Source organism: Marinitoga sp. 1154, from assembly GCF_013363285.1.
GTDB lineage: Bacteria > Thermotogota > Thermotogae > Petrotogales > Petrotogaceae > Marinitoga.
In genome coordinates, this window is record NZ_LBFB01000004.1 from 57672 (window position 1) to 115342 (window position 57671).

At 28.4% G+C, this 57671-nt stretch carries 57 protein-coding genes and 1 tRNA gene (2 of these 58 cut by a window edge); 24 read left to right on the plus strand and 34 right to left on the minus strand.

The features are described 5' to 3' along the window. The 9 genes from fusA to XO12_RS03035 all read right to left on the minus strand — a co-directional run. Window positions 1-1177, minus strand: the 5' portion of a protein-coding gene (gene fusA, locus XO12_RS02995; protein WP_047265719.1) for an elongation factor G. The gene continues 908 nt to the left of window position 1, outside the view; the window shows 1177 of its 2085 coding nt (coding positions 1-1177); its start codon is at window positions 1175-1177; its stop codon lies beyond the left edge, outside the window. A 26-nt stretch (window positions 1178-1203) separates the two neighbouring features. Further along, window positions 1204-3027, minus strand: coding sequence for a phosphodiester glycosidase family protein (locus XO12_RS03000; protein ID WP_047265720.1), 1824 nt, complete (start codon window positions 3025-3027; stop codon window positions 1204-1206). After that, entirely contained in the window at window positions 3027-4346 is a 1320-nt protein-coding gene (locus XO12_RS03005; RefSeq protein WP_047265721.1) for a pyrimidine-nucleoside phosphorylase, read from the minus strand. Before XO12_RS03005 ends, XO12_RS03000 begins: the two co-directional genes overlap by 1 nt. Then, the gene (locus XO12_RS03010) at window positions 4321-5613 is read right to left on the minus strand and encodes an ATP-binding protein (protein ID WP_047265722.1); all 1293 of its coding nucleotides are present in this window, start codon (window positions 5611-5613) and stop codon (window positions 4321-4323) included. The genes XO12_RS03005 and XO12_RS03010 overlap by 26 nt, the downstream gene beginning before the upstream one ends. Window positions 5614-5661: 48 nt before the next feature. Next, on the minus strand, window positions 5662-6393 hold the full coding sequence (locus XO12_RS03015; protein ID WP_047265723.1) for a response regulator transcription factor: 732 nt from the start codon (window positions 6391-6393) through the stop codon (window positions 5662-5664). Window positions 6394-6419: 26 nt separating this feature from the next. Further along, window positions 6420-6842 (minus strand): thioesterase family protein, encoded by a 423-nt coding sequence (locus XO12_RS03020; protein ID WP_156166140.1) that lies wholly within the window; start codon window positions 6840-6842, stop codon window positions 6420-6422. Beyond that, complete coding sequence (ftsH, locus tag XO12_RS03025) at window positions 6817-8703, minus strand: ATP-dependent zinc metalloprotease FtsH (RefSeq protein ID WP_047265725.1); 1887 nt, start codon at window positions 8701-8703, stop codon at window positions 6817-6819. Before ftsH ends, XO12_RS03020 begins: the two co-directional genes overlap by 26 nt. Continuing rightward, the gene (gene tilS / locus XO12_RS03030; RefSeq protein ID WP_047265726.1) at window positions 8690-9655 is read right to left on the minus strand and encodes a tRNA lysidine(34) synthetase TilS; all 966 of its coding nucleotides are present in this window, start codon (window positions 9653-9655) and stop codon (window positions 8690-8692) included. Before tilS ends, ftsH begins: the two co-directional genes overlap by 14 nt. Before the next feature lie 192 nt (window positions 9656-9847). Next, window positions 9848-9922, minus strand: a tRNA-Thr gene (locus tag XO12_RS03035). Window positions 9923-10091: 169 nt separating this feature from the next. Between XO12_RS03035 and XO12_RS03040 the strand changes: the two genes are divergently transcribed. Beyond that, a complete protein-coding gene (locus XO12_RS03040; RefSeq protein ID WP_052913180.1) occupies window positions 10092-10982 on the plus strand; it encodes an HD-GYP domain-containing protein in 891 nt (296 codons plus the stop codon). Window positions 10983-11022: 40 nt separating this feature from the next. Here the strand turns inward: XO12_RS03040 and miaB are convergent, their stop codons facing one another. The 15 genes from miaB to XO12_RS03115 form a co-directional block, all read right to left on the minus strand. Then, window positions 11023-12372, minus strand: coding sequence for a tRNA (N6-isopentenyl adenosine(37)-C2)-methylthiotransferase MiaB (gene miaB / locus XO12_RS03045; protein WP_047265727.1), 1350 nt, complete (start codon window positions 12370-12372; stop codon window positions 11023-11025). Between the two features lie 86 nt (window positions 12373-12458). After that, window positions 12459-13265, minus strand: a complete 807-nt coding sequence (rpsB, locus tag XO12_RS03050; RefSeq protein ID WP_047265728.1) for a 30S ribosomal protein S2 — start codon at window positions 13263-13265, stop codon at window positions 12459-12461. A 91-nt stretch (window positions 13266-13356) separates the two neighbouring features. Next, window positions 13357-13716, minus strand: coding sequence for a ribosome silencing factor (rsfS, locus tag XO12_RS03055; RefSeq protein WP_084822639.1), 360 nt, complete (start codon window positions 13714-13716; stop codon window positions 13357-13359). Between the two features lie 15 nt (window positions 13717-13731). Then, on the minus strand, window positions 13732-15558 hold the full coding sequence (glmS, locus tag XO12_RS03060) for a glutamine--fructose-6-phosphate transaminase (isomerizing) (protein WP_047265729.1): 1827 nt from the start codon (window positions 15556-15558) through the stop codon (window positions 13732-13734). A gap of 12 nt (window positions 15559-15570) precedes the next feature. Then, on the minus strand, window positions 15571-16560 hold the full coding sequence (gene plsX / locus XO12_RS03065) for a phosphate acyltransferase PlsX (protein ID WP_047265730.1): 990 nt from the start codon (window positions 16558-16560) through the stop codon (window positions 15571-15573). 2 nt (window positions 16561-16562) lie between these two features. After that, window positions 16563-16748: a 50S ribosomal protein L32 gene (rpmF, locus tag XO12_RS03070; RefSeq protein ID WP_047265731.1), complete on the minus strand. Its 186-nt coding sequence runs from the start codon at window positions 16746-16748 to the stop codon at window positions 16563-16565. 22 nt (window positions 16749-16770) lie between these two features. Further along, on the minus strand, window positions 16771-17325 hold the full coding sequence (locus XO12_RS03075; RefSeq protein ID WP_047265732.1) for a DUF177 domain-containing protein: 555 nt from the start codon (window positions 17323-17325) through the stop codon (window positions 16771-16773). An 89-nt stretch (window positions 17326-17414) separates the two neighbouring features. After that, entirely contained in the window at window positions 17415-18329 is a 915-nt protein-coding gene (locus tag XO12_RS03080; RefSeq protein WP_047265733.1) for an RluA family pseudouridine synthase, read from the minus strand. Then, the gene (lspA, locus tag XO12_RS03085; protein ID WP_047265734.1) at window positions 18311-18763 is read right to left on the minus strand and encodes a signal peptidase II; all 453 of its coding nucleotides are present in this window, start codon (window positions 18761-18763) and stop codon (window positions 18311-18313) included. Before lspA ends, XO12_RS03080 begins: the two co-directional genes overlap by 19 nt. A 1-nt stretch (window position 18764) precedes the next feature. Next, window positions 18765-19583: a protein-glutamate O-methyltransferase CheR gene (locus XO12_RS03090; RefSeq protein ID WP_047265735.1), complete on the minus strand. Its 819-nt coding sequence runs from the start codon at window positions 19581-19583 to the stop codon at window positions 18765-18767. Window positions 19584-19594: 11 nt separating this feature from the next. Next, window positions 19595-20368: a hypothetical protein gene (locus XO12_RS03095; protein WP_156166141.1), complete on the minus strand. Its 774-nt coding sequence runs from the start codon at window positions 20366-20368 to the stop codon at window positions 19595-19597. Window positions 20369-20411: 43 nt separating this feature from the next. After that, window positions 20412-21164: a YebC/PmpR family DNA-binding transcriptional regulator gene (locus XO12_RS03100; protein ID WP_047265737.1), complete on the minus strand. Its 753-nt coding sequence runs from the start codon at window positions 21162-21164 to the stop codon at window positions 20412-20414. Window positions 21165-21199: 35 nt separating this feature from the next. Continuing rightward, window positions 21200-22600 (minus strand): PP2C family protein-serine/threonine phosphatase, encoded by a 1401-nt coding sequence (locus XO12_RS03105; protein WP_047265738.1) that lies wholly within the window; start codon window positions 22598-22600, stop codon window positions 21200-21202. Further along, complete coding sequence (locus XO12_RS03110) at window positions 22593-22961, minus strand: response regulator transcription factor (RefSeq protein ID WP_047265739.1); 369 nt, start codon at window positions 22959-22961, stop codon at window positions 22593-22595. Before XO12_RS03110 ends, XO12_RS03105 begins: the two co-directional genes overlap by 8 nt. A gap of 1 nt (window position 22962) precedes the next feature. Continuing rightward, a complete protein-coding gene (locus XO12_RS03115; RefSeq protein WP_052913181.1) occupies window positions 22963-23517 on the minus strand; it encodes a TIGR03936 family radical SAM-associated protein in 555 nt (184 codons plus the stop codon). Between the two features lie 105 nt (window positions 23518-23622). On the opposite strand from XO12_RS03115, the gene XO12_RS03120 reads away from it, so the two are divergent. The 5 genes from XO12_RS03120 (at window position 23623) to XO12_RS03140 (ending at window position 29374) form a co-directional block, all read left to right on the plus strand. Further along, a complete protein-coding gene (locus XO12_RS03120) occupies window positions 23623-25641 on the plus strand; it encodes a transglycosylase domain-containing protein (RefSeq protein ID WP_047265740.1) in 2019 nt (672 codons plus the stop codon). A gap of 12 nt (window positions 25642-25653) precedes the next feature. Beyond that, complete coding sequence (locus XO12_RS03125) at window positions 25654-26502, plus strand: cyclic nucleotide-binding domain-containing protein (protein ID WP_047265741.1); 849 nt, start codon at window positions 25654-25656, stop codon at window positions 26500-26502. Continuing rightward, window positions 26492-26986 (plus strand): hypothetical protein, encoded by a 495-nt coding sequence (locus XO12_RS03130; protein ID WP_156166142.1) that lies wholly within the window; start codon window positions 26492-26494, stop codon window positions 26984-26986. The genes XO12_RS03125 and XO12_RS03130 overlap by 11 nt, the downstream gene beginning before the upstream one ends. A gap of 154 nt (window positions 26987-27140) precedes the next feature. Then, entirely contained in the window at window positions 27141-28178 is a 1038-nt protein-coding gene (gene tdh / locus XO12_RS03135) for an L-threonine 3-dehydrogenase (protein WP_047265800.1), read from the plus strand. Window positions 28179-28189: 11 nt separating this feature from the next. Beyond that, window positions 28190-29374, plus strand: a complete 1185-nt coding sequence (locus tag XO12_RS03140; protein WP_047265743.1) for a glycine C-acetyltransferase — start codon at window positions 28190-28192, stop codon at window positions 29372-29374. Window positions 29375-29413: 39 nt separating this feature from the next. Here XO12_RS03140 and XO12_RS03145 read toward each other — a convergent pair whose 3' ends face one another. Further along, window positions 29414-30589 (minus strand): ABC transporter permease, encoded by a 1176-nt coding sequence (locus tag XO12_RS03145; protein WP_047265744.1) that lies wholly within the window; start codon window positions 30587-30589, stop codon window positions 29414-29416. A 111-nt stretch (window positions 30590-30700) separates the two neighbouring features. Between XO12_RS03145 and upp the strand changes: the two genes are divergently transcribed. Then, on the plus strand, window positions 30701-31336 hold the full coding sequence (gene upp / locus XO12_RS03150) for a uracil phosphoribosyltransferase (RefSeq protein WP_047265745.1): 636 nt from the start codon (window positions 30701-30703) through the stop codon (window positions 31334-31336). A 22-nt stretch (window positions 31337-31358) separates the two neighbouring features. Here the strand turns inward: upp and ftsY are convergent, their stop codons facing one another. After that, window positions 31359-32264 (minus strand): signal recognition particle-docking protein FtsY, encoded by a 906-nt coding sequence (ftsY, locus tag XO12_RS03155; protein WP_047265746.1) that lies wholly within the window; start codon window positions 32262-32264, stop codon window positions 31359-31361. A 417-nt stretch (window positions 32265-32681) separates the two neighbouring features. Between ftsY and XO12_RS03160 the strand changes: the two genes are divergently transcribed. The 8 genes from XO12_RS03160 to eno all read left to right on the plus strand — a co-directional run bounded on the left by XO12_RS03160 (window position 32682) and on the right by eno (window position 40277). Further along, on the plus strand, window positions 32682-33338 hold the full coding sequence (locus tag XO12_RS03160) for a DUF2225 domain-containing protein (RefSeq protein ID WP_047265747.1): 657 nt from the start codon (window positions 32682-32684) through the stop codon (window positions 33336-33338). Then, on the plus strand, window positions 33338-35524 hold the full coding sequence (locus XO12_RS03165) for a peptidoglycan DD-metalloendopeptidase family protein (protein ID WP_047265748.1): 2187 nt from the start codon (window positions 33338-33340) through the stop codon (window positions 35522-35524). The genes XO12_RS03160 and XO12_RS03165 overlap by 1 nt, the downstream gene beginning before the upstream one ends. A gap of 5 nt (window positions 35525-35529) precedes the next feature. Further along, window positions 35530-36009 (plus strand): Rrf2 family transcriptional regulator, encoded by a 480-nt coding sequence (locus tag XO12_RS03170; RefSeq protein ID WP_047265749.1) that lies wholly within the window; start codon window positions 35530-35532, stop codon window positions 36007-36009. Next, on the plus strand, window positions 35969-37054 hold the full coding sequence (gene mnmA, locus XO12_RS03175) for a tRNA 2-thiouridine(34) synthase MnmA (RefSeq protein ID WP_175419662.1): 1086 nt from the start codon (window positions 35969-35971) through the stop codon (window positions 37052-37054). Before XO12_RS03170 ends, mnmA begins: the two co-directional genes overlap by 41 nt. Window positions 37055-37072: 18 nt before the next feature. Continuing rightward, entirely contained in the window at window positions 37073-37561 is a 489-nt protein-coding gene (gene coaD / locus XO12_RS03180; protein ID WP_047265750.1) for a pantetheine-phosphate adenylyltransferase, read from the plus strand. A 64-nt stretch (window positions 37562-37625) separates the two neighbouring features. Then, window positions 37626-38225, plus strand: a complete 600-nt coding sequence (tsf, locus tag XO12_RS03185; protein WP_175419663.1) for a translation elongation factor Ts — start codon at window positions 37626-37628, stop codon at window positions 38223-38225. A gap of 46 nt (window positions 38226-38271) precedes the next feature. Continuing rightward, window positions 38272-38970, plus strand: coding sequence for a UMP kinase (gene pyrH, locus XO12_RS03190; RefSeq protein ID WP_175419664.1), 699 nt, complete (start codon window positions 38272-38274; stop codon window positions 38968-38970). Window positions 38971-38984: 14 nt separating this feature from the next. Next, a complete protein-coding gene (eno, locus tag XO12_RS03195; protein ID WP_175419665.1) occupies window positions 38985-40277 on the plus strand; it encodes a phosphopyruvate hydratase in 1293 nt (430 codons plus the stop codon). A gap of 35 nt (window positions 40278-40312) precedes the next feature. Here eno and XO12_RS03200 read toward each other — a convergent pair whose 3' ends face one another. Genes XO12_RS03200 through XO12_RS03220 form a run of 5 tightly spaced genes read right to left on the minus strand, consistent with a single transcriptional unit; the run spans window position 40313 to window position 45706 of the window. Beyond that, window positions 40313-42007: a hypothetical protein gene (locus XO12_RS03200; RefSeq protein ID WP_047265754.1), complete on the minus strand. Its 1695-nt coding sequence runs from the start codon at window positions 42005-42007 to the stop codon at window positions 40313-40315. Window positions 42008-42018: 11 nt separating this feature from the next. Then, window positions 42019-43017, minus strand: coding sequence for a M42 family metallopeptidase (locus tag XO12_RS03205; protein ID WP_175419666.1), 999 nt, complete (start codon window positions 43015-43017; stop codon window positions 42019-42021). Beyond that, window positions 43017-44054 (minus strand): M42 family metallopeptidase, encoded by a 1038-nt coding sequence (locus tag XO12_RS03210; RefSeq protein WP_175419667.1) that lies wholly within the window; start codon window positions 44052-44054, stop codon window positions 43017-43019. The genes XO12_RS03205 and XO12_RS03210 overlap by 1 nt, the downstream gene beginning before the upstream one ends. Next, window positions 44047-45081, minus strand: coding sequence for a M20/M25/M40 family metallo-hydrolase (locus tag XO12_RS03215; protein ID WP_047265757.1), 1035 nt, complete (start codon window positions 45079-45081; stop codon window positions 44047-44049). Before XO12_RS03215 ends, XO12_RS03210 begins: the two co-directional genes overlap by 8 nt. Before the next feature lie 13 nt (window positions 45082-45094). Beyond that, complete coding sequence (locus XO12_RS03220; RefSeq protein ID WP_047265758.1) at window positions 45095-45706, minus strand: septum site-determining protein MinC; 612 nt, start codon at window positions 45704-45706, stop codon at window positions 45095-45097. A gap of 232 nt (window positions 45707-45938) precedes the next feature. On the opposite strand from XO12_RS03220, the gene XO12_RS03225 reads away from it, so the two are divergent. Genes XO12_RS03225 through XO12_RS03255 form a run of 7 tightly spaced genes read left to right on the plus strand, consistent with a single transcriptional unit; the run spans window position 45939 to window position 51712 of the window. Further along, window positions 45939-47618 (plus strand): methylmalonyl-CoA mutase, encoded by a 1680-nt coding sequence (locus XO12_RS03225; protein ID WP_047265759.1) that lies wholly within the window; start codon window positions 45939-45941, stop codon window positions 47616-47618. 13 nt (window positions 47619-47631) lie between these two features. Then, on the plus strand, window positions 47632-48033 hold the full coding sequence (locus XO12_RS03230; RefSeq protein WP_156166143.1) for a cobalamin B12-binding domain-containing protein: 402 nt from the start codon (window positions 47632-47634) through the stop codon (window positions 48031-48033). Beyond that, window positions 48011-48943, plus strand: coding sequence for a methylmalonyl Co-A mutase-associated GTPase MeaB (gene meaB, locus XO12_RS03235; RefSeq protein WP_052913182.1), 933 nt, complete (start codon window positions 48011-48013; stop codon window positions 48941-48943). Before XO12_RS03230 ends, meaB begins: the two co-directional genes overlap by 23 nt. After that, complete coding sequence (gene mce, locus XO12_RS03240) at window positions 48930-49328, plus strand: methylmalonyl-CoA epimerase (RefSeq protein ID WP_047265761.1); 399 nt, start codon at window positions 48930-48932, stop codon at window positions 49326-49328. Before meaB ends, mce begins: the two co-directional genes overlap by 14 nt. A 37-nt stretch (window positions 49329-49365) precedes the next feature. Continuing rightward, on the plus strand, window positions 49366-50919 hold the full coding sequence (locus XO12_RS03245) for an acyl-CoA carboxylase subunit beta (RefSeq protein ID WP_047265762.1): 1554 nt from the start codon (window positions 49366-49368) through the stop codon (window positions 50917-50919). Between the two features lie 14 nt (window positions 50920-50933). After that, the gene (locus XO12_RS03250; RefSeq protein ID WP_047265763.1) at window positions 50934-51302 is read left to right on the plus strand and encodes an OadG family protein; all 369 of its coding nucleotides are present in this window, start codon (window positions 50934-50936) and stop codon (window positions 51300-51302) included. Then, complete coding sequence (locus XO12_RS03255; RefSeq protein WP_047265764.1) at window positions 51299-51712, plus strand: biotin/lipoyl-containing protein; 414 nt, start codon at window positions 51299-51301, stop codon at window positions 51710-51712. Before XO12_RS03250 ends, XO12_RS03255 begins: the two co-directional genes overlap by 4 nt. A 50-nt stretch (window positions 51713-51762) precedes the next feature. Here the strand turns inward: XO12_RS03255 and XO12_RS03260 are convergent, their stop codons facing one another. The 3 genes from XO12_RS03260 to XO12_RS03270 are packed head-to-tail and all read right to left on the minus strand — an operon-like array spanning window position 51763 to window position 55422. Beyond that, entirely contained in the window at window positions 51763-52854 is a 1092-nt protein-coding gene (locus XO12_RS03260; RefSeq protein WP_047265765.1) for an extracellular solute-binding protein, read from the minus strand. Beyond that, window positions 52851-54353, minus strand: coding sequence for an HD-GYP domain-containing protein (locus XO12_RS03265; RefSeq protein WP_052913183.1), 1503 nt, complete (start codon window positions 54351-54353; stop codon window positions 52851-52853). The genes XO12_RS03260 and XO12_RS03265 overlap by 4 nt, the downstream gene beginning before the upstream one ends. Further along, window positions 54313-55422 (minus strand): class I SAM-dependent RNA methyltransferase, encoded by a 1110-nt coding sequence (locus XO12_RS03270; RefSeq protein WP_156166144.1) that lies wholly within the window; start codon window positions 55420-55422, stop codon window positions 54313-54315. Before XO12_RS03270 ends, XO12_RS03265 begins: the two co-directional genes overlap by 41 nt. A gap of 172 nt (window positions 55423-55594) precedes the next feature. On the opposite strand from XO12_RS03270, the gene XO12_RS03275 reads away from it, so the two are divergent. Together XO12_RS03275 and XO12_RS03280 are read left to right on the plus strand one after the other, a co-directional pair. Beyond that, window positions 55595-57376: an ABC transporter permease subunit gene (locus XO12_RS03275; protein ID WP_047265767.1), complete on the plus strand. Its 1782-nt coding sequence runs from the start codon at window positions 55595-55597 to the stop codon at window positions 57374-57376. Continuing rightward, a protein-coding gene (locus tag XO12_RS03280) for a sugar ABC transporter permease (protein ID WP_047265768.1) crosses the window boundary here: on the plus strand, window positions 57376-57671 show its 5' portion. Its footprint extends 2311 nt past the window's final position; 296 of the gene's 2607 nt are visible here — the first part of the coding sequence; it begins with the start codon at window positions 57376-57378; the stop codon falls past the right edge of the window. The genes XO12_RS03275 and XO12_RS03280 overlap by 1 nt, the downstream gene beginning before the upstream one ends.

Sequence of the window (57671 nt, forward strand, 5' to 3'; positions counted from 1 at the left end):
TTTTAATAAGTCTTGATGAATGTGCAACTGTATCGTTTATTCTACTCTTTTTTAATTTTGGTACAACGATTATGTCTCCCACAGAAGCTTCTGGTATTTCTTCATTTTTATCAAATCTTGGTATATATATATGTGAAACTTTTTCATTTGATTCTTCCTGTACTTCTACAAATGAATCACCGGATTTTACTTTACCTGATAATACCCTTATATAAGTTAGTTTCCCAACAAATGGATCAACTGCATTTTTTATTACCAATCCAACAAATGGTTCTTCTTCTTTACCTTCTATTTCAAATTCTTTATCTTCAATTTTTCCTTTAAAAATTCTTTCTGATGGATACATTCCAACTAATCTAATCATTTCCATAAATCTATCCAATCCTATATTTTTTTCTGCAGAGCCAATTACTATAGGTACTATCTCATCATCTTCAAATGCTTGATGAAGGGCTTTAAACACATTTTCAGGATTTAGAACTTCTTCTCCTTCTTCTAAATATTTTTCCATCATTTCTTCATTTGTTTCTACAACATCTTCGATTAACTCCTGATGATAATCTTCATAATACTTTTTCGCAATTTCTGGTATTTCATTTAATTTTTTATCTTTTCCGCTTTGATCCAATTCATATTCAAATGCTTCATGTGTAATTAAATTTACCAATCCTTTAAACTCTGAACCTTCTCCAATTGGAACCTGTAAAGGCACTATTTTCACTCCATCTTCAAATGCTTCTTTTAGAGAAGATACGAGATTACCAAAATTTATTCCTTCTTTATCCATTTGATTTATAAATATGAATACAGGTTTTTTGTTAGCTCTTGCTATCTTCCAGATTCTTTCAGTAGTTACTTCAACACCAGAATTTGCATTTACCACAAGAACAACATTATCAACAGCATTTATAGCAACATCTATATCTCCTAAAAAATCTGCCATACCAGGAGTATCAACAAAATAAAATCTTGAATCGTTATAATCCACGGAAACTACATGGTTTGAAAATGTTGCTCCCTTTTCTTTTTCTATTTCTTCATCATCCAGATATCTTTGACCAATTCTATCTGCACCACTATAATTTTTTAATACGGCATCCATTAATGTGGTTTTTCCACAACCATGATGCCCAAAAAGTCCCACTATCCTTTTTTTATCTGGTTTAATAATAGCCATATACTACACCCCCACTGTTAGAATATCTATTTTTTCTTAAATACCCCCAAAAAGGCAGGAATTTTATTTCTCCAATTTTCTGATCTGTAATTTAAAATTTTTCCATTATAATAAAATATCGAAGAACTTCCTCCATCTAACATCATTGCCTGTTTAATATTCCCTATTTTTTCCAGTAACAACTGCGCTTCATCATAATTAATTCCAGGATTTGATTCCATATATCCATCTACTACTATAAATAATACCATATTATTATTATCAATTGCAACTATTGTTCTGGGTGTTTTTCGGTTAATAATACTTGATGAGTAGGCCAGTTTCTCTTCTTTTAACGCTTCTTGCATTAAATCATCTGTTACTATTAAAGGGCCTCCTTCTACCATTTCTTTTATAGATATTTTCTGATTAATGTCAATATTGAAAACAACTTCATCACCTTCAGATAAATCTGGTATATATTTGGAATATTTCCTATCAATTAGTAATAATCGTTGATCATTTATAGGTTTTTCTTTTCCAACCTTAACTATATAACTATTTTCTATTAATAAGAATATGTAATCATCTTCACTTTCTTTAATTCTTCCTTTATATTCACTTGTGTATAGCTTCACATCACCTTTCCATGCTGTATTTATTGCTTTTATCCAGAAAGGTACGTCCTTTACATATATTTTATATTCCATAACTACATCTTTTATATAAGGATTGTTATATCTATCAATTATAAAACACGGTCTTAAATAAGAAGAAATATGCTGAATCTTTCCATCTGTAATTATTTTTCCTATTGGTTCCAATGTTGAAACATCAAAATAACCACCATTTATTGCTAATAGTGGGTTTACATTATTTAGAAATGTTTCTGCATCTTCAGGTGATCCCAAATTATTGAATAAAACCTTTATTTCAAGTTCCTTTGGATTAATTCTTGCAATATGAACTGGTATAATTCTTCCATTTATATCTATCATTTTATTTTCAACTTTTAATAATTCTGTATCAAGTTTTATTTTTTCATTTTCAACATTATCATTTTTTATATTTTTATTCTGTTTCTTTATTTCATTCAACTTTTTTTCCAGATTCGACTCCAGAGACGTTGATGGATTACTGATTTCGTTTTTTATTTCTTTTCCAGAATCTGTAGTTGTAGTTTCAGAATTATTGTTTTTTTCAGATTTCTTCTGTATTTTTGTTTTATCCAGATTGAGGATAATGTTTCTTTTTGAAATTAAAATATTATAACTTTCAAAATCTTTGATTATATATTTTACAATACTATCTGAAATAATTTTAAAGTCTATATCATTAGGAACAGGATATTCATTCACCGCTGGAAAAACGATGAACCCATCTTTTTCACTTTTTATCATTTTTTCATTGATTAAATGACTTAACGTAAATATTATTTTATCAAATGAATATTCTATTTTTATTACTCTTGGGAGGCTTTTATACAGAAAAATATTATTTTCCCATCCAAATGATTTTAAATTTAAAAAATCTTTAACGGCATCTATCCAGACGTATAACTTTTCATCTTTCAAAATTACTGAAGATGAATATGACCTATTAATATTAAAATTAATCCTCGCACTTCCTTTTATTAAATCCAATTCTAATATATCGTTATTCTTAGGATTTGATAAATATATAATATTTTTAGACGGAAATTGCTGCAATTTAAAAAAATCAACAATTGCTTTTGTATTTATAAATATTTTATCTGATAATATTATATTTTCAAATTCTGTCGAATCTCTGGTAATGTCAATATAATATATATTAGAAAATATAGTAATAGAAAATACTATAATTAATATAAGAAAAATTTTCTTATACATTATTTACCTCCTATTATTTTTTCATAAATGAGTTTCATTTTTACTTCATCTGGAGGATTTTTTGATATTTCATATGATTCTTTTAATAATTGCATTGCTTCTTCAACATTACTTTTATCAGAAACATATAATTTAGCAATAATATCGCCTTTTTTCACTTTAGAACCTAATTTTTTTAATATTTTTATACCAACAGAAAAATCTATTTCATCTTCTTTTTTCTTTCTTCCTGCACCCAATACCATGGACGCAATTCCAACTTTTTCTGTATCTATATGTGAAATAAACCCGTCTTTTTCTGCTTTAAATTCTATTACTTTATCTGATATTGGCAGTATATTCTCTGGTTCATCAACAACCCTATCATCTCCACCTTGAGCTTTTATCCATTTTTTCATAATCTCTAATGCTTTACCATTATCTATATTTTCCTTTAATATCTTTCTGGCTTCTTCATATGAATATAATCCTGATAAATCTAGCATATTTGCACCTAATTCAATACATAATTCTGTAAAATCTTCAGGACCTTTTCCTTTTAATGTTTCAATAGCTTCGAGCACTTCCAAAGAATTACCAATATTATCCCCTAATGGTTGATCCATATTGGTTACCAATGCTACTATTTTTCTATTATTTAGTTCTGCTATTTCAACCATAGATTTTGCCAATTCTATGGCATCTTCTACATTTTTCATAAAAGCACCGCTTCCAGTTTTTACATCCAATACTATTCCATCTGAACCAACAGCTAATTTTTTACTCATAATGCTTGCTGAAATCAAAGATATTTCATCTACTGTTGCTGTTACATCTCTTAATGCATATATTTTTTTATCAGCCGGAGCAATATTACCAGTTTGACCTGCTACAACCATTCCAACTTCATTTGCAATTTTGAAAAATTCGTCTTTTGAGATTGCTGTTTTAAATCCTGGAATTGATTCTAATTTATCAATTGTTCCACCAGTATGCCCCAAACCTCTTCCAGATAATTTTGATACCTTTAATCCTGCAGATGCAACCAACGGACCTACTGAAAGTGTCGTTTTATCTCCAACTCCTCCTGTAGAATGTTTATCTATTTTTATTCCTTTTATTCCAGATAAATCTATTACATCTCCACTATCCCTCATAACCATTGTAAGATAATATCTCTCTTCTTTTGTCATTCCTTTAAAATATATTGCCATTAACCATGCTGAAATCTGATAATCTGGTATTTGACCATTCACATATCCATTTATCATAAATTCTATTTCTTCTTTTGTATTAACTTCACCATTTCTTTTTTTATGAATTATATCTACTGGCCTCATTTTCATTTCCTCCTTTAAAAATTATTTTTACAAGTGTTCCTTGGTTTTCTTCACTATCAACTTCTATATAAGCTCTATGTTTTTCCAAAATTTGTTTCACAATATACAAACCCAATCCCGTTCCTGGAACCTGTCTTGTTCGTGATTTATCAACCCTATAAAATAAATTAAATATTTTATTTCTCTCTCTTTCTGGGATACCGATACCTGTATCTTCTATTTCCAATATCACTTCATCATTTTCACGATATAACCTTATATATACTTCTTTTTTTTCTGAATCTTTTATATGTGTGAATTTTATTGCATTATCTAAAACATTATATATTGCCTGCATCAATCTATCTTCATCACCTATGATTGTTAAATCGTCTTCTACTTCCAATAATATATTAATATCCATTTCTTTCGTTAGAGAGTTGAAAATCATATTCATCTTTTTTAATAAATTTGAGAGATTTACTTCTTTAAACTGATATTCATAATCTTTTCTTTCCAGTCGGCTAATATCCAGCAAATCATTTATAAGTCTTGTCAACCTTGAAGACTCATCTTCTATTATATTTAAAAATCTTAATGCTTGAGAAGACAATTTTTCATCGCTCATTAATAATGTTTCAGAATACCCATGAATTACTGTTAAAGGTGTCTTTAATTCATGTGACATTATGGTTAAAAATTCCCTTCTCATTAACTCTATTTCTTTTTCTTTTGTTATGTCTCTTAAAACAACAATTCTGTAATTCTGATTGTTTTCAGATTCTAAAAAAATCTTCTTTATTTCACAATGAAAAAAAGATTTTTTAGGGCTATAAACTATAATCTCATCACTTATATTTTTATCCTGCCTATAACTTTTTAATATTATATCAATTAAATTATGATCTTCCAAAATTTCAGATAATGTTTTTCCTAAAAAATCTTCTGTAACAAACAAATTTTGAGCACTTTTATTGGCATAATCCAGTATAAGGGTATCTGATATCTCCGAATAAAACACAAGCATAATTGCTTCTGAAATATTGTTTAAAACAGAATAAATATTTTTTCTTTTCATTTTTTCAAACATCACTTTTTTATTTAAACTATTTATTTTTTCTTCTAATGAATGTATTAAATATTCTATTGCAGGATCATTAGCACTTATTGACAGAACTTTAGATACAGAAGATTTAAGTTTTTCATTTTCTTTTTTTATCACAATATAATTTGAGAAAAAAATATATATAATTATACTAAATAACAATAAAATTAATATATAAAACATTCTATCACCTATTTCAAAAAAGCGACAGATTATCTGTCGCTTTTATTTTTAGTAATCTAGTTTTTCTTTTCCAGGATCTCTAAATTTATAACCTTTTCCTCTAACTGTTATAATGTACTTTGGATTTGATGGATCCTCTTCGATTTTGGTTCTTAATCTTCTAATATGTACATCTACTGTTCTTGTATCTCCAAAGTAATCATATCCCCATAATTTATCGAGTAATACATCTCTGCTAAATACTTTACCTTCATTTTTTGCAAGGAAAGTTAATAATTCAAATTCCAAAGGAGTTAATTCTACTGGATTACCTCTGATTAAAACTTCATATCTCTCAGTATCTATCTCCAGATCCTTTGCTATAATCTTTTTTGGTCCTTCTTCTTTAATTTGCATTGCCTGCTGCTGTCTTCTAAATATGGACTTTATTCTGGCAATTAATTCTCTTACATTAAACGGTTTAGTTACATAATCATCACTTCCTAATTCTAAACCTGCAACTTTATCAGCTGGATCATCTTTAGCACTTAAAATTAATACTGGAGCACTTTTGAATTTTTCATTGCTCTTAACAGTTCTAATGAAATCAAATCCATCCATAGAACCTGGTAACATAATATCAACAATAAAGAAATCCACCTCTTTTTCTTCAATCATTTTAACCGCCTCATCTGCATCAGAAGCCAATACTACATCATAACCTTCTTTTGTTAGGTTAAAATTAAGCATTTCGGAAATAGCTGGATCATCTTCAATGATCATAATAACTTTTTTACCCATTTTTGTTCCTCCTTTCAAAATATACATTAAATTATTTTTGATGATTTCTCATTTGTTCTTCTCTTTAGAGCTATTCTATTTACTATAACCTTTTTAAATTCTGCTTCGGCAATCTTTTCCATTTCATCGTATACCTCGGCGAAAAATTTGATCTTATTTTCTTTTACATAAATTACTTTTATTTTCATAAAAACTTTAAATCCATACGGAGTTGGTGCTATATGATTTATCCTTGCCGAAGATACTACAGCCACATGATTTGGTATGTATGGTTCTAATAATTCAGTTGATGCTCTAAACAATTCCTCAAGTAACGCTGTAGTAGATAATAAATTAAAATTTTTATAATCTTCTTTTTCCGACCATAAAAAGCCTTCATCATTAACATTAAAAGAATAGTTGAATTCTTTTCCTTCAAGTTCTTTAACTTTCCCCCAGCTCACCTCCATCATTATCCGCCTCCTTAATTGAGGTATCTTCATTTTTTCCTAATAATTCATTTAGTTCGTCACCACTTAAAGTTTCTTTTTCAAGTAGTACTTTTGCTATTGAATGTAATTTATCAATATTTTCTTCTAATATTCCTTTGGCTTTTTCATATGATTCAATTATAATTCTCTTTATTTCATTATCAATTTCATTTGCGGTTTCTTCACTATAATTTTTCATTTTAGCTAATTCTTTACCAAGAAATACTTCTTCCTCTTCTGCACCCCATGCAACTGGTCCTAATCTTTCACTCATACCAAATTTTAGTATCATAATTTTTGCATATTCTGTAGCTTTTTGTAAATCATTTGCCGCTCCACTTGTTATTTGATTAAATACCAACTCTTCAGCTGCTCTTCCGCCTAAAATTCCAGTTATTCTATCAAGAATTTCATCTTTTGTCATAAGATATTTATCTTCCAGTGGCAATTGAAGTGTAAATCCCAAAGCTTGATGTCCTCTTGGAACTATTGTAACTTTATGTACTGGGTCTGCATTTGGTAATAAAGCTCCTACAATAGCATGTCCCAATTCATGATAAGCAATAATTTTTCTTGTTTTATCAGAAATAACCCTGCTTTTTCTTGCTGGTCCAGCAATTACTCTGTCTATAGCTTCTTCTAACTCATTCATATCTATAATAGTTTTTCCTTTTCTTGCAGTGAGCAAAGCTGCTTCATTTATTAAATTTTCAAGGTCTGCCCCTGAAAAACCTGGAGTCCTTCTTGCTAATACTTCAATATCAATATTTGGAGATATAGGTTTCCCACGCATATGTATTTTTAAGATTTGTTCTCGACCTTTCACATCAGGCATATCCAGAATAACTTTCTTGTCAAATCTACCAGGCCTGAGCAATGCTTTATCTAAAATATCCGGTCTATTTGTTGCTGCCATTATAATTATTCCAACACGAGGATCAAAACCATCCATTTCAACAAGCAGCTGGTTTAAGGTTTGTTCTCTTTCGTCATGTCCTCCACCTAAACCTGCACCTCTTTGCCTTCCAACTGCATCAATTTCATCTATAAATATGATGGCAGGTGCATTTGCTTTAGCCTGTGCAAATAAATCCCTTACCCTTGCAGCACCAACACCTACAAATAATTCTACAAAATCAGAACCACTAATATAGAAAAACGGAACCTTTGCTTCACCAGCAACTGCTCTTGCAATTAAGGTTTTACCTGTTCCCGGAGGACCAACCAATAATATTCCTTTTGGCATTCTTGCACCCATTTTATTAAAAACCTGTGGATTTTTTAAAAACTTTACTATATCCTGTAATTCATCTTTTACTTCATCTACACCTGCTACATCACTAAATGTAATTCTTTCTTTTTCTGGATCATATTTTCTTGCGGGACTTTTTGTGAAATTCATTCCTTGCGGTCCTCGACCGGTTAACGGCCTCAACATTATCATCCATAAAAAAATCAATATAATAAATGGAATCACATAACTTAAAATTCCATATAGCCATCCAGACGTAACATCCTGTTTGAAATCTACTTCTATATTTTTTTCTATTAACTTATTAACAAGGTCTGAATCCCTTAATACAACAGGTGCAAACAATTCATATGTTTGTCCATCAATAGTTTTTATGTTTATATTACCTGTATCTTTTACTAAAACTTTTGATACTCTACCTCTTTCTATTAAATCGATAAACTGCGTATAACTAATAGTCAAACTTGTTGTATCTACTGTCATTCCTCTAATTATAAAAAATATAATAGAGCCTATCACAAAATATACGGCAATAATTCCTATTAGTCTCTTTTTGTTATTAGAATCATTATTTTTATTTTCCGCCAAGAGCGACTACCTCCTTTGATATATAAAGCATATTTCTTATTTTTTCTATAGTTAAATTGTTAATTTTCCTTTTGCCTCTAGATTTCATAGATAAAATTTTATTTACTTCTTCTTTTGATGGTGGAAAAACTCCTAATTCTAAAAATACCATTCTTAAAATTTCTTTGTCAAAAAAATCTTTTTTTAAACTCATTTTATAAATATTCTTATTATCAATGTTCTTTTCAACAGCAACCCGCTCTGTATAAACCTTATCTAGATAATCTCGGTACTCCCAGGTTATTTCAGCAAATCTGAAAATTGCATCTTCATATTTTTCATTTATTTTTTGAAATTCCGGTAGTATGTTATGTCGAATCTTATTTCTTGAATATTTTGTATCAAAATTCGATTCATCTATAATATATTTAACATTGTTAATTGTAACATATTTTTCCAGATTTTCAAAATTTAAACTTAATATCGGTCTTGTAACATTTTTGTATACTGGCAATACACCTCCTATACCAAAAATACCTGTACCTTTAATCAATCTATACACTATAGTTTCTGACAAATCCTTTGAATAATGAGCAATAGCTATTTTGTTATACATTTTTGACTCTAATATTTCATTGAAAAATTCATATCTCAATTTCCTTGCTGCCTCTTCAATTCCAATTTTATTATCTTTCGCATAGTTTCCTACATCCATTTTTTTAGAATAAAATGGCAGACTTCTTTTTCTACATTCTCTTTTTACAAATAATTCTTCGTCATCAGCATTTTTTCTCAAAGAATGATTAAAGTGGGCAACTCCGAGAGAAATATTTAAATTATCCTTTAATTTAAATAATATGTCCATCATCACCATTGAATCCCTACCGCCAGATACACCGAGTAAAACTCTATCTCCACTTTCATACATATTATATTTCTTTATAAACTTTAACACTTCATATTCTATTTTCATTTTTTACATCTCCTATTCTCTTCTAAGTAATTATAACATATTTTTTTTAATTTATAATACGATGTCCAAAAAGTAAAGTCGCTCAAACCTTGATTGTTAATCCTCAAAAATACTCTTATATAATAATATAAAAAAACAGAGCTCTAAAGAGCTCAAATGTGCACTAATATTTTTCATTTTTTCTAATATTTCTGGAGCCGGTGAAGGGACTCGAACCCCCAACCTACTCATTACGAATGAGCCGCTCTACCGTTGAGCTACACCGGCAATTAATACCAGAGAATATTATATATTTTAATTTTAAAATTGTCAAGGGGTTTTTTTTAAAATATTATGATATAATTTAATATACTATACTCAAAATAAAGAAATATATATTATGAATTTTAAAGCAAAATAGCAAATCAAAAAGATTTTTATAGAGGAGGAATTTTTTATGCCATTTGAAAAATATAAGATTTTTGATTCTACAAATTTATCAAAAGGTTTATTAAACATTTTTTCTTTTGATTATATGGAAAATAAAGACAATGCAGAAATTATAATATCAAATAAAAAAGAAAAAATTGAAAAACCTTATATTTTATTGGATAATGAACAATTAAGTTTAATTGAAAATGGTAAAATCATTTCAATATTCGATTTTTCAATTGAAAATTTTCAAATTTTATTATTAAAATTACTATCAAAGATTTTTAAAGAAGAACCGTTTAATCTTTTGTATCTATTAGAAGAAAAAAGGAGAGAAATCGGTGAATTTATTAAAAATTTAATAGTTCTATTTGAAGTTGAAGATAAGAAAAGTAGTATGAGTCATACTCAAAGAGTTGCATTTTATTCTAAAAAATTTGCTGAATATTTGGGTAAAACAAAAGAAGATATCAATCTTATTTATGATTTAGCCATGCTTCATGATGTTGGAAGAATAGGAATAGAACAATTAATGCTTTTTTCAAAAACACGTGTGTTTGATCTTGAAGAATGGGATCTCGAGCATACTGTTGCTGGTTCTGTATTTCTGGCAAATAGAAGAGAATTATGGTATGCCATGGATGTTGTTAGATCACATCACGAACACTGGGATGGAACAGGTTATCCTGATCATTTAAAAGGAGAAGAAATTCCATATTTTGCAAGATTTATAGGCGTTATTGACTGGTTTGATTGGGCTACACATACCGCTACTTCCGAACATTTTGGTATATTATCACCAGATGAAGCTATTGATTATATAATTTTTAATTTAGGAAAAAAATTTGATCCCATTCTTGGAAAGGATTTTGCTAACTTCTTAAAGGACTTTTTATCAAAAGAAAAATTTATATAATCGACTATATATAAAAGACCGCATAGCGGTCTTTTATATATTATATGTAGTATTTTATAGTGTTAAAATCACTGTCTTTTTCAGTTGCTATAATTTCTCCATATAATGGGCCTGCTGATATTTTATTAATTTTTATTTTAACAAATTTTCCAATCATATTTTCATCACTTTTAAATATCACCACTTTATTATTTATTGTCCTTCCCAGGTATGCTCCTGATTTTATTTTATTTTCCTGAATCACCATTACTGTTTTATTTAAATATTTCTCATTTTCTTCATGATTTATTTGTTTCTGTATATTCATAAGGTATTGAAATCTCTTATTTTTAATTCTTTTAGGTATATCATCTTTGTAATATTTTGCTGATATTGTACCTTCACGCGGTGAATATTCTGCAATATTCAATCTTTCATATCTAACTTTTTTTATCAAATCCACTGTTTCCATAAAATCGGATTCTGTTTCACCGGGAAATCCTACAATAATATCTCCTGATATTGTTACATTTGGAACTCTACTTTTTATATCTTTTATTAATTCCAGATAAAATTCTTTTGTATATCTTCTATTCATCTTTTTTAGAATATTATCACTACCAGCTTGAACGGGTAAATGAAAATTTTTAGCTGCTTTTTCATTATTTGCTACCTCATTTATTAATCTATCTGTTATATCTGTAGGGTATGACGTTAGAAACCATATTCTTTTTATCGAATCAAATTTTGAAGCCTCTTTAATTAATATATCTAACTTCGGTTTTCCGTCTCCAAAATCTTTACCATAAGAATCAACATTTTGTCCTAAAAATGTAATTTCTCTATAATTTTTATCATTATAATATTCTACTTCTTTTATAATATCTTCTATAGGTCTGCTCTTTTCAAGATGCCTTGTATATGGAACTATACAGTATGTACAGTATTTATTGCACCCATATATAATATTTATCCAACCATGATGCTTACTATATGGATGTTTTGGCAAATCTGCTGTTATCTCTTCAAATTTATCACTAAAATCTGCAAATCTTTTTCCATTTTTTGCATTTAAATATAATTCCTTTATTTCCATATAATTTCTTGTTCCAAAAACAAAATCCACACCATGGAATCTTTTTAAAATTTCTGACCTCTCTTTTTCTGCAACACATCCACCTACACCAATAATAATATTTTTATTTTTTCTCTTTAATTTTTCATAGTGACCAATAGCTCCATAAAGCTTATGTTCGGCCTTTTCTCTAACAGCACAACTATTTAATATTATAAAATCTGCTTCTTGTGGATTTTCTGTCCATTCGAAGCCTTCTTTTTCTAAAATACCTGTCATAATTTCTGATTCATTCACATTCATCTGACATCCGAATGTTTTTATGTAAAATTTCACTTTTACACCTCCAAATAAACTTATGTTTTATTTTTTAAACTATTAATAAATCCCGGATTACTCCGGGATTTATTAATAATGAATTATTATTCTTCTTCTTCAACTACTTCACCATATTTTTCTTCAGCTTCTACTTTAGCTTTTGTTACTTCTTCAACTGCATCTATTACTTCTTCCTCTTCTATTTCTGGTGTTTCGTCATTTCCCATTAGACCTTCTCTACCTTCTATATAAGCATCTGCGATTTTAGATGTTATTAATTTTATAGCTCTAATTGCATCATCGTTACCCGGTATTACAATATCGATTGGATCAGGATCACAGTTTGTATCCACCAAAGCTATAACGGGAAGCCCTAACATATTTGCTTCTGCAACAGCTATTTGTTCTTTTCTTGGATCAATTAAGAATAATAAATCAGGAATTTTTTTCATTCCTCTTAAACCACCAAGGTTTTTATCAAGTTTTTCATATACTTTCTTGATTTTACTCTGCTCTTTTTTAGGTAGATTTTCAAATTCTTCTGAGTTTACAAATTCATCTAATTCCTCTAACTTTTTAATTCTCTTTTTTATTGTTGGGAAATTTGTTAATAATCCACCCAACCATCTGTTATTTACATAATAAGCTCCAGCTCTTTTTGCTTCTTCAGCAATAATTTGTTGAGCCTGTTTTTTTGTTCCAACAAATAAAATTACTTTCCCTTCTGCTGATTGTTCTCTGACAAATTCATATGCTTCTTCTACAGCTTTTAATGATTTTTGTAAATCAATAATGTAAATACCCTTTCTTTCTGTAAAAATATACGGTTTCATCTTTGGATTCCATCTTCTTGTTCTGTGTCCAAAATGTACTCCTGCTTCTAACAATTGTTTCATACTAATAACCGACATGCCAACACCTCCATATTTTGGTTTTTACCTCCACCGCATTACGTTTCCGACCCTAACGGGCACCGAGGAAACTACATAACGGTGTGTGAGGTCAATTGATTTTTATTCTTTCTACTTCGCTCCATAAATTTTCTAAATCATAAAACTCTCTTGCGTTTTCCGTAAAAATATGAACAATTATGCTTCCACCATCAACTATAAGCCATTCATAACCTTTATCTTTATCATAATACAATAATTCATGTTTTCTCTCTTTAAATTTCTCTACTACAGCATCTCTTAACGCGTTTAAATGTGTTTCAGAATTTCCTGTCACTATAACAAAATAATCAACAAGCAAAGGAGAATTTTTCATATTTAAAACTTTTATATTTATTCCATCTTTTTCATCTAATATTTTAACTATTTCTTTAGTAATTTCAAATATTTCCTCCTCTGATTTTATATCCACTAATTTTCACCTCCATTACTCTACTGTAACACTTTTCGCCAAATTTCTGGGTTTATCAGGATCTAACTTTCTTAATACCGCAACATTATAAGCAAATAATTGGATAACAGGAGCCATAACCAGAGGATATAATGCTTCATGTGTTTTTGGGACCAATATATATTCATCTGTTAAATGCTTAATCTCATCGTTTCCTTCTGTACTAATAGCTATTATATTGGCATTCCTTGCTTTTGATTCCATTAAATTTGATTTCATCTTTTCATAAAGTGAATCCTTTGGAATTATTGCAAATACTGGGAACTGTTCATCTAACAATGCTATAGGACCATGCTTTAATTCTCCTGCCTGATAGCCAGCAGCATGTATATAGCTTATTTCTTTCAATTTCAAAGCTCCCTCTAAAGCTGTAGGATATCCAAATCCTCTACCAATATACATCATATGCTGATAATTCGAATATTCTCTGGCTAATTCCTTTATTTTCTCATTTAATTTTAATACCTTTTTATATATTTCTGGCATCTCTTCTATGCCTTTTAATATTGATTCTATTTCATTATTCAATCCCTCAGTTAATTCTATTATTTTAGCTCCCAAAGCGTACAATATAGCTATTTGTGCTGTGTATGTTTTAGTAGCTGCTACTCCAATTTCAGGACCTGTATTCATATATATAGCACCATGAGATTCTCTTGGTATTGTCGATCCAAAAACATTACTTATTGTTATTACTTTTGCTCCTTTTTCTTTAGCTATTCTTATACCTTCCAATGTATCTATTGTTTCACCTGACTGAGATATTGCCAATACCAACGTGTTTTGATCTACATGAGGATTCATATATCTGAATTCAGAAGCTACTTCTATATCTACACTTATTCTGGAATATTTATTCATAAAATATTTAAATGCCATCCCCGCATGATAACTTGTACCACATGCAACTATAAATATTTTCTGTAAATCTTTTTTTATAAATTCCTTAAGATTATTTATCTCTGAGATTATAGGTTTTCCATTCTTTATTCTTCCAGTTATCGCTGATTTTAATGCTTCTGGCTGCTCATTCATTTCTTTTAGCATAAAATGCTCGTATCCACTTTTTTCTGCTGCCTGCTCATCCCAATCTATATGTGTTGGACTCTTTTCTATTTTTTCGCCATCTATATTATAAAATTCAATTTTTCCAGCTTCCAATAAAGCTATTTCATTATCATTCATAAAATATACATCTTTAGTATATTTTATCAATGGAGTTATATCAGAGGCTAATAATGCATAATCTTCATTATATGCTACAACGAGAGGACTTCCCTTTCTTACAGATACAATTTTTTTCTCATCTGTATGAATTACTCCTATCGCATAAGCACCATCTAATCTTTTTATAGCTGATAATACCGATTTAAACAAGTCTCCATTATAATACTCCTCTATTAGATGAGCAATCACTTCTGTATCTGTTTCGGATTTAAACCTATGCCCTTTTTCTATTAATTCTTTTCTTAATTCCTGAAAATTTTCAATTATCCCGTTATGAACCAATGCTATTTTTCCAGTACAATCGGTATGAGGGTGTGCATTCAAATCTGTAACTCCACCATGTGTCGCCCAACGTGTATGAGCTATACCAATGTGAATATTCGCATTTATTCTATCATTGAGTTCATCCTTTAAATTCGAAATTTTTCCTGTTGCTTTTATTAATTCTATATGTTCATTTTTTGAGAAAGCAATCCCCGCTGAATCATACCCCCTATATTCTAATTTTTGCAATCCAGAAATAATATCCTTTACCTTAACATCCTTTTTCCCAACCAATCCCACAATTCCACACATTGTTTTTACCTCCTATAATATATCTTTAATCTTATCTATTATTTTATCTTTAACAGCTTTATTTGCTACAGAAAGCGCATTAGCAATAGCCTCAGAATCTGAAGAGCCATGAGCTTTAACTAAAATACCGTTTATTCCCAAAAAAAATGTTCCCCCATATTGTCTATAATCAAGGCTTTTTTTTAATCCTTTTAAAGAACTTTTCATTAACATTGCTCCTATTTTGGTGAATATTCCTCCATTTGAAACCTCTCTTTTCAATTCCGATAGGATATAATAAGCAGTTCCTTCAATTGTTTTTAATATATTATTGCCTGTAAACCCATCCGTTACTATAACATCCACATTTTCATCAAATATATTTCTTCCTTCAATAAATCCTACATAATTTATCTTATCATCTTTTTTCAAAAACTCTGCAGCATCTTTTACTATTTTTGTCCCCTTGGTTTCTTCAGTACCTATATTCAATATATGAACTTTAGGATTTTTCTTACCCAAAAATTTAGCAAAAGCTATTCCCTCTTTTGCAAGAGATATGTAATGTGCCGGTTTAAGCTCTGCATTAGCTCCGCCATCCACAAGAACTCTCGGACCATTTTTACCAGGCAATGGTATAACCAGAGCAGGTCTATCAATTCCTTCAATACGACCTGTGACAAACGTCCCCGCTGCAAGCAATGCACCGGTATTTCCTGCACTTACAAAAGCATCCAATTGCCCTTTTTTCATCATTTCATTTCCTATATAAATAGAACTGTTTTTTAATTTTAATACCTCTGTGGGTTTTGTATGATTATCGACTGAATTTTCAGCTTTTATAAATTTTATTTTATTATGCAAATTTTCTGGAATCTTATTTCTAAGATTTTCTTCTCCCCCAATTAAATGCACTTCATCTATTAAATTATTTTTTAAAGCAAAAATCGCGCCCTCTAAATTAGACATGGGCGCGTTATCTCCACCAAATAAATCTAAGCCTATCCTGGCCTTTTCTGGCATTCTTATTCTCCTATTTCCAATATCTGTTTTCCATTATAATATCCACAGTTTAAACATACTCTATGGGGGAGTTTTGGTTCACCACAATTTGGACATTTTGAAACATTTACTTTAATTGCTCTGTATAAGTTTGCTGCTCTTCTTCTATGTGTTCTTGCTCTTGAAGTTTTTTGCTTTGGTACAGCCATTTATAATCCCTCCTAAAAGTTATTATTTTTCTTCTTTAAATAAGTCCAATAATTTTTCAAATCTTGGATCTATATATTCTTCGTCATGTTTATGATCTGGATTTTCATTTAAGTCTACTCCACAAACAGAACATAATCCTTTACAATCAACCTTACATAATGGTTTTTCTGGAATCTCCATTAATATTGACTCGATAATTCTATCTGTTATATCTATTTTTTCTTCAGAGAAAAAAATGATATTATCCAGCGTTTCCAGCCTTTCACTTTTTATATATAAACTCTCCATAGATTTAGAAATATAAAAAGCTTCTATTTCACCTTTAATTTGTTGCTCAAATTCTTTTAAACATCTGGAACATTGTAATTTGACTTTTGTCATTGCGCTACCTTTTAATAAGAAACCTTCTGAATTCTTTTCAATATTAAAATTCACATTTATTGGTGAAGTTATATCAACTATTCCTTCGGGTGTATCAATTTTTTTCCAATTTAATTCAAAAATAAAATTTTCTTTTTCTTCTATTTTATCAAGATCATATATTAATTTTTGATCTCTTAAATTATCATTCAACATAAAAAACACCTCGCGCTTTATTTTACGACAATATCTTTTAATATATAACAAGAGTATGTTAATTTTCTGTTATTTTTTCAAAAAAGATTTCATTCATCCGATAACTTCTTTAATGCTTCTTTAAAATCATGTGGAATAGGCGCTATAAATTCCATCCATTTATCTGTTCTTGGATGAAATATTCCCAGTTTCAATGCATGAAGCATTTGTCTATTTATGCCATATTTTAAATCTACACTTCCATATACTTCATCACCAAGCAATGGATGTCCAATATGTTTAAAATGTACCCTAATTTGATGTGTCCTTCCGGTTTTCAAATTTATCCAGGCAAGCGATGCATCTTTGAATTCCTTTATTACCTTATATATTGTAATAGATTCTTTTCCTCCTGGAACAACAGCCATTTTTATACGAATTTGTGGATGTCTTGCAATTGGGGCATTTATTTCTCCATATTTTTGTTTTAGAATCCCTTTTACCAAAGCTATGTATGTTTTTTTGGTTTTTCTATCTTTAAATTGAGAACTTAAAGATTGCTGAGCCAGGTCATTCTTGGCTACAATTATTACTCCAGATGTATTTTTATCCAATCTATGTACGATTCCTGGGCGAACTTCTCCACCAATTCCCTTCAAATCTTTACAATGATATAGTAATGCATTTACCAATGTTCCGCTTACTTTATTAAAAACAGGATGAACTATCATATCTGGAGGTTTATTAATAACTATAATATCTTTATCTTCATATATTACATTTAGCGGTATTTTTTCTGGTATTACTTCTATTATAGGAGGTTTATCCGGCACTTCAATTGATACAATCTCTCCAGATTTTATTTTATAAGCAGGCTTTTTTAATTCACCATTTACTATTATTTGCCCTTGTTTTATCGCTTTTTGAACATAATTTCTCGATATCCAGTCTGGAACCTTTTCAACTACAAATTTATCCAATCTCCAGCCATTTTCTCTATTCGTTACTAAAAAGTTTTCTTCCACGAATTCTTACTCCTTCGCCAATAATATATAGCTAATAAAATTCCTCCGATTGTTACAAAAGAATCTGCAACATTAAAAACAGAAAAATATTTAACACTAAACATATCTACAACATATCCAATTCTAACTCTATCATAAATATTTCCCAATGCTCCTCCTATGATAAAAGTAATTGAAATATCAAATAGCATAGATTTATTTTTCTCCAGATGTTTTTTTCTATAAATATAAATGAAAGTCACGACAAAAGTTGCTAATATTCCATGTAAAAAAGCATAACCCCGAAATATTCCAAAAGCTATACCCGTATTGGTTACATAAGATAAAGTTAAAAAATCTCCTATAATATGAATTGTCTTTCCTTTTAAAAAATCCTGTGCTAATCTTTTAGAAATCTGGTCTATTATCAATATAATTGGAATTAACCAGTCCAAATCAATCACTCACTTTTTGATAGAAAAATGGCTCTATTACTTCCAAACCTAAGGATTTATAATTAAATATTCTTTCTGTGGAACCAACAAATAATACTCCACCTTTTCTTAAAGAATTAGCAAAATTTTTATATAATTTATTTTTTGCATCCATATCAAAATAAATAACCACATTCCTGCAGGAAATAATATCCATATCTTTCTCAAAATTATCCATTAAAAGATTATGCTGTTTAAATATTACTCTATTTTTTATTAAAGGTAAAACTTCGTATGTATTATTATCCAGTTTTTTAAAATACTTTTTTCTTATATCTTCAGGGATATTTACCATGGATCTATCTGAATATATACCTCTTTTTGCCTTTTGAATAACAAATTTATCAAGATCTGTAGCTAAAACTTTTATATTTTTAGGAGCTTTTAATTCTTCAAGTATTATTGCATGTGTATATGGTTCTTCACCCGTTGAACAACCTGCACTCCATATTTTAGTTTTTGTTCCTCTTTCTTTCAATATCTTTGGAAGAATATTTTTTTTCAGATAATTCCATTTTTCTGGATTTCTAAAAAATTCTGTAACGTTAATCGTTAATTTATCAAGAAATTCATCCCATAATTTTGGATTGTTTTTCAAATCTTCAAAATACTTTTTATAACTATTATATGTATATTTTCTCATTAACATATCTATTCTTCTTCTTACTCTATGTTGCTTATAACCTCTCAAATCAAGCTGAAAGTGACTTGCAATATTGTCCAATAACCACACATACTCCTTATCATCATATGGTGATGAGTACAAACTTTTCTCGTTCATTAAAATTCCTCCTAAAATTTTAGATTAAATTTTATCCCTATTGTTTTGTTCGAATTTATTATAACATATATATTATCCCTTATTATTGGTATATTAAATTCAAAATAATTTTCTCTTTTTCTAAAAATATTACTTCTAACTATATTTTTATTACTTTTAAATTCAAAATAAATATTTATATTTTTATCTAATATTACAAAATACACTTTTTTCTTTGATATTGTTATTATACTATTAAATATAGACAGGAATGTGCCATAATCATATTCTTTATTTAACGTATCAACAAAAAAACCTATTTTTATCTTATCCCCATAATAATAACCCATCGCTGTTTGGGAAAAATCATATATATTTATCCAGTAAAAATATTTATTCGATTCCTTTTTTAAAGTTATTCCAGCCATACCATTTGAAACTACATAAGATACAGGAAAATCAAAATATGCTTTTTCAAAAGATATTATAAACGAATCATTTGACCATGTGAAATAATATGGATCATAAAAAAAATTATTTTTATATTTATAATTTATACTAAATCCCGGTTGATAAAATCTTAAATAATTTAATATTTCTTCTAAACTAGAAACATTTATAGAATTAGTACTCAATGGAGTTAAATTTACAAAAAACGAAATATTTGCAACATATAAATTCGTTGCCTCAAAATCAAAATTATAATCTATTTTTATATCTCCATTATTCATATAAGATATATATATATTATTTGAAAAAATAATAGTACTTAAAAATATCCATAATATTAATAAGTTTTTTTTCATCAACTCACCTTTAAAAACAAGGGGCATATATAGCCCCTATTAATTAAATATTTTGTGCTAATCTTTCCATTTCTGCATCATCAATTTCAAAATTCGCAAATACTTCTTGAATATCATCACTGTCTTCCAATGCATCGAGTAATTTTAATAATTTTTCCGCATCTGATCCTGCAACTTTAACTGTTGTTTTTGGAATATATGTCAAATTCGATTTCACAGAATATCCCATATCTTTTAAAGCATCTCTAACCTGAACCATATCATCTGGAGAAGCTATAACCTGAATATTTTCATCTTCTATAACGTCTTCTGCACCAGCATCCAATGCTGCCATCATAAATTCATCCAGATCTGCCACTTCTTCTTTAGGAACTACAATCATAGCTTTTCTTTCAAAATTCCAGGCAACAGCACCACTTTCAGCTAAACTCCCACCATGTTTCGAAAGAATATGTCTTACCTCCTGAGCTGCTCTATTTTTATTATCTGTTAATGCTCTCATTATAATAGCAACACCTGCTGGTCCATAACCTTCATACATTATTTCAACATATGAATCAGCATCTGTACCTCCTGCACCTTTTTTTATAGCAGCTTCAATTTTATCTTTTGGCATATTAGCTTCCTTTGCCTTTTCTATAGCTGTTCTTAATCTTGGATTTGATTCTGGATCTGCACCACCTTCTTTAGCAGCAACCGTTAATTCTCTGATTAACTTTGTAAATATTTTTGACCTTTTGGCATCTTGAGCTGCTTTCCTATGTTTTATATTTGCCCACTTGTTATGACCTGACATAATAAAATACCTCCTTTAAAAATCATTTTTTAAAATCATTTTGATTTTATTATCATCAATGTTGTATCATCATGTTGAGACGCTTTTCCTACAAATTTATCTAATTCCTTTATTATTATATCAATAATTTCTTTTGAATTTTTATCTTTATTTTTTTCAAATATATCAATTAATCTTTCAAGTTCAAATTCTTCGCTTCTTTCATTTCTTGCCTCTGTTATTCCATCTGTATATAATGCTACATATACTTTTTTATTATATGTTAAATTTTGACTTTCAAAGACAAATCCTCCCATAATACCTATTGGCATATATTCTGCATCAAAAGTCAATAATTTTTCATCTTTCAGTATTAGTGTGGGGTTATGACCACAATTTATCATTTCTATCTTTTTATTTTTATAATCCAGCATCATAAAAACTGCTGTTACAAATCTATCTTGAGGAATCTCTCTGGATATATAATTATTTAAATTAGAGACTATAGTTGCTAAATCCTTTTCTTTTTCCAATTCATGCCTTAAAATAGACCTAAATGATGTCATAATCAACGCTGCAGGAACACTTTTTCCTGAAACATCTGCCAATACAATAAATACTTTTTCTCCTAAATCTACTACATCATAATAGTCTCCACCTATATCATAAGCAGGTCTATAAAACGCTTCAATATCAATTTCTTGAAATTCAGGGATTTTTTTTGGCAATAGCGACTTTTGTATCTCAGATGCTATTCTCAGTTGTTCTCCTAATTTTTCTTGTTCTATTTTTTTATTTAGAAAATCTAAAGTATCATAACTAAATGCTATTTGCTCTGCAATAGATTCCATAATTTTTCTATTTCCAGCGGTAAATATACCATTTTCAGAGCCATAAAAAAGAAAAAAACCCCATACTTTTATCCTCGATTCTATTGGTATAAACATTATCGGTATCTCTTTGTGGGTTATTGGATGTTTTTCGAATATCATAGGCTTAATTTTTTTCTCCGCATTCAGATAATCAATAAGCTCTACGGTTTTTTCAAAATCGAGCAAATTAAAGTCGGCATGCAAAATACTAAAATCTTTTCCTGGAGGATAATCAGAAAATTCTCCAACTATAATGTCGTCAAAAGAAATTATGTCTTTTATTCTATCCAATATTTTTTCCATTGATTTTTTAGGATCAAGCGTTTCATGAAGTATTTTTCCTATATCTAATACTGCTGTTAACTCTTCATATAATTTTGATAATTCTTCAACCTGAGCCTCTAATTGTAAAGAAAATTCCTCAAGCTGTATTCTATAATTTTCACTTTCTTCAAACAATTGCTCAATTAAAAACTTCACCCGCTTGCTAATCTCTTCCAGGGTTTTAGGTTCATCAGAATAATAATTTACTCTGTCATTTAACTCATGATAAATTTCCAATCCATACTGTGTGGCTTTATCCATTTCCAGCCACCACCTGTTTTATAATATCAACAATATTTTTAGGACTAAAAGGTTTCGTAGCCACTTTAAAAGCACCTAAAGTCAGCGCAAGTTTTTCATCTTCTTCTCCACCTTTAGCTGTTAAAACCAATATTGGTAATTTTATTCCTTCTTCCTTCAATTTTTTTAATACTGTAAACCCATCCATTTTTGGCATCATAATATCGAGACACACTGCATCAGGTATCAATTCTTTTATTTTTTGTAGCCCTTCTTCTCCATCTCTGGCTTCATGAACCTCAAATCCTTCTTTTTTAAAATTAAAAGATAATATTTTCCTCAATACATCAGAATCATCTACAATTAAGATTTTCTTTCCCAATTTAATCCCCCCAAACAGCATCATAAACTATTGGATAAAATATAAAACCTTCTTTAACTTCACTAAAAACTTTCCATATGTTGTATATCTTATTATACTTCTGTTTATATTTTAACACATAAATTCCTTTTTTATTTCTATCAATATCAAGGTTCATAAACTTATTTCTAATATTTTCATCATTCAGTAATACAAAATTGAATTTTTTAAATAAATTTTCGGAAATATATATTTTAAACAAATAATATTCTATTTTCAATTTATAATTATCCTTTACTTCTTTATACTCTATTAATTTAAACCCTTCGGATACATAATTGTTAAAGTTTAAAAAGTTATATGTTTTTTTTGTGTTTAATACAACAAATAATGTTTTATTAATATATCCCAATGGCACAGCTTGAGATATGCTTAATTTGGGCTTAGAATGGTATCCTTTTGTATATTCTAAATCCATTTTCGCACGTCTAAACATTCTTTCTATCTCTTCTAACGTATCGTTATGAGAAATATATGCTGATTTCCCGAATTTTTTAAACCTTAAAAGGTATTTCATATACTCACTCCAATTATATGATATAATATTTTTGAGTTAATATTATTAAGCAAAAATTATTATATACTATTTTTATTAAAATCATTTTAAATGGGGGAATTTGCATTGAAATATTTTTTATCCGGTATTTTTACTGTTTTAATCATAGCAATCGTACTATTTATCTATACTTTTAATATTTTTGCAAATAAATCTATTTTTTCTATTAATAATAATTATAATACATATGTATTTTCAAATGGAAATGAGATATTACCTCCAAAATTTATATATACAAAATTATCAGAAACCCCAATAAATCTACTTTTTATTTTGTTATGGTCAGAAGATAGGGATTTTTTTGGACATCCTGGATTCAACTTAAAGGGAACACTTAGATCTATAATAACAAATATAAAAAGTGGTACAACTTATGGTGGAAGCACAATTACACAGCAGGTTGTAAAAAATGTTTATTTATCTCAGAAAAAACGAATTTCAAGAAAAATCTTAGAAATTTTTTTATCATTCTGGGTTGAACATTATTATACAAAAAATGACATTTTAGAGGCATATATAAATATAGCTTATCTTGGTAATGATATAAATGGATTCGGAGCTGCTGCAAAAAGATATTTTGGAAAAGACTTAAAAGATTTAAATTTAGCTGAAATATCAATTTTAGTTGGTATTATAAATGCTCCAGAATATTATAATCCATATAAATATCCATCCAGAGCTAAAGAACAGGGATTAATCATATTAAACTCATTAAAAAATAACAAATTATTATCCGACGATGAATACAAAATTTATACACAACAATTAAGCAATATTATATTTAAAAAGGTGTTTTTTGACAAAAATAATCTTCAATTATTACTCGCAATAAAAAGTGAAGAATCAAAAATAAAATTGCATGGTGGTGGTTATATTGTAAAATCCACTATAAATAGAGATTTATTTGAAACAATTAAAAATTCATGGCAGTCTTCACAAAGCGCAATTATACTTGATAATAAAACAGGAAAAGTTTTAAGCTTTTTTGGTTCTCAATATGACACTTTTTATTCAAACAGGCAGATTGGTTCAACGATTAAACCATTCTATTATCTATTAGCTTTAAATAAAGGATATAATATCAATGACCCTTTAACTGACGAGCCATTGAAAATTGGAAACTGGAGTCCAAAAAATTTTGATAAAAAATTTAGAGGTGAAGTTACACTTGAAAAGGCTTTAATTGATTCAATAAATATACCTTCAATTAATCTTTTTCGAAATTTAGAAAATACTACTCAAAAATCAATATTTGTCGTAACAGATTTTCTAAAAAAGATAGGTATAAATGGTTTTTATCCTGATGATATAACCCTGTCCCTCGGAACATTGGAAAGTAATGTATATAATATCGCAAGGGCATTTTCCATTTTTCCAAATTATGGAATAATACCAGATTTTTACATAATTGAAGAAATATATGATAAAAACGGAAATTTAATATATAAAAAAATACCTAAAATTGATAGAAAAATACAAAATATTAACAACAATTCATACAATATAATGAATAAACTATTAAAAAAAGTGGTTTTAGAAGGAACTGCTAAAACTTTATTTTCAGTAAAAAAAGAGTTTTATGGGAAAACAGGAACTGCTGAATCATCCGTATGGTTTACAGGATATGATGGGAAAATTACTATTTCTGTAAGAAAAGATGGAAAATTTTTATTGTCAACCACGCATGCAATTCCTTTAGCCAGAAAAATACTCAGTAATTACTACTCGTATAACTCTTTAGAAAAAGTTCCAATATTCAATTATTTTTTAATATCCTCTTCTAAAAATATTATTGATAATTTTATATCAGAATTTACTACTAAAGACTATTTATCTATCAGCAAAAAAAATTATATTAAATTCATACAAAATATTGAATTGTTATTTCCAGATGAATTTATAAAGGAATATGAAAACTTATCAGAAAATTTAAAAAATCTTTTTGAACTTGATACTTTAACTATTAAAAAATACATAAATTTAATGGATTTACAGGAACCATCTATTTATAATTATTTTTTTAAAGAAAAACTATTTTTAGACTATTATTTCCCTGATCTTTATAATAAAATAAAACTCTATTAAGAAGGTGTTTTTATGAAAGAATTTTTTAATCCCGGCGAAGTATTATTAAAAGAAAACGAAATATACAATTTTTGCTATTATATAATATCTGGAAAAGTACATACTTCTCTTAGAAATCATGAATTAAGTTCTGGAGAATTTATAGGAACCATGAGTTTTATAACGGGCAAACCTTTATTGGAAAGTTATATTGCTAATACAAAGGTTGAAGTATTAAAACTTGATAAAAATTCTATACAAAAAATACTTGAAGAAAAAGAATTTTCTTTATTTTTAGAACACATATCAAAATTGTACATAAATTTATTTTTTAAAAGTTTATACAATATAACTCCAAATATATATGAATTATTAATTTCAAAAGCACGAATATCCAATAGAAAAGACTTAATTGAAGATATGGAACTTGATGAGACGGATATATTATTAGCAGAATTGGATCAAATTTTAAATGTTGGTGAAATTTTCGAATCTGAACTTCCAGAAGATCCAGAAACTGCCACAGAAAATTTTAAATCAATGTTTAATAAAGATAACTTAGATTTAGCTGGAATTATTGTTTTCACAACAAATTACATAAGAAAAAATAGCGATAACCCCCAACTCTGTGAAGATTTAATTTATGGTTTTGAAAAATCAATTGAAATCGAGGATAGAGCTTTAGTTAAATATTTCTTATATTTATCCTGTATTTATTGTAATGATAAAAATCAGGTAAAGGATATTCTTGAAGAGTATTTAGAAATATTAAGGTTCTGGGGAATTCCAGCATGGGGGGAAATGTTGATTAGAGTTGAAAATTATGAAATTTTTTCCAATATGTTTGATAAAAAAAATGTTGGTGATAAAAATGAAATGTGAATTAATACAGAATCTTTCTAAAGATATTCGAGAAATCGCATATATTCAAAATGGTATAGTTATTTCAATTTTAAAATATGAAGATAAAGAAAAACTTGGACAGGTATTCTGTGATGGAGACTATTTTGGACTTGATTCTTTAGTATTTGGAATAAATATTATAGATTATTATAAGGTAGGAAAAACGCGTTTCAAAAAAGAATCATATCAGTTATTTACTGAACTTTTAAAAGATAAAGATTATTACGATAAATTTTTCTTAAATCTAAAAATAACGTTTTTAGAAATTGCTTCATTTATGCAAAAAAAAGAAGAAGAAATTTTATTGTTAAATTTAAGAAAAATATATAATAGAAGCAGCAAAATTAAAGGACTCCCAAAAGATTTTATATTTAATTATATAGATAAAGACAGGATATACAAATTAGTTGAGAAAAAACTAATTAAAGAAGATGATGAATTTTTTTATTATAATCCTGAGTAAATTGAACATATTTTAATATTATTGCCCTATAATATCTATAATAGAGAATAACCTGAAAAAAATGACATTGAAATTTTTTTCATTTTTGAGTTAAACTATTACTGAATGCAAAATATTGAATACAAAATAAGGATGGTGAAAAATTTTGAATATTATGAAAGCCATTATAAAAAAGGAACCAGGAAAAGGCTTTGTATTAGATGAAGTTGAAATTCCAAAAATCAAAAATCCAGATGATGTAAAAATTAAAGTTTTAAATGCATCTATTTGTGGAACAGATTTACATATATGGAAATGGGATGAATGGTCTCAGGAAAGGATTAAAACTCCTCAAATTGACGGACATGAATTTGTTGGTGAAGTTGTTGAAGTTGGTTCGATGGTTAAAGGCGTAAAACCTGGAGATATTGTTGCGGCAGAAACTCATATTCCATGCGGTGTTTGTAAACAATGTAAAACCGGAAATATGCATGTATGTAAAAATATGAAAATATTAGGTGTAGATAGAGATGGAGTTTTTGCTGAATATGTTGTTGTTCCAGAAATAGTATTATGGAAATTGGATCCTTCCATTCCAAAAGAATTCGCATCTGTCATGGAACCTTTAGGAAATGCCATACATACTGTAACTTCCGTGGACTTAAGAGGAAAATCTGTTTTAATAACAGGCGCTGGTCCCATTGGTGCCATTGCAATTCAAATTGCAAAGATTTCTGGCGCTGCAACTGTAATAGTTAGTGAAATTTCCGAATATAGAATTAATATGGCAAAAGAAATGGGTGCTGATTATATAATAAACCCTCTGGAAAAAGATTTAGTTAAAGAAGTTATGAATTTAACAAACAATGATGGCGTTGATGTATTACTGGAAATGTCGGGAAATCCAGATGCTTTGAATAAAGGAATTGAGTCCTTAACAAACGCAGGAGAAGTCGCTATTTTAGGTGTTTTCCCTACAAATCCTGTTCCGTTTGTTATGAATACTGCTGTATTCAAAGGAATTAAAATACACTGTATTACAGGAAGAAAAATGTTCGAAACATGGCAAATCGCTTCAGAATGGTTGAGAACAAAAAGAGTAGATCTTTCAAAATTAATCACTCATATTTTGCCAATGGAAGATTTTGAAAAAGGTTTTGAACTTATGAATTCTAAAAAAAGTGGAAAAATTATATTAAAAATTTCAGAATAAGGGGGAATTTTATGAATTTTTACGATCAATTAAATAATGAAATGAAAGAATTAAAAGAAAACGGTCTTTTTGTAACTATTAGAACTCTAAATAGTGCTCAAGGGTCATGGTTTGAGGTTGATGGCAAAAAAGTTTTAAACCTTTGTTCAAATAATTACCTCGGATTTGCAAACAACGATAGACTAAAAAAAGCTGCAATTAATGCTGTTGAAAAGTATGGCGTTGGTCCTGGTGCAGTAAGAACTATCGCAGGAACAATGGATATACATCATCAATTAGAAAAAGAGTTAGCAGAATTCAAAAAAACCGAAGCAACATTAGTTGTACAATCTGGTTTTAATGCCAATCAAGCTGTTATTCCAGCGATAACTACAGCTGAAGATGCAATTTTATCAGATGAATTGAACCATGCAAGTATTATAGATGGTGTTAGACTTTCAAAAGCAAAAAAATACGTATGGAAACATAAGGATGTTAAAGATCTTGAAGCAAAATTAAAAGAAGCTAAAGAAAATGGTGCAAGAAGGCTTTTAATTATAACTGATGGGGTTTTCAGCATGGATGGAGATTTAGCTCCATTACCAGAAATAGTTGAAGTTGCAGAAAAATATGAAGCAATTGTTATGGTAGATGATGCTCATGGTGAAGGTGTTCTTGGTGAAAACGGTAGAGGAATTGTTGATCACTTCCATTTACACTCTCGAGTCGATATAGAAGTTGGAACATTATCAAAAGCATTTGGTGTTGTTGGTGGATTTATTGCAGGAAAAAAAGTTTTAATAGATTATCTAAAACAGAAAGCACGACCATTTTTATTCAGCAGTTCTCTTTCTCCAGCTGAAGCTGGTGCAGCTTTAGAAGCTGTAAGAATATTGGTTGAAAGTGGTGAAGTGGTTGAAAAATTATGGGATAATGCTAAATATTTTAAAGATAAATTAAATGCTCTTGGATTTGATACATGGCACAGTGAAACTCCAATAACCCCTGTAATGCTTTATGATGCAAAAATTGCAAAAGACTTTAGTTTAAGGTTATTTGAAGAAGGAATTTTCGCTCAATCAATTGGATATCCTACTGTCCCTAAAGGATTGGCAAGAATCAGGGTAATGATCAGCGCTGCGCACACAAAAGAAGATCTTGATTTTGCAGTTGAAAAATTTGAAAAAATAGGAAAAGAATTAAATATAATAAAATAAAATCGCAGTTTTTACTGCGATTTTATTTTGTGGAAAAACTTATTTTTTCTCAATATATGAGAGAAATATATGACTAATTATAAATGATAATACTGTAAATAAAATTATTACAAAAATATCTCCTGATACCATAGAAAGATTATAATTCAATAATGCAACTTTTCTAAAGGAATCTATAGAATATTTTATAGGAAGAATATAAGACCATTTATACCATATAGAATCCTTTGGTATTGATATTAAAACATCCCCAAATAATATCATTGTTCCTATAAAAACCGCTAATATAAATGTTGTTGTTTTTGTCGTTTTGGATATTGCCGAAATTAATAATCCCAATGTAGTAAACATTAAGACATTTAAGATTATCAAAATTATCATTGATATTTCTCCGCCAGCAAAATTGCTTCCAAAATATTTAAAAACATAATACGTTATAATACTCGAAATCAATCCAAGAATAATATATGTAAATAATTTATATAATGAAAATTCCCATATTTTTAACCCATTTGCTCTATATATATCAAGCAATCCATTTTCTCTTGTTTGAGATACAGAAATACCAATTCCTCCCATTGAAAAAATCAAAATTAGTACCAATATAGCAGACGGTGCTAACATATCCTGAAAATCAAGAGATGCATTTTTTATATTTGTTAAACTACCATCTTTTATATTCGGAATTTGTATTTCAATTTCTGGTGGTTTTCTATCTTTATCCACTGATATTCCACCTTTTAATAAAAATTGAGTTGTTGAGCCAACAGAAATCTCCGGAATACCAGATAATTCATTAAATAATGCCTTTACAACTGTATAAATTGCAACACTACTATCAAGGTCATTGGGATTAGGTACTAAAATAAGTTTTGTTTCTTTATAATTTTTCAAATCACTCATAAATCCTTTAGGTATTATCAATATGGAATCATATTCATTACTTTTTATAGCTTCAATTAATTCTGATTTTGTTGTTATTTGAACGGCATCTTTCCATTTGAAAAATTGGCTTAAAAAAAGAAATCCAAATTTTCCCAAAAAACTATTATCTTCATTATATACAGCTATTTTATAGTCTGACAACATATTTTCTGGAAATAGATTCGATCCTAAATAAGACAATAAAAATGGTACTAAAATCAATGTCACTAAAAAACCTTTATTTCTAAAAATTTTAATGAGTTCATATTTCATCAACGACAATATTTTCATTAAATCACCTCGTTTTTTCTAAATCTTTATATATTCTATCAAAAAATTTAAATTGTTCCAAGTATTTTTATGGTATAATTGTTAAAAGAAGATAAAAAAGGAGGTACAAAAATGAATTTTTCTAATCTCACAGTTGTAGAACACCCTTTAATTAAACATAAACTTACTATTATGAGAAACAAAGAAACCGGACCAAAAGAATTTAGAGAACTTTTAAAAGAAATTACACAATTACTAACTTATGAAGCTACAAGAAATCTACCTACAGTAAATATAAATATTGAAACTCCTATTCAACAAACAATCGGTGAGATGGTAGAAGACAAAAAGATAACTATAGTTCCTATTTTAAGAGCCGGTCTTGGTATGATGGATGGAATTTTAAGTCTTGTTCCAAATGCAAGTATAGGTTTTTTAGGAATTTATCGTGATCCCGAATCTTTAAAACCTATAGAATATTATTTAAAATTCCCACCATTTAGTGAAAATCACTATGTATTCATTGTTGATCCTATGTTAGCAACAGGCTTTTCAATTAGATACGCCATAAAAAAGGTTAAAGAATTTGGTGTTAAAAATATTATTGTTATGTCATTATTAGCGGCTCCAGAAGGCGTTAAAAATATTGAAAAAGATTATCCGGATGTTAAAATTTTTACTGCTGCTCTCGATGAAAAATTAAATGATCATGCTTATATTATTCCTGGTCTTGGTGATGCTGGAGATAGATTATTCAGAACAAAATAACCGATGCAATGCATCGGTTATTTTATTCTTCTATACCCAATAATGCGTTACAATAGCTTTCAGGATCAAAAAGCTGCAGATCATCTTCCTTCTCACCAACTCCAATCAGCTTAATTGGTATATTCAACTTTTTATTAATTGCAAAGGCTATTCCACCCTTTGCGGTACCATCTAACTTTGTGATTACTATTCCACTTAAATCAATTGCTTCTTTAAATACCTGTGCCTGTATTATACCATTTTGCCCTGTTGTTCCATCCAATACTAAAAGCGTTTCATGTGGTGCATCTGGAATCACTTTTTGAATTACTCTCTTTATTTTTTTCAATTCTTCCATTAAATTGCTTTTTGTATGCAACCTTCCTGCAGTATCAATTATAACTATATCTTTATTCTTTGATAACGCATGATTTAATGCATCATATGCAACTGCCGCAGCATCCGAACCATGAGAATGTGCAATTACATTTATATTCAGTCTTTTTCCCCATTCTTTTAATTGCTCAATTGCTGCTGCCCTGAATGTATCTCCTGCAGCAAATACTACATCATTACCATTTTCTTTAAAAATCTTCCCAAGTTTTGCTATGGTTGTTGTTTTACCAGTTCCATTTACTCCAACTACCAGAATAACATATGGTTTTTTTTCTGGAGATAAATTAATAGGCTCATTATCGAGATGTTCTACCATTATATTCCTTAATAAAATTAACGGATCTTCACTCTTTTCTTTTTTATACCTTTCCTTTAATTTCTCAACAATATCTTTTGTACTTTCAACACCAACATCTGATAAAATCATTATTTCTTCTAATTCTTCCAAAACTTCTTCATCTAATTTTCTACCGGAAAATAATGTTTTAATATTTCCAAAAAATTTTTCTCTTGTTTTTTTTAATCCCTGAGCTATCTTATTAAAAAATCCCATAATCAACCTCCTGATTATAATTTTATATCCAGAGTATATTTTATCATTAATTTTTCTCATTTCAAAACATATCATAAAAAATTAATACTTAATTATCGGGAACAATCTAATAAATAACTAAATTAGTGTGTCTAAAAAGTCAAATTCACTCAGGCAGCTCGATTGCTTATCCTTAAAATTATTCATTCTCAGCCGTCGCATCGATTTTTCATCCATGAAAAAGCTTCACTCAAAAAAAACATCCTGTTTTTTTGACGGCTTTCATTCATAATTTTAAGGGCAATCTTCGAGCCTTCGTTTCATTTGAGATTTTTTAGACATTCTAAATAACTAAATATTAATTTATTATATTTGGAATTTTTGCAATGAAATGGTAAAATATTTTTAGTATTATATGATAAGAATGAGGTGTATAAAATGGGAGATTTCTGGGAAGATTCTACTACCTGCCCTTTGTGTGGGAGAGCTTTTAATTTTACTAAAATTAAATATGATAGTATAAGAATTGAAAAATATGAAGATGATTTAAAACCTACATTTAAGGGGCCAAATCCTCTTAATTTTTCTATCTTAACCTGTCCAAAGTGCGGATTTACATATTTTTCTGAAGATTCTGATGTTTTAAGAAAAACTTCTAAAGAGACAAAAAAAGAACTAAAAAACTATTTAAAAAGAACTCGAGACAAACTTGGAAAAATCAACAATTCAAAAGATAAGTCGATTGATTTCTTGAAAAAACAATATGCTCTTGCAGGAATTGTTTATCGCATTTTAAATCGTCCAGGAAATGTTGCAAAAAGTCTTATCAGACTTGCATGGATTTTCAGGGATGAAAACAAAACCATGGAAGAATTAAAATTATTAATTTCTGCAGTAAATATTCTTGAAGAGAATTTTAAAGACCTAAATTCTGACGAAGAACTTATATTATATTATTTTTTTAAAGGTTATACAAATTTGCGTATAGGGAAAAAAAAGGAAGCCAAAGAATTTTTCAATAAACTTATTGGAAGATATAAAAAATCAAGAAATCCTTATGTAAAAAAAGCTGAATTTTTGAAAGGTGATATATGATGAAAAGATATATATTTATTTTGATAATTGTAATTTTGCTTTTTAATTCATGTTCCTTATTTCAACAGACAAAAAACAACACAGAAGATAGATTAAATAATATTGAAAATGAAATATCACTTTTAAAACTCTCTATAAATAACTATGAGAATTCTTTAAAACAAATAAACGAAAATATTATCGTTTTTAATGAAAAAGTAAATAGTCTCTCTGATACTATTATTGTATTGAAAAAAGATATAAATAGTATATATTCTACAATTGATGCTTCCAATACAAATATACAAAAAATTTTGAAAAAATATGATTCCGAATTAAATACCCTCCATAATTCACTGAAAAATTTAAAAACAGATGTTTCAAATTTAGCAAATAGAAAAGACGAAACATATTATAATGAAATTATAACGGCTTTAGATAATAGACTTCAAGAAATTTCGAATAAATTAAACGACTTAAATAAAAATACAATAAAAAAGGATGAATTCGATACTTTAACCAAAAAATATATAACTAAAGATTCAACTATATTTGAAAATAATAAAATATATGTGGATTCAAAATTCGATTTGTTGAATAAACAATTTAAAGATACAATAAAATCTTTAAACAAAGATATAACTACTCTAAATTCAAGCATAACAAATATTAATATTTCCATGTATAGCAAATATAGCGAACTATTAAACTATATAAATTATAATAAAAATAATTTTTCATCTATAGAAAAAAATATTAATAATTTAGATAAGCGTCTTACTTATTTAGAAAAAATTAGTAAACGTTTAGATAACAATTTGACCGATTTAGAGAAAAACATTTATAATATTACACTTAGTTCCACAGAAATAAAAAATTCTATTGATATTTCAGTAAAAGAACACATTGATAACCTATTAAAAACTGTAAATTCACTGGATAAAATATGGCAAATAAATTTTGAAACACTTGAAAAAGATTTAGATTCCCTAAAAAACGATTACTCAACATTTAAAAATAAAACCGTTAATTTAATAAATGAAGAAAACTTAAAAAAATATGTTTATTCTTCTGTTGAAGCCGAAACTCAAAGAGAAGTTGCCAAATTATTTTATAAAACTAAAAGTGAAGAATTACTTAAAATAAAAAATCTGGAAGAAAAATTTGCAGTTTTAGATAACACCATTGAAGATTTACAAAATTCATTTGAATTATTATCTTCAAGACCTTTAAATACTTTTGATGAAAAGTTTAAAACAAAATTAGATGAATTAGAACGCGAATTGACAAATGCTTTGATTTCCTTTTCTAATGCTGAAATAAAAGAACTTTTTGGAAGTAATGATCAGATAATTTATAAAATAAAATCCGGCGATACATTAAGCCAAATTGCTTTAGCATTTGGATTGGGATATAACGGTGTTGATTTAATAAAAGTAGTTAATAATATTGATGATCCAAGAACTATTAGAGTTGGACAAAAAATTATTATTCCTGTAAAAAATATAGAGAAATTTTTGACCTGGCCATTAAGTTATACTTTACCTTCAAATTATGAACGTATTGTTATAAGATTTGGTGATCGAATATCTACTGGAGTATCTATAGGCCTTGGAATACTGCCGTTAAAAAATGAATATATTAAACCAGCCTTACCTGGAAAAATAGTAGATGCTGGAAAAATGAAGAATAATTCATATTATATTAAAATAGATCATGGTAATGGAGTTCTAACTGTTTATTCAAACCTCCTTTCCATAAAAGTTAAAAATGGACAATGGGTTGATAATAGTACAATAATAGGAACAGTAAAAAAAGATAAATTATTTAATTTTGAAATATGGAAAAATGGTGAGCCTAAAGATCCTATGAGATTATTTTTTAAATATATTGGTGATTTCAAAGCTACATTTTATACAGAATGGGATGATAAAATCATATACTACCCGGCATTTAGATTAACAAAATCACAAAAGGTCCCAAGGCCCTGGGTAACTGTAGCAGCTGATCCAGATTTTTTACCCTTAGGTACTGTTATATATATTCCAGAATTCAGAAATTCACCTAATTATGGTTTTTTTGAAATTGAAGATATAGGTTCAAAAATAATTGGAAATAAATTGGACATATATGTTAATGACGTCAGATTTGCTCAAAATACAAAAAATGTAAATGTATATGTCGTTGGTAAAAAAAGCAGGAGGTAAAAATTATGGGATTAACAGTTAAAAGTAGTTATGCTTTAAGAGCTTTATATGAATTAGCTATATTTCATAAAAACGGCATAAAAAGAGTTTCTATAAACGAATTATCTTCTAAACAAAAAATACCAAAAGATTTTTTGGAGAAAATCTTCAGTGAATTAAGAGAATATGGCATTGTTGATTCCGTAAGAGGTCGATACGGTGGCTACGCTTTAAGTAAAGAACCTCAAGATTTAAAATTAAGTGAAGTAATTTATATACTCGACAAACCTTTCCAGTCATATGAATGTGTTGTAACAGGAAAATGTGAAACTCTTGGTTCTGAGTGTGCTGTAGGATACATATGGAAAAAAATCAATACTATTTTAATGCAAGAACTTTCTAAAATAACTCTTGCTGATTTAGTAGTTTTAGGTGAAAAATTTGAATTAATGGGAGGAAACACTGTTGAAGAAAAAATTAATAATGTTGATGAGCGGGGGAGTTGATAGCTCCGTTGCGGCTTTTTTAGCAAAACAAAATGGATATGATATTATAGGTATTCATTTCAAAACAATGCCTGATGATATATTTATCAAAATTCCTGAAAAGAAAAAGATTTGCTGTAGTCCTTCTGATACATATGACGCAATGAGAATAGCTGATAAACTTGGCTTTGAATTAAAAATTATTAAAATCTATGAAAAATTCAGAGAAAAAATTATCGATTATTTTATAAATGATTATAAAAATGGGGTTACTCCAAATCCATGTATGTTATGTAATAAATATTTTAAGTTTGGTCTTGCTATTGATTTATTAAAAGAATACAATGCAGATTATGTTGCTTCCGGACATTATGCAATAAGAGAGTTTTCAGAAAAATACAATACACATGTAATTAAAAAAGGCGTTGATAAATCAAAGGATCAATCATATTTTCTTGCATATATTGATAAAAAAGCAATTCCGAAAATCCTTTTCCCTAATGGTTATTATACCAAAGACGAAATAAGAAAAATTGCAAAGCAGTTGGATATAAATATAGCTAAAAAGGTTGATAGTCAAGAGCTGTGTTTTATACCAGATAATGATTATAGAAGATTTTTAAAAGAAAATAAAGTTATTATTTCAAAAGGCGAAGTACTGGATTTAGATGGAAATGTTATAGGCGAACATAGCGGATATACTAATTACACTATTGGGCAAAGAACAGGAATTAAATATTTCAAAAATCCAAATATGAAAATGCATGTTTATAAGATAATACCTGAAACTAATCAAATCGTTGTTGCTCCTACTGAGAAAGTTTATTTTAAAGAATTAATTGCAGAAGATTTTAATTTCATTGTAGATTTTGAAAAAATTGAGGCAAAATGCAGAATTAGAAAGAGAAATGAAGAAAAGGATGCCTACATAAAAAAAATAGATTCTGATAAAATAGAAGTAATTTTTAAAGAACCTATTTTTGCAGTTACTCCAGGCCAATTTGCCGTTGTTTATGATAATGATGGAGTTATATTAGGGTCTGGAAAAATTAAAACATACTTATAATACTCACGGAGGTTTGAGATGACAAGAGCTATATATCCTGGTAGTTTTGACCCTATAACCTTTGGTCATTTAAATATAATTAACCGTGCTTCTAAAATATTTGATGAATTATATGTTGTGGTTTTGCATAATGTTAATAAAAGATATTTTTTTACAAAAGAAGAAAGAATTAAAATCACAAAAGATTCGTTAAAAGATTTCCCAAATATACATGTTGAAAGTTATGAAGGGCTACTGGTAGATTATGCAGAAGAAAAAAAAATAAATGTTGTTATAAGAGGGTTAAGAGCTGTTTCGGATTTTGAATACGAACTTCAACTTGCCAATGCAAATAGGTCATTAAATAAAAATGTGGAAATCTTATTTCTGATGACAGATACAGAATTTTCTTTTATTTCTTCCACAATAGTAAAAGAGGTAGCGAAGTTTGGCGGAAATATATCCCAATGGGTTCCAGAAAATGTGGAGAAAGCGATAATTAAAAAAATTAGTAATAACACTGTTTAGAAAAAGAAAAGTAATTATGTTAAAATATTTATGAATTTAAAGAAATTATTAGGAGGGAATTGAAATGGCTATAACTGCTGCAGATGTTAAAAAGTTAAGAGATGCTACCGGTGCTGGAATGATGGATTGTAAAAAAGCTTTAATAGAAGCTGAAGGTGATTTCGACAAAGCGGTTGAAATTTTAAGAATAAAGGGAGCTGCTAAAGCTGCTAAAAAAGCAAGCAGGAGCACTGGTGAAGGTATTATTTATTCATATATTCACCATAATGAAAAGATTGGTGTTTTATTAGAATTAAATTGTGAAACAGATTTTGTTGCAAGAACTGAAGAATTCCATGAATTGGCAAAACAAATTTCTTTACAAATAGCTTCGATGAGACCAAAATGGATAAAGAGGGAAGATGTTCCGGAAGAAGTTATTGCTAAAGAAAGAGAAATATATAAAGAAGAAATGAAAGAATCCGGAAAACCAGAACATATTATCGAAAAAATAGTTGAAAATAAAGTTAACAAATTTTATGAAGATAACTGTTTATTAGAACAGGAATTTGTGTTTGCAGAGGAAAAAGGTCAAAAAATTAAGGATCTTATTACAAATGCAATTGCTAAAATAGGAGAAAATATTCAAATTTCAAGATTTTCAAGATTTGAAATAGGTGAATAGGGTGGTCTTTGTCCACCCTTTTTTTTAAGGAAAAGGGGGAGAGTTTATGTATAAACGAATACTATTAAAGCTCAGTGGAGAAGTCCTTTCTGGAGAAGATAAAAAAGGGTTTGATGAAAAATCTCTTGAATATCTTTCCAATGAAATAAAAGAAGTTGTAAAAAATGGAATTAAGCTTGGAATGGTTATTGGTGCCGGTAATTTATTCAGAGGGCGCGAATTACAGGATGTTACAAATAGCATTGGAGATCACATTGGAATGCTTGGAACTGTAATTAACGCTCTTTACTTAAAGGATTACTTTGAGAAAAAAGGAATTAAAACAGTTGTTGTATCTCAAATTGTTAACCTACCCTCTGTAAGAATTATACATTATGATGATATAGAATTATATTTTAATGCTGGATATGTTGTTATTTTTGCTGGTGGAACATCTAATCCTTTCTTTACCACAGATACTGCGGCTGCCTTACGCGCTGTTGAAATGAAAGCGGATGTTTTGATTAAAGCAACAAAAGTAGATGGAATATATGATAAAGATCCAAAAAAATTTGAAGATGCTAAAAAATATGATAAAATATCATATGATGAAGCAATAAATTTAGGTTTGAAAATTATGGATACAGAAGCTTTTTCAATATGTAAAAGATATAAAATGCCTATTATTGTTTTAAATTTCTTTAAAAAAGGAAATTTAATGAATTCCTTATTCGATTCAAAAATAGGAACTTTTGTTAAACCTTAGGGAGGTGGAATTTTATGTGGTATGATGAAATTGTAGCTGTAAATGCAAGAGAAGTTTTAGATTCAAGGGGCAATCCAACAGTTGAAGCTGTTGTTGAATTAGTTAGTGGCGCAACAGGTAAGGCTATTGTTCCATCTGGAGCATCAACAGGAAAATTTGAAGCTTTAGAATTAAGAGATGGTGATAAATCAAGATTTAAAGGTAAAGGAGTATTAACTGCTGTCAAAAATATAAATGAAATTATTGCAAAAGAGTTAGTAGGGCTTAATGCTTTTGATCAGCCACTTATTGATAAAGTTATGTTAGAACTCGATGGCACAGAAAACAAATCAAAATTAGGCGCAAATGCTATTTTGGCAGTTTCTATGGCTGTTGCAAGAGCTGCAGCAGATTCCTTGGGATTACCTTTATATAAATATTTAGGCGGACCAAACGCAAAGGTTTTACCTGTACCTTTAATGAATATTATAAATGGCGGTGAACACGCTGATAATAATTTAGACATTCAGGAATTTATGATTGTTCCTGCAGGATTTGATAAATTTTCTGATGCATTACGAGCAGGCGCTGAAGTATTTCATTCATTAAAATCATTATTAAAAAAGGAAGGTCATGTTACAGCAGTTGGTGATGAAGGTGGTTTTGCACCAAATCTTAATTCAAATGAAGAGGCTATCCAATTTATTATAAAAGCTATCGAAGATGCTGGATATAAAGCAGGTGAACATGTATTTATCGCTTTAGATTGTGCTGCTTCAGAATATTATGACGAAGAAAAGAAGGTATATAATATTGATGGAAAAGAATTAACAGCGGAAGAAGCTATGGAATATTATGAAATGTTAGTTGATAAATATCCAATTGTTTCTATTGAAGATCCATTTGACCAGGAAGATTGGGAAGCTTATAAGAAATTCACCGAAAAAGTTGGTAACAAGGTACAAATAGTTGGTGACGATTTATACGTAACAAATGTAAAAAGATTACAAAAGGGTATCGACATGAAAGCTTCAAACTCTATTTTAATCAAATTAAATCAAATAGGATCGGTTACAGAAACATTGGATACTATGGAATTAGCCATGAAATCAAACATGACAAATGTCGTTTCTCATAGATCAGGCGAAAGTGAAGATACGTTTATTGCAGATTTAACAGTTGCTATGAATGCTGGATTCATCAAAACAGGTTCATTATCAAGAAGTGAAAGAATTGCAAAATATAATCAATTATTAAGAATAGAAGAAGAACTTGGTGAAATTGCAGAATTTAGAGGATTAAAAGCTTTCTATTCAATAAAAAAATAAATAAAAGTTAAAAGGCGCTAAAGCGCCTTTTAACTTTACCAGTATGAACTTTCCACATTTTCCCATTTCATATCTAATATCTTTTCTATTTCTTTCAATAGTTTCTTTCTTTTACTACTATATTTGGGTATTTGAAAGTTTATAAATTTAACATGTTTATTTTCAAACTCACTTAATACCTCAATATATTCAATAATTTCCTGATTTAAATTATATCGAAACGTATTTAAAAAAATTAAATTATTTTTGTATTTAAAAACATTGCTCTTATATATATCTATATTTTTTAATGAAATCGTACTTTCGGTAAACTTGGCTATTAAAACATTCTTAAACTTTTTCTCAAAAAACATTTTTTTAAATTCATCTATATCTCTAATATCATTTATTTTTATGTATAAGTTGTTTAGCATATATTTTACACCATTAAAAAAAAGGTCTTTTTCCAAATCGCTAAATTTTTCCTCTTTTATAAGTAAAAAACCATCAAAGTCCAAAATTCTTTTTCCAAATGAATATATATAAAATTCTTTTGTTGTCTTTAATATTTCTAAATATTCTTTTGTTATATTGTAATTTTCAGAAACATATATATTATATGAAAAATAATCTATTTCATTAATTCTTTTTTTGTAAAAAGATATATAAATAATATCTTCATAAACTCTTATTGCATCGATTATATTATTTTCTATATCTTCAAATGTTTCTACATCACGAAAAATAACTTTATTTATGTGTTTCAGTTTTTTTATACTTGTTTTTATTAAGTTCTTATCCTCTATTCCAAGATTATAAGAAATCCTGAATAATTCTTTAGAAATATTATTTTCATGCTTAAAATATCTTCTCATCCAGAAGATTAATATTCCGGAAAAAAAGAATGTTATCATAGAAAAAAATACTATTGAAAATTTCGATAGATTCTTACTTTCAAAAATAGAAAGAACATAAACACTATCTCCAAAATCTGTTTTATTTATTGTATATAATTTTCCATTAAAATAAAATTTTTTTATCTTTTCTTTAGATAAAAAAATTTTAGAATATATAAAATAAGGCAAAGATACTTTAGGCCAGATTAATTTCGTCCTATTATCCACTATATAAAATTTAATATCATCTGTTGAAAAACTTTTTAAATGATTAAATTTTACCTTTATTTCAAAAGAAATATAAGCTATTGGTATCTGATCAATATCAAAAATAAATGTAGTCAAATAAAAATAATTTTCATTATTAAATGAAAAAACAGGAGAACTTTTTATTAAATTCGTGCTGTTTTCTAATTCTTTCAAATTATTTTCAAATATCGTATAATTTAAAAAATTAATTTTTTTCGGATATATAATATTTCCACTAAAATCACTTATAATTATTTTTCCATTGAACAACACAACATCTTTTTTTTCATTAATATATTCATCTAATCTATTATATGTATTATTAAAAATTATGTTATTTGATACGTGATTCCCGGAAGAAAATATAATAAGTGATTTTACATATGAATTAATTCTAATATCGTTGCTAAAAATTTGAGAAAAATTAATATATCTCGCATTATAGTCATTAATTATATTAACAACAGAAACAGAAGAACGGTCTACTATTTCTTCAACCGTTCTTTCAACATACATCATATTTACAATAATCAAAATTAAATATAATAATATAAATATAACTAAACTAAAAACAAAAAAATCTTTAAAAACTTCATGTTTTTTCATTTCATCACCAATTAATTATTTGATAATGCCACCACAAATTTTACAGTTTCTTCAACATCTGCTACTGAAACCATTTCATGAGGCGTATGTATATATCTTGTAGGTATTGATATTGTTCCTGAAGGTATTCCTGACTTTGTCGTCTGATATCCTCCCGCATTAGTTCCGCCAAATAATAAAACTTCCATCTGATATTTTATATTATTTTTTTCAGCTACTTCTTTTAATGTATCTACAACAAATTTATCACTTACAGTATATCCATCTTTTATCTTTATACACGGGCCCTCATTTAATTTCATAGACATCCTTTTAAAAGCCTTTGGAGTATCTGCAGAAGCCGTAACATCAAGCGCTATTGCCATATCTATGTCATAATTATAACCAGCTACCGATGCACCTATTAATCCTACTTCTTCCTGAACAGTAAAAGCGAAAATGATTGTATTTTTAGGCGTGTCTATTATCTTTATTGCCTCAATCATAATAGCACAACCTATTCTATCATCGAGTGCTTTTGAGATAACTTTATCTCCTAAATCATTAAATTGTGCATAGTAGGTTCCAAATGTCCCTATAGGTGCTATCTTTTCTGCTTCTTCTTTTGAAGAAACTCCTATATCAACAAATAATACATCAAAACTTAAATTATTCATGTTTTTAGAATATTCTTCCATGGTTTCGCCTTCAAACCCAATTACACCAATATGCCCATTAAATTGAACCTTAGCCCCTATTAAAATCTTTGGGTTAACACCACCAACAGGCTCTACTCTTAAAAAGCCACTATCTGTGATATGTGTAACTACAAGTCCTATTTCATCCATGTGTGCATCAAACAATATCGTCTTTTCTCCTGAACCCTTTTTTATAGCAATTAAATTCCCAAGCTTATCCACTTTATATTCATCAACATATTCCTTTATTTCGTCTATAATAATTTCTCTAATTTTCTTTTCTCTACCACTTGGAGAATTGATTTCTGTTAATTTTTTTATTAAATCTTTCATTATTTTAATATCCTCCCTTCAAGAACTAATAATTCTAATAATTTATATCCGTTGATATAATCATTAATGTCTATAATTGTATTAGGTGAATGAATATAACGTGATGGTACTGCCAATATTCCAGATGGAATACCATCTAATGTTGTTGCAAGCCTTCTGGCATCTGTTCCTCCTGCAGTTCTCATTTTAAACTGCAATTTTATGTTATTTTCCTTTGCCACTGATATAATTTTATCAAAAATTTCTTTTGATAATACCACACCCGAATGCATAAAAAACGTAGCAGGTCCATTACCAAGATGTGTTGCCCATTTATCTTTATCCAATAAAGGATAATCTCCTGCTGTAGTTCCCTCTAAAACCAGAGCTACATTAGGTTTAATATAATGCGCAGCTACACCACTTCCACGCAATCCAACCTCTTCCTGTACAACAAAAGCAAAATAAGTATCATATTCTGGCTTATATCCTTCATAAATTTTATCTATTAAATTCATCATCCACGAACAACCTGCTCTGTCATCGAAAGCTTTTGAAACTGCTCTATCACCACTCATATAAAATTTTATATCAAATGTTACCATATCTCCCAATTTTATTTTTTTCTTTAATTCTGTTTTTTCATAACCTGTATAAACTTTAAAAGATGTATAATCCGGTTTTGACTTTCTTTCATTAGCATTTAATAAGTGTATGGGTTTAATTTGTATTATAGATAAAATTTCTCCTTTAACTTTAAGCCTTTGAGCAAAAACCACACGAGGATCAACTCCACCTACTGGAGAAATATGAAAGGTTCCATCATCATTTACTTTAGTCACCATAAACCCTACTTCATCCATATGTGCAAGCAACATGACCTTTTTTGATGAATCTTTCCCTTTTATTTTTGCTATTAAATTTCCCATAACATCTACATGATATTCATCCACTTTATTTTTTATTTTTTCAAGAATATATTCTCTAACCTTTTCTTCTTTACCAGAAATTCCAGGTAACTCTGTAAGTTCTGGCAAATATTTTAAAAGCTCATTCATCATTTTCACCTTCTTTGTTATAATCTACAATAAATTGCGCTATTAATCTTGCTGCATTGTCTACATCAGAAGGATCAACAACTTCTACAGAAGAATGCATATTTAAAATTGGTATAGATATACCTATTGTTTTAATACCTTCTCTAACTATCTGAACAATGTCTGCTTCAGTTCCGCTTCTTATAGGTAATGGCTCAATTTGATGCTTTATATTATATTCTTCTGCTATTTTTATTATTTTTTCTGTTACTTCATTATTCATAGTGGGTCCTATCGCTATTGCCGGCCCTTTTCCCATTTCTATTTTTTCAAAATGTGGTGGTGTATCACTCCCAAAAGTGACATCTACAATTATTCCGATTTCTGGATTTACCTCATAACTAGTTCTTTTTGCACCTTTTAATCCTATTTCTTCACCCTGGTTAAATAAAAAATAAATGCTTTTATCTTCAATTTTATATTTCTCTAAATATTCGAGAGTTTTTAATAAAACAGCACATCCCGCTCTATCATCAAGAGCTTTACCTGTTATTTTATTATTCAATTCTTCTGATTTTACATCTACAACGCCAATATCACCAACTTCAATATCTTCTGTTCCACCATCAATAGAAAAATCTACATATAGGTTATCGAAATCTGGTGCAGTATTTCTATGTTCCTGCTTTTGAAGATGTGGTGCGAGCATTCCTACAATTCCTAATTTAAATCCCTGTTTCGTTTTAAACTTAACCCTTTTTGAAATCAATGTTCTTGGATCAACTCCGCCTATAGTATGAACCATTGCAAATTGTTCATCAATTATTTTTGAAACAACTAACCCTATTTCATCCATATGAGCAAACAGTCCTATTTTATTACTTCCATTTCCATATTTTATTCCTAAAGATCCTTTTCCTGCATCAAAAATCTCTATATTATTTGAAATTTTAATCACCAGATCTTTAATTGTCTCTTTCACTTCATTTTCATACATTGAAACACCTATAGCATCGCTTAATTTTTTCAGAATTTCTGTTGTTTTCATCTTATAACCTCCATCATAATTCTATAGGTTCAACATTTATCTGATCATTATCATAATGTATTGATACTGGCCCTTTTGGCCATGCGTAATTATTTAAGACTATTCCGCATATTTCCACAAGAGGTGATTCCATTTCTGCTGCTACTATAAATGTATTTTTATGCTGCGTCATTCCAACTCTAACTGTACCCTTTATTTTACCAAATACTATCACACTCCCTCCAGCTCTTATTTCTGAACCCTGATTCACATTACCAAAAATAATTATATCTCCTGGATTATCAAGTATCTGACCAGAGCGCACATGTTTCTTATATATATTAGTACCACTTAATCTAAATTCTTTCTTCTTTTTTTTGATTTCTGGAAGATCTTCAAAATATGCTCCTGATAAATATAATTTTTTCTCCTTTGCCAGCTTTCCTATTTTGGGTACAATTGAATACATTTCTGGATTTTTTATCAAAACATAGAACCCATCACCTTCTGAAAAAAAGTTATTCAGCTTATCTAAATTTTCAGAAAGTTTTTCCAAAAGTTGCTTTTGTGTAACGTTTTTCTCAAGAAAAAAAATGATGTCTCCATCAATAAATTTAGGATATACAATATCTTTTTCCGAAGCCATACAAAAAACCTCCTGTAATTTTCAATTAATATCTATATAATATAATAGCATATAATTATCGTTAATACCAATTTATTATTCTTATCATATCTAAGATAATCCTTAATTATCAGCTGAAATTATCTTTTATTGCAGATTTTTTCATTAGCAAAAAAGAAAAAAATATTGTAAAATATAATCGTGTCGTGAAATATTTAACCCAAAAAAATCCAGAAATCTGCGGAGGTGCTTTATGTATCAGGATAAAAAATTAATTGAAATTTCAGAGAAGAAGAAAAAATGGGAAGAAACAACCTTAAAAAAGACACTCGAAAGATTTCCAGAAAGAAAAAAACATTTTAAAACTACTTATAATGAAGAGGTAAAGCGTTTATACACACCTGAAGACATTAAAAATATTGATTATTTAGAAGACATAGGATTTCCAGGGGAATATCCTTTTACTCGTGGCGTTCAACCTACAATGTATAGAGGAAGATTCTGGACAATGAGGCAATATGCTGGTTTTGCTTCTGCTGAAGAATCCAATAAACGATATAAATATTTATTAGAACAGGGACAAACAGGTCTTTCAGTTGCTTTTGATTTACCTACTCAAATTGGATATGATTCAGACCATTCAATGTCAGAAGGTGAAGTAGGAAAAGTAGGCGTTGCTATAGACTCTTTAAAAGATATGGAAATACTTTTTGATGGCATACCTCTTGATAAAGTAAGTGTTTCTATGACTATTAATTCTACAGCTTCAATATTGCTCTCAATGTTAATAGCTGTTGCTGAAAAACAAGGAGTAGAACAAGAAAAGTTGAGAGGAACTATACAAAACGATATATTAAAAGAATATATAGCAAGAGGCACATATGTATTTCCTCCAGAACCTTCAATGAAAGTAATTGTAGATATATTTGAATACGGTTCCAAAAATCTCCCTAAATTTAATTTAATAAGTATAAGCGGATATCATATAAGAGAAGCTGGTGCAAATGCCGTTCAAGAAGTCGCATTTACATTAGCTGACGGATTGGCATATGTTGAAGCTGCTGTTAAAGCAGGATTAGATCCAAATATATTTGGAAAAAATTTATCCTTTTTCTTCAATGCCCATAACAATTTTATTGAAGAAATTGCAAAATTCAGAGCTGCAAGAAAATTATGGGCTAAGCTAATGAAAAATAAATTTAATGTCACAAACCCTGCTGCATTAAGATTAAAATTTCATACTCAAACTGCAGGTTCCACATTAACTGCTCAACAACCTTTAAACAATATAATAAGAGTTACATTACAGGCTTTAGCTGCTGTTTTAGGCGGAACTCAATCACTACATACAAATTCTTATGACGAAGCTCTTGGATTGCCTACAGAATTATCTGCTACAATTGCTTTAAGAACACAACAAATAATAGCATATGAATCAGGTGTTACTGAAACAATAGATCCTTTTGCTGGATCATATGTTATAGAATCTTTAACAAAAGACATTGAGGAAAAAGCTATGAAATATATAGAAAAAATTGAAGAAATGGGAGGAATGGTAAGGGCAATTGAAAATGGGTATGTTCAAAAAGAGATATTAAATTCCGCTTATGAAACACAACTATCTATAGAAAATTCCGAACAGATTATTGTAGGCTTAAATAAATTTACAGTAGAAGAAGAACATAACGGAACCATTTTAAAAGTGGATCCTATCGTTGAAGAAAAACAAAAAGAAAAATTAAAAAGTCTAAGAAAAGAAAGAAATAACGACGAAGTAAAGAAAAATCTGTTAAAATTGGAAAATGCTGCAAAAAACAATGAAAATATTATGCCGTATATTTTAGACGCAGTGAAATCATATGCTACATTGGGTGAAATCACAAATGTTTTAAGAGACGTTTTTGGCGAATACCACGAAGCTGTAATATTATAACAAGGGAGGATTAATAATGAATAAAATAAGGGTATTGGTAGGAAAACCCGGTTTAGATGGTCATGATAGAGGAGCTAAGGTCGTTGCAAGAGCATTAAGAGACGCTGGAATGGAAGTTATATATACAGGAATAAGACAAACTCCAGAAGATATTGTAAATACAGCTTTAGAAGAAGATGTAAATATTATAGGATTATCAATATTATCAGGAGCACATATGAAATTATGCGAAAAAGTATTGAAATTATTAAAAGAAAAAGATGCAGATATTCCCGTATTTTTAGGTGGAATTATACCAGAAGATGACATACCAACTTTAAAAGAAATGGGGATTGTAGAAGTCTTTGGCCCTGGAACTCCACTTGAAACAATAATCAGCAAGGTGAAAGAAATTGTATATTCAAAAAAAGCTTGAAAATATAATAGAAAAGTTCAAAAATGGTGAAAAATATGCTTTAGCACAGGTAATATCCCTTGTAGAAAACAATATAAATTATGCCTGGGATATAATAAAACAACTTCCAAACCCAGAAAAAGATACACAAATAATAGGAATAACCGGAAGTCCTGGTGCTGGAAAAAGTACATTTTTATCAAAAGCTGTTAATGAATGGAGCAAAAATAATTTAAAAATAGGTATTATAGCTGTTGACCCATCAAGCCCATTTTCCGGTGGCGCTTTTCTTGGAGATAGAATACGTATGAGAAATTTGTCCGGTAAAAACAATGTTTACATAAGAAGTATAGCTTCTCGAGGCAGCGTTGGTGGTTTATGCGATTCAATATATGATATTGTAGATGTTATGAAATCGTTTGGATTTGATAAAATAATTATAGAAACTGTTGGTGCAGGACAATCTGAAATAGAAGTAATATTTGTTGCAGATACTGTGCTCCTTGTTTTATCTCCAAATACCGGTGATGAAATACAGATGTTTAAAGCTGGAATAATGGAAATAGCTGATGCCTATATAATAAACAAAATGGATTTACCAGAAGCTGATAAATTTATTTTACAATTGAAAAACACATTATCTCTGGAAAATGAATATAAATCAAAAATCATATTACCTGTTAGCGCTATACAAAACAAAGGTATTATAGAAAGCATAAATTGGATTGATACACATTTTAATGAATTAAAAAATTCAGGCGAATATGAATATAGAAAAAAAAGAAGAATAAAAAGAAGAGTTAGAAGCTCTATTATGAGAAATATAGATAATATAATAGATGACTCAAATATAGAATTTGAAAATGTAAAAGATTACAAAGAAAAAATAATGAAATATATATGTGAGGAGGAAAAAAATGAAAAAGATTGATCATATTGGAATTGCAGTAAAATCCATTGATAAAGCTTTAAATTTATATAAAAATTTATTAAATTTAGAAATAACAGGAGAAGAAATTCTTGAAAATAGAGGATTAAAGGTCGTTTTTATAAAAGCTGGTGATACAAGAATAGAATTATTAGAGCCTTTGCATGAAAATTCTGAAATTTCTGGATTTTTAAATAAAAAAGGCGAAGGAATACATCATATAGCATACGAAGTGGAAAATGCCAGTGAAATGATAAAGAAATCAAAAGAATTGGGAATAAAACCTTTAAGTGACGAACCAAAAGATGGTGCTCATAACACAAAAGTTGTTTTTTTACATCCAAAAACAACAAATGGCGTATTAGTTGAATTAGTTGAACATAAATAGTATAATAAATATAATACTCTTGAAGGGAGTGTAATAAATGGATGAGAAGTTTCAAGAAATATACGAAGAATTCTTAAAAAGAAAAGAAAAGTTATATGAAGGTGGCGGAGAAACAAAAATAGAAAAACAACACAAACTCGGCAAGTTAACTGCAAGGGAAAGAATCGAATTATTGGTGGATAAAGGGTCATTTGTTGAAACGGATTTATTTGTAAAACACAGAAGCACAAACTTTGGTCTTGACAAAAAAATATTTCCATATGATGGAGTAATAACAGGCATCGGAACAATTAATGGTCAGAAAATTGCAATATATTCTCAGGATTTTACCGTTCAAGGTGGTTCTCTTGGAGAGATGCATGCAAAAAAAATTATGAAAATTCAGGATATGGCTATGAAATATGGAATTCCAATTATTGGAATTAATGATTCTGGAGGTGCAAGAATACAGGAAGGCGTCGACTCACTATACGGATATGGTGGAATATTTTATAGAAACACCTTAGCATCTGGAGTTATTCCACAAATCACAATAATTGCAGGACCTTGTGCTGGTGGTGCTGTATATTCTCCAGCAATCACCGATTTTATTATAATGGTCGACAATACATCGCAAATGTTCATAACTGGACCTCAGGTAATAAAAGCTGTTACAGGTGAAAATGTTGATAAAAACCAACTTGGCGGCGCTATGGCTCATAATGCAAAAAGCGGTGTTGCTCATTTTATTGCAGAATCAGATGAGGATGCTATGAATATAGCCAAAAAACTCTTATCATACATTCCTTCTAACAATTTAGAGACTCCAGAAGATTTTGATTTTGATAATAATTTTGATTTACCTGAAAAGATTTATGAAATAGTATCTCCAAATCCAAAAAAAGGATATGATATTAGAGATATTTTAAATCTGGTGTTAGATAAAAATTCTTTCTTTGAAGTGCATAAATACTATGCCACAAATATAGTTGTGGGATTTGGTAGATTAGGAGGAAAAAGTGTTGGAATAATTGCTAACCAACCAAAGGTATTAGCTGGAGCTTTAGACATAAATTCTTCAGATAAAGCTGCAAGATTTATAAGATTCTGTGATGCGTTTAATATTCCTATTATTACATTTGTGGATACTCCGGGATTCTTACCAGGTGTTGGTCAGGAACATGGAGGAATAATCAGACATGGAGCTAAATTATTATATTCATATAGTGAAGCAACTGTACCAAAATTGACCGTGATTTTAAGAAAAGCTTACGGAGGCGCTTATATAGCCATGGCATCTCAACATATAGGATCTGATTTTGTATTTGCATGGCCGACTGCAGAAATTGCTGTTATGGGATCAGAAGGAGCAGCGAATATTATATTCAGAAAAGATATACAAAATTCGGAAAATCCAGAAAAAACAAGAATGGAAAAAATTGAAGAATATAAAAAAGAATTTGCAAATCCTTATGTTGCAGCTGGAAGAGGTTATATAGAAGATGTTATAGATCCAAAAGAAACCAGAAAAGTTTTAATTCAAACATTATATATATCTGAATCAAAAGCTGAACCAAGACCAAATAAAAAACATGGAAATATTCCATTATAAATGGTGGTGTTATTATGAATAATGTTTTGTCAATTACTCTTGTTGGAATAGTTATAGTTTTTCTTGTATTGTTTATATTAAGTATGTTTTTTATATTTTTCAAATTTTTATCTCCATCAAATGAAAGAAAAGTAAAAAAGGAAATAAACATGCCTCATACAAACCCAAAACCTGTTGAAGATAAAAATATTATCAACATTAATGATGATGAAGAAATAGTTGCTGCTATAATGGGAGCAATATCGATGATTATGGAAAACAAAAAATTTAAGATAAAAAGCATTCAAGAAACTACATTATCACAAAGAAAAAATAAAAGCATGTGGGGAGTATTACCATCTGCTATTACCTGGAGAGCAAAAAGATTAGGAGGGAGAAAATGATAAGAAAGTTTAATGTTAAGGTAAATGGAAAAAATTATGCAGTGGAAGTAGAAGAATTAGAAAATAACAGTACCGCATCTCAACCTGCACCACAACCTGTTGCTCAGCCACCTGTACAATCTGCACCAATATCAAGGCCAGCACCAGAGCCTACACCTGTTATGCAAAAACAAAAACATACATCTGTATCTGACGGAAAAAATGTTGTAAAAGCTCCATTACCTGGTGTTGTTGTAGATATAAATATCGCTGAAGGTAATAGAGTATCAAAAGGGCAAAAATTATTGGTAATAGAAGCTATGAAAATGGAAAACGAAATATTAAGTGATTATGATGGCGTTGTTGAAAAAATACTTGTTAAGAAAGGTGACAGTATAGAAGGGGATCAAGATTTAATTATAATTTCATAATAAATCAGAATGTTACCACAAATAATAAAAAGGAGAATTTATTCTCCTTTTTATTTTACCATTTTCAGCCATCTATTATATAATTCTTCTGAATCCATCTTATCATTTAAATACATTATAAAATCAGTACTGAAAAATTTAAATAATATATAATCTGTTTTTTTATCAATTTTTATTGCTGTTTTCAATTGTTTTGCAACTATATCTTCTTTTTTATCTAATTCTTCTAAAAATTTTTCATCTGGCATAATCGTATTATTATATTTATAAAATTTTTTAGCCACTTCTGTTTTTGATAAATATTCCATTACTTTTTCAGCTTCACTTGATTTATTTAACAACACCCATTGTTGTCCACCCATTGGAGAAAAACTCCCATCAATTCCAAAAGGGATAATTGAAACTCCAAAATCAAAACCTTTTTCCTTGTATGTAGAAAAACTCCATGGGCCATTGAATATTATATCCACTTCCCCACGGACAAACATATTTATCATATCATCATAAAAATTTTCTGTAATTTTTGGAATTAAATTATTCTTATATAAAAATTTTATTTTTTCCGCTATATTAATAAATCTTTTCTTATTGACATTTGAAGTTAAAAAATTTTTATCTTCACTTAAAAAGATAGCGCTCATCCACCATCCTGAATTATATGGCATATAAAATACATAGTCTTCAATTTTATTTTTATCAAATGTTGGAGAATTAATATTATTTCCATATATATCTTTTATATTATTTTCTATATAATCCCATAATTCGTTTAATGTTCGTGGTGGTTTTTTTATATGTTTTTTATTATATAACATAACAAGGCAATCTACTGATTGTAATATTGGTTTATCTTTTATATATGATTCAAACCATTCAGGCATTTTTATATCTACTCTTGCAATATCAATTTTATGATTTAAATCAAGCAGTTGCTTTATCCTTGAAAAATGCCCCGAAAATGGGATTCTCTCAATATTAAACTTGACCATATGAAATAATTTATATGAGTTTAAAATTTTTTCCAATCCTTTTGTTTCACTTTCAGACATTTGTGTTACTATATTTATATTTTTTCTGGGAAATATAGCATATATGCTGATTAAAACTACAATGAAAATTATCAGCACTACTTTAAATTTCATTTTTTCATCTCCCTATATATCCCTTTTATTTCTTCTATATTTTCCAGAAAAATTTCTACAATTTCTGGATCAAAATGTTTCCCTTTCTCTTCTATTATTATTTCTATAGATTTTTCAATGGAAAATGCTTTTTTATAAGGTCTTTCTGAAACAAGAGCATCAAAAACATCACATATCGCTACTATTCTTCCCTCTATAGGAATTTCTTTACCTTTTAATCCATATGGATATCCACTTCCATCATATTTTTCATGATGATATAAGGCTATCCTTGAAGCGAGATCAAAAAAACCATCATCTATTTTTTTTAGAATTTTATAACCTATTTCCGCATGTTTTTTCATATATTTATATTCTTCATCAGTTAATTTTTCTGGTTTTAATAGAATTGAATCAGGTATTCCTATTTTTCCAATATCATGCATTTGCGCTGCATAATAGTAATCCTCAATTAAATTTTTGTCTTTTAATATTTTTGAAGCTATTATTTTTGATATTTTACCAACTCTAATTATATGATTTCCCGTTATTTCATCTCTAAATTCTGAAATATTACCAAGAAGACTTATTATTTCTTGTATCAACCTTTTATTTTTAGATATATAATCTATATTATTTTTAAACATTTTATCCAGAGTTTTTCCTATTCGATCTATCTCTTTTATATAAGTTTTAGAAATATGATAATCAATTTTTTCTCCATTTAAAATATTCTCTCCTATACTTTCAACTTCACTGGAAAAATCTTCTATTGCATATTGTATTCTTAAATAAAATTTTTTATCTATAATATAAGAAATTAGAAATATTAAAATTATTAATACAGACCATTGAATTGATTTATTTAACATATAGCTCTTTAAATCCATACTAATATCAAATAGAACGTATATTGGATATACCCCGTAAGTGCTATCGTTAAATCTTACATAATAATATTTTTTCCCTATTTTTATAATATTATTATTAATCAATTTTATTTCCTTTATATTTTCTTCTACTTCCACATTTGATACTATTATATTTCTATTAAATCCCATTACAATATAATTACTATCCAGATTAATTTTTCTAATTGTATTTTTTACAATTGGTGGAAGATATATTATCCTTAAATATAATTTATTTTTTTTATAATAATAATTATATAATTCTTTATTTTCAATGACTGAATATCCATTAAATGCTCCAACCTCTTTTAAAGCATTTAATACTTTCTCCGAAGCCTTTATTATATTATAACTTTTTGCTTTTTCTAATTCATTGTCTATTTCCTTTGTTAATTCTGAAAAGAATATATTGGTAATTTTATTAAACATTCCTTTTTTATACTTTATTTCTTCCTTTATATCAAAATATATTGTTGTCGGAAACAAAAAAACAAATATTAAAATAAGCAAAAGAAAACTTTGCTTATTAAATATTTTTTTTATTGAATATTCTTTCATTTTATCACCTTTAGCTTTTATATTCATAAATATATAATATTTGTTTTCCATTTATAATCTTTTTTTTCTTATTAGCTTTCTTTCCAAAAAATGCTTCAAAATTTTCATGTGAAGTTATAATAGAATAGTTGAAATATGGAAATGTTTTCCTCAGATATCTCATTTGTTCGTAAATTTTTTCTGCATGAGCCTTATCCTTCAACCTTTCACCATATGGAGGATTTGTTATTATATATCCTTCACTATAATCTAATTTTATGCTCTCCATATTTCTTTTTTCAAAACGTATAAATTTATTTAGTTTAAATATCTCAGCATTTTTTCGTGCTATCTCTATCATCTTGAAATTTTTATCAAAACCAAAAAGTTTAAGCTCCCCATATTTAATAATTTCCAGAGATTCTTTTTTATATTCTACAAACTTTTTTTCATCAAAATTAGACCACGTTTCAAATGAAAATCTCCTATATATTCCAGGATCCATATTTATCCCATACATTGCTGCCTCTATTGGAATGGTTCCTGAACCACAAAAAGGATCTATCAATACATACTTTCTTTTCCAACCTGCTTTCAAAACCATTGCCGCTGCAATAGTTTCGCGAAGAGGTGCCTCACTTACGAGTTTTCTATACCCGCGTCTATGTAATCCTTCGCCAGTTGTATCCAATGTTAAAGTTACTATATTATTCTTTACATATACACGCAATTTGTATATTCCGGTTTCTTCATTATATATATTTATTTTATATTCTTTTTTTAATTTTTCTATTATAGCTTTCTTTATAATTGATTGAATTACTGATTGATTATATAAAATAGATTTTGAAGTTCTTACCTTATCAACTATTATTTTACCATTTTTAGGAAAATAATATGACAAATCCAAATTCATTATACCATCATATAAATCATCAAAACTTTCCGCATTAAATTCTGCAATTTTTATAAAAATTCTTTCTGCTGTTCTCAATTTTAAATTCAACTTATAATAATCATAAACTTTACCAGAAAATTCTACCATACCATTATTTGCATTTTCTATTTTGTAATTCAGCCTTTTTAATTCATTTGACAATATTTTTTCTAAACCTATTGAACATAATGCTATATAATTCAACTTTCTCACTTCCCAATATTTAAATATTCTTATTTTAATTATACCACCTATTTTTTAACATAATATTTTATTTTCAAATTGATAAAAAAGCTAATTTTATGTTATAATATTTGAGTATTACTGTTTATAGTAAAAAATCAAAATTTTTCATACATTTTAAGGGAGGGACACCATGAAAACTCTTGGCAAATTTGTACTGTACTCTATAATCGCTCTCATGAATGCCGGATTAATATGGTCTATATTTATATTATCCGGTCTTGGAAATTACGGACTTTCAGTTGTTATCGGCGCATTTGTAATACTTGCTAATATCGCTATTTTTTCAAAAAAAGGATATCCATATAGATACACCTTGCCCGCAATGTTCTTTCTTTTTATTTTAACTGTATATCCAATATATTACACTGTTAAGACAGCTTTTACAAATTATGGAACAGGACATTTATTTACAAGAGATCAGGCTATTCAAATTCTGCTTAATGACCCAAATTATTTATATGAACCCGAAAACGGAAATAGCTATAATTTTAAGATTTTCATAAAACTTAAAAATTTCAAACCAACTGAAGATTTTATTATAGTCTTATATAATGATAAGGAGATATTATTATCAGAAAAACCACAGGAAATTACTTATAATTCAAAAGGCAATCCTAAAAATGCTTTTTCTGAATTAAAACCAATAAATGAAGATTATATGAATATTACAATTAATGGTAAAACTTACTCTGCCTTTTTAAAAAGAAAATTAGATGATACATTTAGAGCTCTTTCTATTAATGAAAAAATGAATAATGTTCTTGGTTTTGAAGATAATAAAGGTACAAAATATGTTTATTTTTATTCTCCAACTGACCCAGGAACATTTAAAAATGCCTCATTTTATAACTCAGTATTAAGAAAAAAATATCTGGGTGTTCTAGAACTTAAAAATTATGATGGAAAACGTTATAGACTTTCTTCCAGATTCATATACAAAAAATTCTCTGAAGCATATAGAATATATGAATTAAGAGTAAAACCCGTTTTCGTAAACAATAAAAAAACTTATAAAACTATAATTTTTAACACAAGAACAAATAAAGAACTAATTGACAGAGATAGTGCATTCTGGGATTATAACGAAAATGGAGATTTAATCAGATTAATAGGGTATTCATCTTTTGTAGGAACTTATCAATTTGACAGAATTAGAAAAGATCCTAAAATATCCGGACCTTTTTTCAAAATTTTTACATGGACATTTACATATGCCGCTCTAAGTGTTTTATTTAGTTTTATTATTGGTATGATTTTAGCTCTTATGCTCAATGATAAGTTTATGAAAGGTAGAATATTATACAGAACTCTACTTATTATTCCATGGGCTGTTCCTGCATTCATTTCTGTTTTAATATGGAGAAATGGTTTTTTCAATGAAACTTATGGTATTATTAATAGATTTATTATTACAAATCTGGGATTAGACCCAATAAAATGGTTAAATGATCCTTTTTGGGCAAAGGTTGCTGTTTTAATGGTAAATACGTGGCTTGGCTTCCCATACATGATGACAATTACATTAGGAGCATTACAAAGTATTCCTGACGAACTATATGAGGCTTCTTCAATTGATGGAGCTACGCGATGGACTCAGTTTAGAAAAATTACACTACCATTATTGATGGTATCATTAACCCCCCTTCTTGTTAGCAGTTTTGCATTTAATTTCAATAATTTCGTGAATATCTATTTATTAACTGGAGGCGGACCTGCCATGCCCGGTGCTACAACACCTGCAGGTTCAACAGATATTTTAATTTCATATACTTATAAATTAGCTTTTGAGGGTTCTCGTGGTCAAGATTTTGGTTTTGCAAGCGCAATTTCCATATTGATCTTTGCAATTGTATCTGGTATTAGTTATTTCAACTTTAAATTATCAGGAGCTTTTGAAGAGGTGAGCAGATAATGATGATTCAGAAAAAAAATTATATATTAAGACATATTTTTTTGATAATAGTTATAATTCTCGTACTTTTCCCTCTTGTCTGGGTCGTTACAACATCAATAAGAAGAGATAATGCAGCATTTTCACCTAAACTTTTTTCCTCAAGAATTACATTAAATTATTATAGGGATTTACTATTCCCAAAAGCCACTGTCCCTGAATTAATAAAAGATATAAATGGAACGGCACATTTTATAGGTGAAAATTCTAAATTAACCTTTGATGAAGCAAACAAGAAACTCTTTAATGAATTAAA

Bases quoted from the DNA above. Each gene is read 5' to 3' on its own strand.
- XO12_RS03200 (WP_047265754.1), bottom strand. From the start codon at position 42,007: ATGAAAAAACATGAAGTTTTTAAAGATTTTTTTGTTTTTAGTTTAGTT.
- XO12_RS03020 (WP_156166140.1), bottom strand. From the start codon at position 6,842: ATGGAGGTGAGCTGGGGGAAAGTTAAAGAACTTGAAGGAAAAGAATTC.
- XO12_RS03265 (WP_052913183.1), bottom strand. From the start codon at position 54,353: ATGGAAAACAAATATTATATATTTATGAATATAAAAGCTAAAGGTGAT.
- XO12_RS03105 (WP_047265738.1), bottom strand. From the start codon at position 22,600: ATGGATAAAGCCACACAGTATGGATTGGAAATTTATCATGAGTTAAAT.
- ftsY (WP_047265746.1), bottom strand. From the start codon at position 32,264: ATGGGATTTTTTAATAAGATAGCTCAGGGATTAAAAAAAACAAGAGAA.
- XO12_RS03145 (WP_047265744.1), bottom strand. From the start codon at position 30,589: ATGAAAATATTGTCGTTGATGAAATATGAACTCATTAAAATTTTTAGA.
- XO12_RS03015 (WP_047265723.1), bottom strand. From the start codon at position 6,393: ATGGGTAAAAAAGTTATTATGATCATTGAAGATGATCCAGCTATTTCC.
- XO12_RS03000 (WP_047265720.1), bottom strand. From the start codon at position 3,027: ATGTATAAGAAAATTTTTCTTATATTAATTATAGTATTTTCTATTACT.
- XO12_RS03205 (WP_175419666.1), bottom strand. From the start codon at position 43,017: ATGAAAGATTTAATAAAAAAATTAACAGAAATCAATTCTCCAAGTGGT.
- XO12_RS03130 (WP_156166142.1), top strand. From the start codon at position 26,492: ATGAAATGTGAATTAATACAGAATCTTTCTAAAGATATTCGAGAAATC.
- XO12_RS03160 (WP_047265747.1), top strand. From the start codon at position 32,682: ATGGGAGATTTCTGGGAAGATTCTACTACCTGCCCTTTGTGTGGGAGA.
- mce (WP_047265761.1), top strand. From the start codon at position 48,930: ATGAAAAAGATTGATCATATTGGAATTGCAGTAAAATCCATTGATAAA.
- XO12_RS03220 (WP_047265758.1), bottom strand. From the start codon at position 45,706: ATGGCTTCGGAAAAAGATATTGTATATCCTAAATTTATTGATGGAGAC.
- XO12_RS03010 (WP_047265722.1), bottom strand. From the start codon at position 5,613: ATGTTTTATATATTAATTTTATTGTTATTTAGTATAATTATATATATT.
- rpmF (WP_047265731.1), bottom strand. From the start codon at position 16,748: ATGGCTGTACCAAAGCAAAAAACTTCAAGAGCAAGAACACATAGAAGA.
- upp (WP_047265745.1), top strand. From the start codon at position 30,701: ATGAATTTTTCTAATCTCACAGTTGTAGAACACCCTTTAATTAAACAT.
- XO12_RS03170 (WP_047265749.1), top strand. From the start codon at position 35,530: ATGGGATTAACAGTTAAAAGTAGTTATGCTTTAAGAGCTTTATATGAA.
- tilS (WP_047265726.1), bottom strand. From the start codon at position 9,655: ATGAAAATAGAATATGAAGTGTTAAAGTTTATAAAGAAATATAATATG.
- XO12_RS03075 (WP_047265732.1), bottom strand. From the start codon at position 17,325: ATGTTGAATGATAATTTAAGAGATCAAAAATTAATATATGATCTTGAT.
- XO12_RS03040 (WP_052913180.1), top strand. From the start codon at position 10,092: ATGCCATTTGAAAAATATAAGATTTTTGATTCTACAAATTTATCAAAA.
- pyrH (WP_175419664.1), top strand. From the start codon at position 38,272: ATGTATAAACGAATACTATTAAAGCTCAGTGGAGAAGTCCTTTCTGGA.
- XO12_RS03250 (WP_047265763.1), top strand. From the start codon at position 50,934: ATGAATAATGTTTTGTCAATTACTCTTGTTGGAATAGTTATAGTTTTT.
- eno (WP_175419665.1), top strand. From the start codon at position 38,985: ATGTGGTATGATGAAATTGTAGCTGTAAATGCAAGAGAAGTTTTAGAT.
- XO12_RS03140 (WP_047265743.1), top strand. From the start codon at position 28,190: ATGAATTTTTACGATCAATTAAATAATGAAATGAAAGAATTAAAAGAA.
- XO12_RS03275 (WP_047265767.1), top strand. From the start codon at position 55,595: ATGAAAACTCTTGGCAAATTTGTACTGTACTCTATAATCGCTCTCATG.
- XO12_RS03095 (WP_156166141.1), bottom strand. From the start codon at position 20,368: ATGAAAAAAAACTTATTAATATTATGGATATTTTTAAGTACTATTATT.
- XO12_RS03165 (WP_047265748.1), top strand. From the start codon at position 33,338: ATGAAAAGATATATATTTATTTTGATAATTGTAATTTTGCTTTTTAAT.
- XO12_RS03005 (WP_047265721.1), bottom strand. From the start codon at position 4,346: ATGAGGCCAGTAGATATAATTCATAAAAAAAGAAATGGTGAAGTTAAT.
- XO12_RS03100 (WP_047265737.1), bottom strand. From the start codon at position 21,164: ATGTCAGGTCATAACAAGTGGGCAAATATAAAACATAGGAAAGCAGCT.
- XO12_RS03125 (WP_047265741.1), top strand. From the start codon at position 25,654: ATGAAAGAATTTTTTAATCCCGGCGAAGTATTATTAAAAGAAAACGAA.
- XO12_RS03260 (WP_047265765.1), bottom strand. From the start codon at position 52,854: ATGAAATTTAAAGTAGTGCTGATAATTTTCATTGTAGTTTTAATCAGC.
- XO12_RS03090 (WP_047265735.1), bottom strand. From the start codon at position 19,583: ATGAACGAGAAAAGTTTGTACTCATCACCATATGATGATAAGGAGTAT.
- plsX (WP_047265730.1), bottom strand. From the start codon at position 16,560: ATGCCAGAAAAGGCCAGGATAGGCTTAGATTTATTTGGTGGAGATAAC.
- XO12_RS03255 (WP_047265764.1), top strand. From the start codon at position 51,299: ATGATAAGAAAGTTTAATGTTAAGGTAAATGGAAAAAATTATGCAGTG.
- rpsB (WP_047265728.1), bottom strand. From the start codon at position 13,265: ATGTCGGTTATTAGTATGAAACAATTGTTAGAAGCAGGAGTACATTTT.
- XO12_RS03245 (WP_047265762.1), top strand. From the start codon at position 49,366: ATGGATGAGAAGTTTCAAGAAATATACGAAGAATTCTTAAAAAGAAAA.
- XO12_RS03215 (WP_047265757.1), bottom strand. From the start codon at position 45,081: ATGAAAACAACAGAAATTCTGAAAAAATTAAGCGATGCTATAGGTGTT.
- tsf (WP_175419663.1), top strand. From the start codon at position 37,626: ATGGCTATAACTGCTGCAGATGTTAAAAAGTTAAGAGATGCTACCGGT.
- XO12_RS03225 (WP_047265759.1), top strand. From the start codon at position 45,939: ATGTATCAGGATAAAAAATTAATTGAAATTTCAGAGAAGAAGAAAAAA.
- glmS (WP_047265729.1), bottom strand. From the start codon at position 15,558: ATGTGTGGAATTGTGGGATTGGTTGGGAAAAAGGATGTTAAGGTAAAG.
- coaD (WP_047265750.1), top strand. From the start codon at position 37,073: ATGACAAGAGCTATATATCCTGGTAGTTTTGACCCTATAACCTTTGGT.
- XO12_RS03210 (WP_175419667.1), bottom strand. From the start codon at position 44,054: ATGAATGAGCTTTTAAAATATTTGCCAGAACTTACAGAGTTACCTGGA.
- XO12_RS03115 (WP_052913181.1), bottom strand. From the start codon at position 23,517: ATGAAATACCTTTTAAGGTTTAAAAAATTCGGGAAATCAGCATATATT.
- tdh (WP_047265800.1), top strand. From the start codon at position 27,141: ATGAAAGCCATTATAAAAAAGGAACCAGGAAAAGGCTTTGTATTAGAT.